The sequence below is a fragment of the Microbacterium jejuense genome (assembly GCF_039544225.1).
Classification (GTDB): Bacteria; Actinomycetota; Actinomycetes; order Actinomycetales; family Microbacteriaceae; genus Microbacterium; species Microbacterium jejuense.
In genome coordinates this window covers 1-57,671 of sequence record NZ_BAABLG010000001.1, presented here as the reverse complement: position 1 = coordinate 57,671, position 57,671 = coordinate 1, and the positions used below count along the sequence as shown (strand labels likewise).

Sequence of the window (57,671 nt, the reverse complement as noted above, 5' to 3'; positions counted from 1 at the left end):
AGCCCGAACCGGGGTCGGTGCCGCAGCACGACGACACGCTCGGGCTCTACTTCCTGTGCACGCATCCGGTGCTGACGCCGACGTCGGCGACCGCGCTCACGCTGCGCGCGGTCGCCGGCCTCACGACCCGGCAGATCGCGGACGCCTTCCTCGTGCCCGAGGCCACGATGGCGCAGCGCATCAGTCGCGCGAAGCAGCGGCTCGCCGGCATCCCGCTCGATCAGCCGGGCGATCTGTCGCGCGTGATGCGCGTGATGTACCTGGTCTTCAACGAGGGCTACTCGGGCGAGATCGACATCGCCGCCGAGGCGATCCGGGTGACGCGGCAGCTCGCCGCCCTCACCGACGAGCCCGAGGTCGCAGGGCTCCTCGCGCTCATGCTGCTGCACCACGCGCGGCAGCCGGCACGGGTCGTGGACGGCCGGCTCGTCCCGCTCGCCGCGCAGGATCGTACGCGGTGGGACGTGGATGCGATCACCGAGGGGGTCGACGTGCTGCAGGCCGCGCTCGCGCGCGACCGGCTGGGGCAGTACCAGGCGCAGGCCGCGATCGCCGCACTGCACGCGGATGCGCCGACCACCGCCGAGACCGACTGGGTGCAGATCGTGGAGTGGTACGACGAGCTGCTCGCGTTCGGCGACTCGCCCGTCATCCGGCTGGGCCGGGCGGTCGCGGTCGGGGAGGCGGACGGCCCGCGCGCGGGGCTCGCGGCCCTCGAGAGCGTGGGCGAGGACGTGCCCCGGTACCACGCCGCGCTCGCGTACCTGCATGAACGGGCGGGCGAGCCGGATGCCGCCATGGCCGAGTACACCGAGGCCGCGCGCCGCGCCACCAGCGCATTGGAGCAGCAGCATCTGCTGCGCGAGGCGGAGCGTCTGCGCCACGCGCGCTGAGCTCGCGTCCACGCGCGTCACCTTCAGTTCTCCTGCCGTTCCCCCAGGTTCACTAGCGTCGGCGGGTGCTCCCCGCTGTTCCCCGTCTCCTGCGCCCTCTTCTCCTCGCCATCGCGGCGGTCTTCGCCGCGCTGCTCGTGCTGCTGCCCGCGACCGGCGCGTCCGCGCACCCGGTCGGCAGCACCGGGGTGTTCGTCACTGTGCAGTCCGACGCCGTCGACGTGAAGATGCAGATCCAGAAGGCCGGGTTCGTCGCGGCCACCGGCTACGACCTCGCCACCGATCAGGCAGAGCTCGACGCCGTCGCCGACAACCTCATGACGTTCATCCTCAACCGCGTGACGATGCGCGACGAGGTGGCGAAGCTCACACCGGAGGTCACCGAGGACCCCGAGTTCGTCACGGTCAACGACGAGGACTCGATCGAGACCACGATCCGCTTCACCGACGGCCACCGGCCGATCGAGGGCGCCATCACCCTCGACTACGGGTTCATCCTCGACGTCGTCCCCTCGCACCAGGTGTACGTGGCGCTCGTGAGCGACTGGAACAACGGCCAGGTCGCCGAGGGCGACCCCGAGGTCGTCGGCGTGCTCGGGGGAGGTGTCACCGAGATCACCCTCGACCGCGCTCAGCAGACGCCCCTCCACGGCTTCTTCTCCGTCGTGTGGCTCGGGATGCTGCACATCGCCGAGGGCACCGACCATCTGCTGTTCCTCACGACGCTGCTGATCGTCGCGCCGTCGCTGGCCGTGCGCTCGCGCCGCGGGTTCCGCTGGACGCAGCCCATCCCGACCAGCCGTGCGGTGCTGCGGGCGACGCTCATCATCACGTCCTTCACGGCCGGCCACCTCATCACGCTGGCGCTGGTGTCGCTGGGCGTCATCTCGTTCCCGACCAAGCCTGTCGAGATCCTCGTGGCCGTCTCGATCGTCGTGGCCGCGATCCACGCCATCAAGCCGCTCATGCCCCGCGGCGAGCTGATCATCGCCGGCGTCTTCGGGCTCGTGCACGGCACCGCGTTCGCGACGACGATCCTCGACCTCAACCTGGGCTTCGGCGAGAAGCTCGTCGCGATCCTGGGGTTCAACATCGGCGTGGAACTCGCGCAGCTCTGCGCGGCCGTGCTCGTGCTGCCGCTGCTGATCTGGCTGTCGCACGCGCGCGCGTACACACCGTTCCGCAACGTGATCGCGGCGCTCGCGATCGTCGCCGCCTCGGCCTGGATCATCGCCATCAGCGTGGACGGCACCACGGTGCTGCAGCCCGTCTTCGACGGCATCGCCCGCTTCCCGGTGGTCTGCTACCTCGTCTTGGTGGCGGTGGTGGCGGTGCTCTGGTACTTCACGCGCAACGGCTCCGGTCAGGGCGAAGCGGATGCCGCCCCCCTCGCCCCCGCAGAACCCACGGCTGCTGACGTCGACGTCCTCGAGCACGAGGCGTCGTCGGAGCGCACGCCCGCGTAGGGTCAGCTTCGACCCGCCCGGCTGCCGGAATCCTCGGTCTCGGCGCGGATATCCCCGGTTCGGCGAAACAAGGGACTCGACCCGAGACCGAGGGCGACGCCCCCTGAGTCGCGCGGACTCCCTCGTCTCGCCGGTGCAAGGTCGCCTGGCGCTGTGGAGCGACACGAAAGAGCCCCGACCGGTCAGCCGGTCGGGGCGCTCGCGTGCGGTGAAGGTCAGTCGTTCGCGCCGACCGGGGCCTTCGCCCGCTCCTCTTCGAGGGCCTTCTCGACGGCCTCGGTGACGCGTGCGTCCTCGCGCTGCTGCGCCTCGGCCTTGCTCCGTCCGCGTCGGCGGAGCACCAGCACGATCGCCGCAGCGATGAGGGCGAGGATGATCAGCAACATCCACGGCACGGCGACGCCGACGCCCGTCGCCGACACCTCGGTGATCGGTGAGCGGGAGCCGGCGGCATCCATCACCACAGGCGTCACCGTGGTCGACGCGAGCAGCGCGAACAGCGGCGGGACGTTCGGGACCACGACCGTCTGGGTCAAGCTCTCGCCCGGCAGCAGCTCGGGGACCGCGGCGACCGCCGGGGCGTCGGTGACAAGCAGACCGAAGACACCGCCCACCGTCGAGGCGGGCTCGGCCGAGACCGCCGCGTTGCCGGTGTTGTGCAGTGTGTAGGTGACGGTGGCGTCGCCGCCCGCGAACGGGTTCAGGCCGCCGTTCCACGAGACGGACAGGCCTTCGACCGCGAGTGCCGGCGCCAGCTCGCCGCCGACGCGCAGGTTGACGCGGATGCCGAGCCGGCGGTCGACGTTCACGCCGGTCGCGGCGTCAGGCACAGTCAGCGAGGTGACGATGCCGCCGGCGTAGTCGCCGGGCGTCGCGTTGTCGGGGATGCTGACCGTGAACGGGATGCTGGCCGACGCGCCCGCGGCGAGCGTGACGGACTCCTGGTCCGGGGTGATCCAGGCGCCGACGGCCTTCGACTCCTCGCCGGCGACGACGAGCGAGAGGGCGCCGTCCTCGGATGTGAAGCCGTCCGCGGCGTAGACCTTGAGCTCGACGGGCTCCTGCCCGTGATTGGCGACGACGATGCCGTCCGCGACGGAGCCGCCCGGATCGATCGTGTAGCCGTAGTTCGTGCGGTCGGCGCCGAAGTTGTTGGACTCGGTGCGGACCGTCCAGTTGACCGCATCCGCATCGGTGTCGGAGTCGGCGGCCAGAGCCGGCGCAGCCGGAAGGGCGATGGCGAGAGCGACGGCGACGGCTGCGCACAGAGCGCGGACACGGTGACGCAGTCGGGGAGAGGAGGGGCGTGCGTTCACGGGGGACTTTCGAGGTGGAGCGGAAACGGGACGGTCCGTGGGAGAGAGCCGAAGCCCTCTCCCACGGACGCGGGTGCGATGACGCTGATCAGCCGGCGAGGGCCGTGATCGTCAGCGTCGCGCGGTAGCTGCCGGTCTGGGTCTCGGTCGGCAGCTTCAGGTCGAGGTCGGCGCCGAGCAGCGCTTCACCCTTGTCGTGGCCCTGGACGGCCGCACCGAGCACGCGGGTCACCGACAGACCGGCGCCCCCGTCGAAGCCCGAGGCGACAGCAGCGCCCGCGACCGCGCCGGCACCCGGCGTGACGACCTTCGGGGACCAGCCGAGGTAGCTGCCCGAGAACGTCTTCTTGCCGTCGGCGAAGTCGCCGAGCACCGAGGTGATCGACCAGGGCGCGAGCGACGAGCGGGTGTCCGACACCGAGATCGGGTTGATCTCGCCCGACGCCTCGAAGTAGCCGTCCTTCTCCTCGGCGGTGCCGAGGTCGACGAGGCCGTTCTCACCGTCGATGGTCCAGCCGAACTCGCCCGGAGCCGCGGTCGGGACGATGACCTGAAGGTCCTCGCCGCCGTCGGCGTGGTGCGGGTGGATGGTCACCGAGTCGATCTTGGACTCGACCCCGCCGTTCGCCGACGCCTGCGAGCGGATGCCCTCGACGACGAGCTCGTCAGCCTTGACCTGCACCTTGACGTAGCTGCGGGTCTTCTCCTGGCTCTGGACCGAGTTGTACCAGTAGCTGCCCGGGTTCAGCGGGTCGGCGCCGTTCCCCGCACCGCTCGTGCCGCTGTTGTCGGGCGCCGTGATGTCGTAGTACTTCGATCCCGACGCCGAGTTGGCCGTCATGTAGATGACGCCGCCCTCACCGACGAACACGTCGTTCGCGCCCGGCTGCTCGTCGGCATTGGCCTTCTGGCCGTCCTTGATCTCGTAGCTGCGGGTGTAGACGTGGTCGTGGCCCTGCAGCACGAGGTCGACGCCGAGCTGCGAGAACGTCGTCGGGAAGTCGACGCGACGCACCTTGTTGTCGGCGTCCTTCGCGTGCGAAGCGGCCGAGTAGATCGAGTGGTGGTAGACGAGGACGGTGTACTTCGCCTCGGCGCCGTGGGCGTTGACGACATCCGTCACGTACTGCACGTGCGCTTCGTCGCCGCCGCCGGTCGCGTCGTTGTAGCTGTTGCTGTTCAGGTCGATGAACAGCACGTCCTTGTAGATGTACCAGTAGTCGCCGCCGGACTCGGTGGCGGTGTTGCCCGAACGGTAGTAGTCCGCCGAGTAGTCGGTGTTGGGCGTGTAGAAGTGCTGCTCGTACGCCTTGCCGCCCACGTCGTGGTTGCCGATGGTCGCGGCCCACGGGTACGAGCGCAGCTGCTCGGGCGCGAGGAACGCGTCCCACTGCGTCTCGGTGTTGGCCGTCTCGACCTGGTCGCCGCCCGACACGAGCAGCTCGGCGTTCGGGTTGGCGTTCAGCGCGACGTTCATCGTGTCGACCCAGCCGGCCTGGTCGTTCGCCACGTTGCCCGAGGCGCCGATCTGCGGGTCGCCGAAGAACAGGAAGTCGAAGTCGCCCTCGAACGACTGCGTCTGGAACGAGTAGGTGGCGGACCAGTTGCCGTTCGAGCCGACGCGGTAGGAGTACTGCGTGTTCTCCTGCAGGCCCGAGATGGTCGCGTGACGGTTGAAGCCGCCGCTGGACGCGATGTTGGCGGTTCCGGTCGCCGAAAAGGTCGTCACCGAGGCGACGAACTCACCGCCGACGAGCGCCGACGTGGGGGCGACCTGCACGACCTGCGCGCTGTCTGCCGAGGTGTACCAGCTGACCGTGCGCTGAGCTTCGTCCGCGCCGACGCCGAGCACGATGCCGGTGTACGAAGCGGTGGTGGCCGCGTGGGCACCGGCGGGTGCGACGAGTGCGCCGCTGAACGCCAGTGCCGCACTGACCGCTGCGGCTGAGAGCCACAGGGCCGCGCGACCGCCGGGCCGGGGGGTTGCTACCGAGAGCATGTGTCTTCCGTTCCTTATTGAATTGCGTGGGGGAAGCGGCGCCGGGTCGCCCCGGCTCCGACAGACGAGCCTCGTGACCACACGTGACGGTCCACGTCCGCGTGTATGAACTCCCGACGCCCGGAAAGCGAACAATGTGCGAACGGGGGCGCCCGTGGGGGATCCCGGTCGGCGCCGTCGCGCATGCTGGAAGCATCCCTCCATCCATCCGCTAGGACGACTGTGCTTCTCCGCGCCCTTTCAGCGACCGCCGCTGCCGTGCTTCTGCTCTCGCTGACCGGCTGCGCCACCGACGACTGGAGCGCTCCTCGCGCCGCGCCGACGGTCGTCGGCACGCCCGCGGCGGGCTTCATGCCCGCGACGGCACCTTCGCCCGAGGCCACGGTGGTGCCCGCCGACGGCTCGTGGCAGGGCGTCTCGCCGTCGGCCGGCTATCGCGTCGTGCTGCTCACGAGCGGTTCGGATGCCACCACCGAGGTGCTCAACGCCGCCGTCGAGGACTGGGCGTCCGAGGAGCAGGTGTCGCTGCGGACGGTCGTCGCCGAGGACTCGGGCGCGATCCGGGCGATCGTCGATGCGATGGACATGAAGCCCGACCTCATCGTCAGTACCGGCGAGGCGCTCGTCGACGCTCTCGCGATGGTCACGCCGAACCACCTCGACGTGTCGTTCCTCGTCCTCGGCGCGGAACTGGCCGAACCCACCTACAACGTCACGGCGGTCGACTGGACCGGCGCCGGGTTCCGGGGCGAGGGCCTGGGTTCGGCCACCCACTTCGACGAGTCCTCGTTCACGCCGGAGCGCAGCGACGCGGCGATCCGTGCGGGTGCGGCGGCCGTGCTCACCGGCATGACCGGCGTGGTGCTCTGGATCGAGTGATCCGGGATGCCGGCGGCCCGGCGCCGCCCGTCCCGCATCACCGCTGCCATGGGCGCGGTGCCGGAGGCTCAAGCAGCGTGCGATCACGCGTATTTCCTCCCTCCGGACAAGCTGTACTTCGCCCATTGGGGCTCGGACGCCGACGCCCCGCTGGACGTCGTCGTCTGGGCCCGCGCCGATCGAACCCGACTGCGTGGGCCGCGTTCTGGCTTGCGCTGGCCGGCCTTGAGTCGGGGTGCCGGCGGCCACGGATTCGCGTGAGCGCCGCGGTCGTCGCTCACAGTGACCCCGGGCAGGCTCTGGTCCTGCGGTGGGCTGAGGGATATGGTCGCTGCATGGCGGAGAGACTGGTCGAGAAGCTCGCCGGGGCGGTCCCGTCGTGGGGCGCCCGCATCGCGTACGGAGAGAAGTCGACGGTCGGCGGGCAGGACATCGTGCCCGTCGCGATCGTCGCATTCGGGTTCGGCGCCGGGGAGGGGTCCGGCGAGACACCTCCCACTGAGAAGCTGCCCCAGGGCAAAGGGGAGGGAGCGGGCGGAGGCGGCGGGGGCATCGCGCTGCCTATCGGCGCCTACGTCCCGGGTCCGAGCGGGACTGTCTTCAAACCCAACTCGATCGCCTTGGTGATCGCCATCACCCCGATCGTCATGAGCGTGGCGGCTGCCATCGCCAGCGTGTCCGCGGTGCGGAGCGCCGTCAAGCTCCTCCGCTGACGCTCGGCGACGAGCCGACCGCGGGCTCTGGCGGGCGGCGCCGTATGGCGCCCACCGGGGGTCAGTCGAATTCGCGGATCACCCTCGCGGGATTGCCGACGGCCAGCACGTTGGCGGGAAGGTCCCGCGTCACGACGGCGCCGGCTCCCACGACGGTGTTGTCGCCGATCGTCACCCCGGGGCACACGATGACGCCGCCACCCAGCCACACGTTGTCGCCGATCGTGATCGGTTCCGCGGCTTCGAGCTTGTCGCGGCGACGCTGGGCATCGATGGGGTGGGTCGGCGTGAGCAGCTGCACGTTCGGGCCGATCTGGCAGTCCTCGCCGATCCTGATCGCCGCAACGTCGAGCGCCGTCAGGTTCGAGTTGATGAACGTGCGCGCACCGATGTGGATGTTCCGGCCGAGGTCGACGAACAGCGGCGGCTTGAGCCACACGCCTTCGCCGAGGGTTCCGACGAGGTCCGCAAGGATCTCCGGTGCCGTCCCGTCGTCGGCGACCACAGCCTGCTCGTACTCGCGCACGAGGCGCACCGCCCGAAGCACAGCGACCTCGATGTCGGGGTCGTCGGCGATGTAGAAGTCGCCTGCGAGCATCCGCTCGTAGTTGGTCCGGTCATCCCCGGCGAAGTAGTCGGTTTCGATGATGTCCTCCTGGATGCCGATGCCGAGCCACATCGTAACTCGACGCGCAACGCCCGGCCTCGCGACCGCTCAGGAGAACACCGGGGCGAGGAAGCGCCGCTCGTACCGGCGGATGCACCCCGTGCGCCGCGCGAGCTCGAACGCCTCCTGGCACTCCGGGTCGGTCTTCGACGCGTTTCGGTAGACCTCGTACTCGGCCAGCGACGGGAACGTGAACAGGGCGAACGCCTCGTCGCTGTCGCCCTCGCTGGGCATGAAGTAGCCGTGGTGCGTGCCCCCGAGCCTGTTGACGAGCCGGATCCAGGTGCGGCCGTACTCGGTGAACTCGTCGAGCTTGTCGGGGTCGATCTCGTAGCGAAGGTGGACGGTGATCATGGGGTTCCTTTGCGATCGGGGCCACAGACGAGTCTCGTCGACGACAGCTCGTGCGACCGCCGTGGTGCCATCAGGGCTCGAAGGTCAAGCGATCCCAGTAGCCGCGTTGCATGACGATCCGCCCGTCGACGACATGGAAGAACCCGCATCCTCGGCGCCCCTGCGGATCGCGCCACTCCAGGATCGCCCACTCGCCGTCCTCGAAGAGGTTCTCGACGATGCAGACCAGCGCGGTGCGCTTGAAGTCGGTGGCGAACATCCGCCGGATGCTGTCCCGCCCGGCCACGGGCTCCAGCGCCACCTGGTCATTCACGGCGTCCTCGGCGTAGAGGTCTGCAAGCGTGTCCACATCGGACTGGTTGAAGGCCTCGACCCAGGCCTGCACGAGCGCGCGCGGTTCCATGACCAGACCATATCCCTGCCCGACGGTGGGCATGATGGATGCATGTCGCGGGCGGCCTGGCTCCGCACCTGACCTGACGGCTAGAGCTGCGTCGTCCACCTGAGGAACGCACGAGCAGGAGGAAAGCCATGACAGCGGCGACGAGGCCGAGCGGAACCGCGATCAGTGATCGCTGTACCAGGGCCGCTTGATGGGCTGCTCGACGTGTGAGCCGGCGGCCGACGCAGTAACGGTGCCGGCTTGGGGCGACCGGCAGGGCACTGCCCCGCTGCCGGCGTCGCGGACCATGCCGGTCCACCGGACACCGTCCCAATAGCGCTCGCGACCGCCGCAGCCGCCGGGATACCAGCCGGCCGGTGCGCCCGCTGTGGTCGTTTCGGACATGTGATTCCTTCCGCGATGTGGGCTGAGCAGCCCGCCCCGCTCGCCACGGGCCTCCCCTCCCGTGGCGAGCCGTGCGGCTCCGACCTGAGCTGCCTCTTGTCTCTCCCCCAGCCCCCAGAGACAAGAGGCAGCCCGCACGGTCAGCGCCCGTTCCGCTGTGTCCGCACCCCGGTGTCGGCGGCGATCGGCGACCACGCGCCGAAGAGCACCGCGACAGCTCGATGTGCAGAGCGACAGCGGCCTGGCGACCGCTCGACGCCGGATCACGGATCCTGCTCGGGTTCGGGCCCGTCGATCTCGGCGCTTAATGCGACTCTATTAGCGCCCTATGACGTTCGAAAAGATGCTCTAAGTGGGCTCTCAGTCGTCTCACTGCGCGTGCTAAGGTTCGCCTATGGCTCGTCCGTACCAGGACCCGGTAGAGATCATCACGGCGCCGGTCCCCGCGCAGTCCCCGTTCATTCCGACCGACGCGAGGATCGTCGTCGGCGCGGTCGCCCCGGCCTCACCCGATCCGATCCCGATCGTGCTGCTGCCCGGCTTCGAGTACCGGATCCACGAGTGGCGGCATCCGACCACTCACGAGATCCACTGGCGCCTCGAGCGGCGCAGAGCGGGTCGCACGGGCGACGCCTGACGCGACGGCTCAGAGCAGCCCCGTCGCACCCGGCCCGGGCCTTCGCGGCCACGGGTCGAACGGTGATTCCGGCCGGAGTCAGAGGCCGTACGACCGTGCGAACACGGGCCCCCAGAACCCGTCAGGACGGCTGCCCCACGCACGCTCGACGCGATCGACAAGCTGCCGATAGGACGCGACCCGCGACGACATCGGCCAGTCGCTGCCGAACATCAGTCGTTCGGCGCCGAAGGCGTCGTACGCCGTCGTGGCGAGCGCTTCGAGACGGCCGGGATCGTCGGCACCGGTCATCAGGCCCGAGAACTTCGCGGCGGCGTTGGGGGCGGCGGCCACGCGCTGAAGCGCGTCCCGCCACCCGGGCGTGGGATCGGCAGCTCCGAGACCCAGATGACAGAGCACGAACGTGGTGTGCGGATGCCGCACCGCGACCTGTGCGACGGCGTCGAGCTGCTCCGGACGCACCAGCCACTCGATCACCCGGCCAGACGCGGCTGCCCCCTCGCACAGCGCGTCGAGCCCGGGCACGTCGGAAAGATCGCCGGCCCCTCCGGGCGTTGCCACACGGATGCCGCGCACCCGGTCGTTCAGCACCGGCGTCGCAAGACCGGCCCACCCCTCGGGACCAGGTGCGTACTGCAGCACGACCGAGCGCACGACGGGGTCGACCGCGGCGATCTGCCGCAGCCAGCGCATCTCGGCGAGAGTGTCGCCGGCCTGTACGGCGGTGGCGGACACGGGGCCGGGACCGAGGTCGGCCTGCGGCGTTTCGTCTCGCTCCGCTCGCTCAACGAGCGGGCCGGACGCAGCCGCCCGAAAGTCCGCGGGCGACGCGGCCCTCGGCAACCCCAGGTCGTGGCGGAACCACGACAGCGAGAAGTGCGACAGGTCCCACAGGTGGATGTGGGCGTCGACGACGGTCACAGATGCTCGATCTCGGTCCACAGCTCGTCGGGGATCTCGGCGTGCTCGGCCAGCGCGAAGTCCTGCACCTCGGCGGCGGTGCGCGCGCCCACCACGACCGCTTCGACCGCCGGCAGCCGCAGCGGGTACCGAGCTGCGACGTGCCGCAGCGGCAGCCGGTGCGACTCGGCGAGTGCGGCGAGTGCGAACGCCCGCGTGCGCTGCTCGGGGGAGGCCTCGCGGTAGTCGAAGTACGGGGTGTTCTCGGGGTCGGCGAGGATGCCCGAGTTGAACACCCCGGCCGCCACGACCCCCACCCCGCGCTCCCGGGCAGCGGGCAGCAGCTCGACCTCGCCGCGATGATCGAGCAGGGTCGTGCGGCCGGCGATCATCACCACGTCGATGTCGGCCTCGCGCACGAAGCGGGCCAGCGGGTCGGGCCACACCATGCCGACACCGATCGCCCGCACGACGCCTTCGTCTCGCAGCTGCGCGAGCGCAGGCATCGCCGAGCGCAGCGCCTCGTCCACGTCCATCGGATCGTGCAGGTAGAGCAGGTCGATCCGGTCCGTGCCCAGTCGCGCAAGGCTCCCCTCGAGACTGCGCAGCACGCCGTCGCGCGACAGGTCGGCGACGGTGTCGGTGCCGACAGCGCCCGACGGCACGCCGTCGCCGCCGGCATCCACGATCTTTCGACCGACCTTCGTCGCGATCGCGACCGAGTCCCGGGAGACGCCGGCCAGCGCACGCCCGAGCCGTGCCTCGCTGGCCCCCGCACCGTAGTGCGGCGCTGTGTCGAAGAACCGGATGCCGGCGTCCAGCGCCGCAGCGACTGTCGCGTCGGCGTCGGCATCGGCGACCGCGGTGAAGAGGTTGCCGATGGGCGCGCAGCCGAGACCGAACGTGTCGGAGGCGCCCGGCGTCGGGGTCAGCGGGCGAAGGCCTGCGCGGAACGCCACAGCTCGTACTCCTCACGCGAGTCGGGCGTCAGGGGGTAGTAGTCGCTCAGGCGCGCGCCCTCGTCGAGGCGGCGGCGGCTGAAGGCCTCCCAGTCCTCGTGGTCGGCGGCGGACTCGAGCACGGCGCCGGCCATGGCCTGCGGCACGATGACGGGGCCGTCGCCGTCGGCGATCACGACGTCGCCGGGCATGCACAGGGCGCCGCCGACGGCGACCGGCACGTCGTAGGCCCACGGGAACAGCTCGGTCTGCGAGGCGTAGTGCGGCGTCGTCCCGGTCGACCACACCGGCAGGCCGAGCTCCTTGATGCGGTCGGAGTCGCGGATGCGCCCGTCCACCACGATGCCCACGCCGCCCTTCTTCACGAAGTAGCGCGCCAGGATGTCGCCGATGCAGCCCGAGTACCTGCTGCCGAACGCCTGGATCACCAGCACGTCGCCGGGCTTCACCTCTTCGAGCACGTGCCACAGGGCGGTGTGCCGCTCGACATACTCCTGGCCGTGACCGGACGCGAGGTCTTCACGCTGCGGCATGAACTGCAGCGTGATCGCCGAGCCGACGACACGCTGCCCTTCGGCGAGGGGCCGCGGGCCCTCGACGAACGAACGGGTGATTCCCATGCCATGCAGTTTGGCGCATGCGGTGGCCGACGACACGCGCTCCAGCTCGCGCAGGGTCTGCGGATCGGCGCGGCGGTACGCGTCGCCACGCACCGGCAGCTCGAACTCGGGGCGCGGGAACGGGGCGGCGGTGTCAGACATGGGTCACTCCTTCGAGGGGGACAGACAGGGGAAGAGTGGATGCTGCACGCCGGTGCCGCGGCGTCACGCCCGAGGTCACCGTGTGCAGGGTCAGGTCGGCGCGGTGCGCGGGCGGCAGCACGATCTCGATCGCGTCATCGCCCGGCGAGACCTCGCGCGTCACCGCGACCGGGTGTCCGGGCGTCGAGGCGTACGCGGTGCTGCGGCCGGGATAGACGGCGTCAGCCTCGGTGTGCGTGGTGAACGACGCGATGCGCCGCTCGCCGAACCGCGAGGCCCGCACCGTCACGCGGCGAGCACGGGTGGTCGACGTGTTCACGAGTGAGAGGTCGATGTCGTCGCCGTCGAGGCGCGACACCAGCGCCGCCACGTCGCGCGGCAGGCCTGGACGACGGGCGTCCGCGTCGTCGTACACGACGGCCGCGAACGGCAGCCCGCCGTTGTAGAGCACCTGGGGCGTACCCGAGACCAGCTGGCTCAGCACCTCGGTGACGACCGGGTTCACGCGCTGCCAGAAGTGCAGGTGTGCGGCATCCGGATCCTTCGGGGCGCCCTGCATCAGCGCGACGCGACGCGCCACCTGTCCCAACGCCATCTCCAGCGCACGCTCGGGGTAGTCGGGAAGCTCGCCGTCGAGGTACGCGAGCCACGGCGCCTCGTGCCCCGCCTCGGCCTTGTCGCGGAACGGCTTGACCGGGTCGGCCATCGGCGGCAGTCCCAGGGTCGCGCGGCGCAGGCGGGCGAGGTCGTCGTCACGGCGCGACCACCACCACAGCCACAGCGGCAGCTCGAGCGGCATCGGGCCGTAGTCGAACCAGCCGTGGCGTCCGAACCGGTGGGGGACCAGCAGCGCGGGGGTGGCGGCATCCGCTCCCCACCGCGCGAGCCAGCCGCCCCGCAGACTGAACGGCGTCTCGGCGATCGGGGCGACGATCGCGTGGTCGAGCACCGTGTCGAGGACGGTGCGCGCCATGTCGAGCGCGGCGTCGTCTCCGGTGACGAAGGCCTCGTTGATGCCGGCGATGACCGTCGCCATGCCCACCGAGGGGAGCCCGTGCGGCCACGTCCAGCCGTAGTGGCCGCCGTGCCAGCGCCCGTCGTGCAGGCCGCCGACGACGCCGTCGGGCGACACGTTGTCGGGCACCAGCCCGCCGTTCGCGGCGGCACGCTCACGCCAGCCGTCCACGTAGGTGCGCAGCCATCGGGCCGACGGCTCGTCGCCGTCGTACAGCCAGCGGTTGGCGACGAGGCTCGTGGCGGCGAGGTTCACCGCGACATCGCCCGCGGCGGCGCGGTGCATCGCCTGGCCCATCGCGGTCGCGAGCGCCGGGTCGGCCAGGTCGTCCCACTCGTCGACGCCCGGCACGTACTCCAGCGGCAGTCCGTACGGGCGCATCTCGCGCCGGTCGGCCGAGTACGGCTCGGGCGCATCGCTCAAGCCCGGTCGCGGGCCGAGGGCGCCGTTGTGGGGCGCGGTGATGATGTTGTGGATGCCGTCGTAGTTGCCGTTCGCGGCATCCACATACAGCTGCGCGAACCGGCGGGCGCGCTCGGCGAACACGGGATCGGCCGGGTCGGCCGCGCACAGCGCATAGAAGAAGATGAGCGACTCGCCCTGGTGGAACCAGTCGTACCCGTTCTCGTATTCGCCGGTGACCATGCCGGCCGCGGCGAGCTGCGCGGTCACGCCCTCCCAGTGGCGCTTGGCCGCCGCGAGCACCTCGTCGCTGCCGCCGAGGAGGTAGAACGCCGGCCAGTTGAAGAACGGCTCGTACAGGTCGTCGACGCCGTCGCGGTCCTCGAAGACCGCGTCGAACCTCAGCGAGCCGTCGGGGCGTGTGAAGGTCTCGGAGAACAGACGCCACGCGTCTTCGATCTCGTCGAACAGGCGGCGCTGCAGCACGGCCCAGGCGGGGATCGCCGTGAGCGGACGAGTGGGAATGGGCTCCGGCATCCGTCAGCCCTTCGTCGCCCCGGCGGCAAGACCGCCGATGATGTGCCGCTGCATGACGATGAAGAAGATGACGGCCGGTGCGATCGCGAGCAGCAGCGTCGGGAAGAGCACGGTGTAGTCGGTGGAGTACTCGCCGACCGCCGCGTACACACCCGTGGTGACCGTGTAGACGCCCGAACCGGGTCCGAGGATGATCTGCGGGCTGACGAAGTCGTTCCACACGCCGATGGAGTTGAGCACGATGATCGTCGCGACCACGGGCCGCATGATCGGGAAGATGCAGGACCAGAACGCTCGCATGCGGCTGGCACCGTCGAGCGCAGCTGCCTCGTCGATGTCACGGGGCACGGTGCGCAGGTAGGCGGCGAACAGGAAGATCGTCACCGGCAGCGTCGCCGCGGTCTCGAACAGGATGAAGCCGGGGATCGTGTTGATGAGGCCCAGCACCCGCAGCACGAACACGACCGGGATCAGCGTCACCTGGCCGGGGATGAACAGGCCCGACACGAACACCACGAGCAGCGCCACGTGCCAGCGGGTGCGGCCGCGGGCGATGACGTAGGCGACCGGGGCCGACAGCACGATGCAGAAGAAGTTGACGAGCGCGACGAACAGCAGCGTGATGCCGTAGGCGCCGACGACGTTGAACTTCTCGCTCGTGATCGCGTTCCACAGGTAGTCGAACGTGAACATGTCGGGCGTGATCAGCAGCGGATGCAGCACGATGTCGGCCTGCGGCTTGAACGCGCTGATGAGCAGGATGTACATCGGCACGAGCATGACCAGGGCGAGCAGGCTCAGCAGCACCCATTTGACGATCGACACCGCGAGCGGGGTGCGCTCGGAGGCGGCGCCGGGGCCGCGGCGGCGGCGGACGCGCTGGGGCTTGCGCCGCACGTCGGCGAGGTAGACCTCGCCCGCGATGCTGGGGCCGGTGGTCTCTGTCGAGATGGTCATGATTCGCTCGCCTTCTGGTCGGCGCCGCGGCGGGCGAAGGTCACGGCGAGGCCGATGACCGCGGTCACGACGAGCAGCACGATCGACTGCGCCGCACCGAACCCGAGGTTCGCGTGCGCGAACGAGTCACGGAGGATCTGGTAGACGATGGTCTGCGTCGAGGCGGCGGGGCCGCCGTCGGTCAAGGCCAGGATGATGTCGTACGCCTTCAGCAGGCCGACGAGGGTGAGCACCAGGTTGACGGTCACCACAGGCGCGATGAGGGGCACCGTGATGCTCTTGAACTGCTGCCAGCGGGATGCCCCGTCCACCGTCGCCGCCTCGTAGTACTCGGCGGGCACCGACTTGATGCCGGCGAGGTACAGGATCATGTTGAACCCGAAGTGCGACCACACGATGGTGGCGATCACGCTCACCTTGGCGAAGGTCACGTCGGTGAGGAAGGGGAGGGGGCTCACGCCGAACTGCGTGAGGAGCGAGTTGACCGCGCCTTGCGGCGAGAGGATCGCCGACCAGAGGAACCCGATGATCAGCGCGCTGATGATGTACGGGTAGAAGAAGATCGTGCGCAGCACCGTGTTGGTGCGCGTGTTGCCGGCGATGAGGGCGGCGACGCCGAGCCCGATGCCGTTGCAGAGGATCGTGCCGGCCACCGCGATGACGGCGGTGAAGGCCGCGGCGTCGATCGTCCGGGGGTTCTTGAACGCCTTCGCGTAGTTGTCGAGCCCGATGAAGTCGAAGTGCAGGCTGTAGCCGTTCCAGTCCGTGAAGCTCAGCACCACGGCCAGCAGCATCGGGATCAGGAACATCGCGATGAACACGATGAGGGCCGGCCCCGCCATGATCACGCCGGCGAGGCGGTCCTGCCACGAGGTCAGCCCGCGACGCGTCGTGGCGGTCGCCCGCGGTCTCGTGGTGCCCGCCAGGCGGGCCACGGTGTCGGCCATGTCGTTCTGCTTTCGTGTCGTCATCGAAACGAGTGGATGCCGGAAGGTTGCCGCCGCGCCGGCTCGGCAGCGCTCATCGCGTCACCGGCGCGGCGGCAGGTCTCACTGGGCGTTGGCGAGGAACCAGGCGTCCATGGAGCTGTTGACGTCGGCAGCAGGCGTACCGCCCAGCAGCGCCTGCGTCTGCGTGTTGATCTCGCCCGAGTAGCCGTCGGGGAGCTTCTTCTCGCCGTAGCCGCCACCGGTCGGGGTGTACGACGACGCCGGGGTGTCCGACACGATCTGCAGCAGCTCGTTGCCGAGGTCGGTCATGTCGTACGAGTAGCCGTCGCGGTAGTTGCCGTCGACCTCGAGCTGGCTCTCGACAGCGTCCTGATCGGTCACGAGCCACTCGACCAGCTTGGCCGCGGCATCCTGGTGCTTCGACTCCTTCATGATCACGTACGGGCTCGCGATGTTTGCGCCCATCGCCGGGTCCTTCACACCGTCGACCGCGGGACCGCGGAAGACGCCGATCGAAGCCGGGTCGGTGGCCTTCGCTTCGCTGCCGACGAACCAGCTGCCCATCGGGTACAGCGCGGCGCCGCCGGTGAGGAACGTCTGCTCGGCGTCGACGTACTTCACGCCGAGCGCGTCGGCGTTCGTGTAGCCCTTCGCGATCCAGTCCGCGTAGAGGTCGGTGTAGTCGCCGTAGCTCTTGGTGAAGGTGGTCTTGCCGGAGTTCATGTCGGCGTACCAGTCGGGGTTGTCGCCCACGACCGACGGAAGCGCGAGCGTCTGCAGCGCGTAGCTCGACATCCAGTCGCCGCCGGTGAGGATCGGCGTCCAGCCCGCGTCCTTGAGCTTGCCGAGGTCGTCGGTCAGTTCGTCGACGGTGGTCGGGACCTCGTCGATGCCGGCCTCGGCGAACGCGTCCTTGTTGTAGAACCACAGGCTCTGCAGCTGCACGCCGACGCCTGCCATGTAGTACTTGCCGTCGATCGAGTACTGGTCGGCGAGCGGGCCGCCGGTGGCCCAGTCGTAGTCCGACAGGTCGACCAGCTCTTCGGCGAGGTCGGGCGACGGCGCGACCGACTCGACGATGTCGGGCGCCTGGCCGGCGGCGAGCAGGCGCGGCACCGCCGCGCTGACGCCCTCGGAACCGGGGTTGTCGATCACGACGTCGATGTTGGGGTTGGCCTCCTCGAACGGGGCCACCAGCTCGTTCCACCAGTCCTCGGTGAGGTTGGGCGTCACGTTCACGAGGACGCGCAGCTGGATCTTCTCGTCCTTGCTCTCACCTCCGCTCTCGGGAGTGGAGGAGCAGCCGGCAAGAAGCGTCACGGCGGCCGCTCCGGCGCCGATTGCGGTGAGGGTACGTCTGCTGATCATCGTCGATCCTCTCGTGGGCACATCATCGGGACGGGTCGAACATACACTAATCGATAATCGGTTATCAACAATGCGAACCTCAGAATGTGAGGAATCTCACGACGGCCGGCCCCGTCGCCTCGGCCGGCACGTCGATGATGAGCGCGTCGCCCCGACGTTCTGCCGCCACGGGCGTCCCGTCGACCGCCACGGCGGTGGCGGCATCCACTCCCGCGGGGCTCGCGATCTCGACCCGCCCGCTCGCGTCGATCACGGCGTTCACCCGATCGCCGGTGCGCGTCCAGCGCACCCACGGGCCGTCGGATGCCGGCGCCCCGGTCAGCGGGCGCGAGCCGAAGACCGCGTCGCCGTGACGGGCGTTCCACGCGCCGAGCGCGCGCAGCGTCGCCTGCTGCGGGGCGGGGAGGATCCCGGATGCCGTCGGCCCGACGTTCAGCAGCAGGTTACCGCCGCGCGACACGACGTCGACGAAGAGCCGGATCGCCGCGGGGCCGTCGAGGTTGTGCTCCTCGCCCTCGAGGCGGTTGTAGCCGAAGGAGTACCCGATGCCGCGGCAGTTCTCCCATGCGGCAGCGCCCTCGTTGGAGCGGCCGTGCTCGTACTCGCTGGTGAGGAAGTCCGCGTGCACCCCGCCCCACCGGTCGTTGACGACACCGTCGGGCGATGCCGCGTAGAAGCGGTCGAACACGTCGGCCAGGCTGAACGGCCCGGGCGCGTGACCCGCGGCCGGCCACCCGATGTCGCCCCACAGCAGGTCGGGACGGTACCGCTCGATCAGGTCGACGACGTGGTCGTGGGCGTAACGGGCGTAGTCGTCGCCCGCCGGCGGCACCAGCTGCGCGTCGGACTCGATGGGCGCAGCGGGCCCGGCGTGCCAGTCGAGGCCCCCGGAGTAGTACGTGCCGAAGCGCAGCCCGGCCTCACGGGTCGCCTCGGCGAACGCGCCGACGAGATCGCGCCGCGGACCGCGCGCGGCGGTGTTGCGGTCGCCGGTGTGCGGCGCATCCCACAGGGCGATGCCGTCGTGGTGCTTCGTGGTCGGCACCACGTAGCGAGCGCCGGCCTGCGCGAACAGCGCCACGAGGGCGCGGGCGTCGAACCGGTCGGCCGTCCAGTCGTCGAGGAAGTCGTCGTACGGCCGCCCGCCGTAGCTCACCCGATGATGCTCCGCGGCGGGGCTGCCCGCGATGCGGATGGTGTTGGCGTACCACTCCGCATAGGGGTTGTGGCGATACCACCGGGTGTCGTCGATGGTTCCGAGCGCACCGATCGGCTCTGCCCATGCGGGCACCGAGTAGGCACCCCAGTGCACGAAGATGCCCAGCTTCGCGTCGCGGAACCAGTCGGGCACCGGCCTCTCGAAACGCTCGTACTCTCGGGGTCGGGTCTCGACGTCCTGGTCCATTCCGGGTCCTCCTCGCCAGGTCCCGCATCGGCGCGGGCCGGTCATCGATGCTATCGATAACCGATGAGAGTGAGGATGCCAGGCGCCCGGGTAGCGTGGCCGCATGACCAGCCTCCCCCCGGCCCCGCCCGCGTTCGACGCGCGGCCGCTCGTCGAGCCGGTGCCGCGCGGCGCGGCGCGCGCCTTCGTGAAGGAGCTCACGCGAACCGGCCGGCTCCCCGGCACACCGGTGGCCACTGTCGTGATCTTCGTGGTCATCGGCTTCGTGCTGCTGCTGATGTTCGGCACGGTGGGGATCGCGATCCTGGGCGCCGTCTTCGCGGCGATCGGCGCCTTGTTCCAGGGCGACTTCGCGGCTCTCGCGGGGGCGGCGGCCGTGCTGGTCGTGCCGGTGCTGCTGTTCGGGGGCGTCGCCGCCCTCGTGATCGTGCTGGGAGTCCGCGGCAACCGCGCACGCGACGAACGCCGCTACCGGCTCGACCGCTTCGCCCGGGCGAACGGCATGTCGTACGTGCCGCGGATCGACGCCCCGGGGCTTCCGGGCATGATCTTCTCCCTCGGCAGCTCGCGCAACGCCACCGACCTGGTGCGCGGCGATCGGCCGCGCTTCGTCGAGTTCGGCAACTACGAGTACACGACCGGCTCGGGCAAGGAGCAGCAGACTCACCACTGGGGCTACGTCGCCGTCAAGCTCGACGTGCCTCTGCCCAACATCGTGCTGGACGCGACGAGCAACAACTCGCTGTTCGGCTCGAACCTGCCGGCCGCATTCGACAAGCGGCAGCGGCTGAGCCTCGAGGGCGACTTCGACCGGTATTTCGACCTGTACTGCCCGGCCGGCTACGAGACCGACGCGCTGTACCTGTTCACGCCCGACATCATGGCGCGCTTCATCGACCACGCCGCCGCCCTGGACGTCGAGATCGTCGACGACTGGCTGTTCCTCTACGGCCGGCGCGAGTTCTCCACCACTGACCCCGCGACGTGGGCCTGGCTGTTCTCGGTCGTCGGCGCGCTGCTCGACAAGTTCGCGCAGTGGGCGCGCTGGCGCGACGATCGGCTCGCCGCGATCTCGTCGTCGATTCCGGATGGCGTCGGCGCAGGCAGCGCGACGGCGTCGGCCGCGGGCGTGGCGGCGGCCGCGGCATCCTCCGTCCCCTTCGTCGCGCCGTTGGACGCCCTGCGCCCGCCGCCGGGCGTGGCCCCGCAAGGACGCCGGCTGCGCCAGCGCGTGCCGTGGCCGGCGATCATCGTCATCGGCGTCTTCGCGCTGTTCTGGATCCTGTCGCAGTTCGGCCTGCTCGGCGCCTTCGTGAGCACGCTGTTCGGCCGGTGATGTCTCCTGTTCGTTCTTGTCCGTTGCGTGTCTGAAGCCCCGCAGCGGCGCTTACTCTCGGGCACCGCGGCACTCCCCACCGCGGTCACAGAGAGGTGAATCATGCGGTTTCCTGATCGTTCCCCCAGGCCGGACGCTGTGAGAAGAGCGGCCATCACACTCGCCGTCGTCCCCGCGCTCGCGCTCGCCCCGTTCGTCGCGACGGCCCCGGCTCACGCCCTGCCGGCGGCTGCTCAGCATGGCGCGGCCGCGTACTACGTCGCTCCCGACGGGGACGACGCGGCGTCGGGCGACATGCGTCACCCGTTCGCGACCATCGCACATGCGCAGGAGCTCGTCGCTCCCGGCGACACCGTGTATCTGCGCGGCGGCAGGTACGCGTTCACCGACGCCGTGGCCGACTGCGTCAGCCAGACCGACCGGGTGCAGGTGGTGTCGCTCACCGCGAGCGGTACGGCCGACCGGCCCATCACGTACCAGGCCTACCACGACGAGACGCCGGTGCTCGACTTCTCGGGCGTGCTGGATGACTGCCGCATCATCGGCGTCGGTGTGCTCGCCGACAACGTCGTTCTGCGAGGCCTGGAGATCACCGGCGCCCGCCAGAACAACAACCTCAACAACGAGTCGTGGGGGGTGTGGGTGACCGGCTCCGACAACCTCTTCGACCAGCTCGACATCCACCACAACATGGGGGCAGGTCTGTTCATCCAGGACGGCGGCGGCAACGTCGTCCGCAACAGCGACTCGCACGACAACTACGATCCGTATTCGAAGACGGGCGCGGGGCAGAACGCCGACGGATTCGGCTCGCACACCGATACGCCGACCGACGAAGAGAACCTGTTCGAAGGCGACCGTGCGTGGAACAACGCCGACGACGGATTCGACTTCATCAGCTCGGCGACGCCGGTCACCGTCACCCGCTCGTGGTCCTGGCACAACGGCTACGTCTACGGCACCGACCAGCACGCGGCATCCGGGAACGGAACCGGGTTCAAGCTCGGCGGCTACGGCGGCAAGTACGACCCGAACCCGGTGCGGGTGACCCTCACGTACTCGGTCGCGTTCGACAACACGCTGCGCGGCATCTACGCCAACCACCACCCGTTGGCTGACGAGGTGTACAACAACACCTCGTTCGACAACGGCGCGAACTACAACATGCTCGGAGTCGCACCGGACGGCTCCGAGCTGGATCTCGGCATCCTGCGCAACAACGTGTCGTTCGGCACCGGCGGCCTTCAGCACCTGGACGGCATCGACTCGTCCGACAACTCGTGGGATCTCGGGCTCCAGCTCAGCGCTGACGACTTCCTGAGCGTGTCGCACGATGGCTGGGACGCGCCGCGTCAGCGCGACGGCAGCCTGCCCGACATCCCCAACATGCGTCCCGCACCCGGCAGCGCCCTGATCGATCGCGGGGTCGACCTGGGCTTCGGATACTCGGGGGCCGCTCCGGATCTCGGCGCGTTCGAGTTCGACCGTCTGCCTCACGGCGCCCCCGGCGCCGGTCACGGCCGGCACTGACCCCATGCATGGCGCCGATGCCCCTCCGAGTGTTCACGGAGGGGCATCGGCGTATGCTGTCGGGCGTGCATACGACGATCACGACGCCCAGCGGGCGTAAGGGGGTCCTCGGCGCCAGGCGCGCCGAGGGGATGTAGCTGCGCGCGTCGCCCGGTCCTGAACCACGGGTGACGCGCCCGCATCAACCGCAGGCCGTCGGCTTGCGGCATCCCATCGTTCGCCGAAACCGGCGATCCCTCGTGAATCAAGGAATCATGCACGCATTCACCGAGAAGGACATCCGCACGTCCTTCATCAACGCCTCTCTGCGCGAACGCAATTCGCTCATCGTCCCCGACCTGCGCGACATCGAGTGGGACAAGCTCGACTACTTCGGCTGGCGCGACCCCAAGCAGCCCCTCGCGGGCTTCATGGTGGTGCCGATCGACGACGGACCCGTCGGCATCCTGCTGCGCCAGACCGAGCAGCGCACCCGCACCCGCGCGCAGTGCTCGTGGTGCGAGGACGTCACGCTGCCCAACGAGGTCGTGATGTTCAGCGCCAAGCGCGCCGGCAAGGCCGGTCGCAACGGCGACACCGTCGGCACACTGCTGTGCGAGAACTTCGAGTGCTCGGTCAACGTGCGCCGTCCGGTGCCGCCCGCATATCTCGGGTTCGACGTCGCGGCCGCACGCGACCGGCGCATCGCCGCCCTGCGCGAGCACGCGGCCGGCTTCGCGCGCGACATCCGCGACAGCGCCTGATCCTGGCGGTGGATGCCGCCACCCCGCGCCGCGCGTCGGCCGGCTGACGGCATCCACTCGCCGGGCATCCACTGGACACTGTGCGGTCGACCGCCGTTCACCCCGGTGTCGCCTGGAGGGAGTCGTCTGGGCCCGCTGATCCGTCAGCGCTTCCCACATCCCCAGAGGAGACCTCCCCATGAAACTCCCTCTTTCGCGCGCCCGGCGCCGTGCGGTCATGACGGCCGCGGCCGTCGTCACGGCGGGCACGCTGTTCGCGTCCGGCGCCGCTGTCGCCGCTGTCACCGCCGACCCCCACCGCGCCACCGGCGACCGCACCCAGGAAGTCAAGAACGCCATCGTCGGCGGCAAGGCCAAGAACGTCATCCTGCTCATCGGCGACGGCATGGGCGATTCCGAGATCACCATCGCCCGCAACTACCAGTACGGCGCCGGCGGCGAGCTGCCCGGCATCGACGCACTGCCCCTCACCGGCCAGTACACGACGTACTCGGTCGAGAAGAGCGGCCCGCGCAAGGGCCTGCCCGACTACGTCCCCGACTCCGCCGCCACCGGAACCGCATGGGCCACCGGCAGCAAGACCTACGACAACGCGATCTCGGTCGACGTCGACGGCAACCCGCTCGCATCGATCCTCGAGATCGCCAAGGCCAACGGCTATCGCACCGGTGACGTGTCGACCGCCGAGATCCAGGACGCCACCCCCGCCGTCCAGGTCGCGCACGTCGACGCGCGCTCGTGCTACGGCCCCGACAGCACCACGTGCGGCGACGATGCCCTCGTCGCCGGCGGCCTCGGCTCGATCTCGGAGCAGCTGCTGAACACGCGCGCCGACGTCGTGCTCGGCGGCGGCCTCGCGTCGTTCCGCCAGACCGCGAAGGCCGGTCCGTGGGAAGGTCAGACGCTCCTCGACCAGGCTGCCGACCGCGGCTACCAGGTCGTGACCGACGCTGCCGGCCTCGGCACCGTGTCGGCCGCGAACCAGTCGCAGCCGCTGCTCGGCCTGTTCACCGACGGCAACTTCCCGACCCGCTTCGCGTCGACCACGGCCACGGTCGGCGGAGCGAACACCCCCGTGTCGTGCACCGAGAACCCCGACCGCCTCGACGGCGCGCTCTCGCTGGCCTCGCTGACCACGAAGGCGATCGACCTGCTGTCGGCCGGCTCGAACCAGGCCAAGGGCGGCAAGGGCTTCTTCCTGCAGGTCGAGGGCGCGTCGATCGACAAGCGCGACCACGCCGCGGACGCCTGCGGCCAGATCGGCGAGACTCTCGACCTCGACGAGGCCGTGCAGGTCGCGCTGGAGTACGCCAAGAAGGACGAGAACACGCTGGTCATCGTCACCGCCGACCACGCGCACTCCAGCCAGATCGTCGACTCGACGCCGCCCACCTCGCTGTCGACGGCCGTCACCACCCTCGAAGGCGGCGTCATGAAGATCTCGTACGGCACGGCCGGAGCGGGCGGCTCGCAGCAGCACACCGGCTCGCAGCTGCGCATCGCCGGCTACGGTCCGGGCGCCGCGAACGTGGTGGGCCTCACCGACCAGACCGACACGTTCGGCACCATCACCGGCACCCTCGGCCTCACCCTCGACACCGCGTCGCTCAGCAAGCGCGCGTCGGTCAAGACGCCGGCGAAGGCCTCGGGCGGCGAGAGCGTCACCGTCAGCGCCAAGGGCTTCGCGGGCGACCGCCAGGTCACCATCGCGTTCGGCGAACAGACCCAGACGCTCGACGTCGTCGACGGCGCCGCGACGGCATCGTTCACGGTGCCCGCCGGCGCCAAGAGCGTCGATGTCGCGGTCACCGGCATCCAGTCCGGTGTCGTGAAGACGACCGCAGTGTCCGTCCGCAAGTAGCGACGCGACCCGCCACGGGCGGCCGGCTCCTCACGAGGGGGCCGGCCGCTCGGCGTCCAGCCCGGTCCCCGCACCGGGTCCACCCATGACGGATGTCACGGGCACGTCGTGACGCACGTGTGAGGGCCGCAACACCCCGGGCCGGAACCATGAAGACATGGAGATCACACAGACCACGACGGCGACGCGGACCGCGCCGGCCGCCGCCCCGCGCTGGGCCGTCGACGCGACCGATCTGCGCAAGAGCTTCGGCGCCGTCACCGCCGTCGACGGCGTCACGCTGCAGGTGCGACCGGGCGAGATCGTCGCGTTCCTCGGCCCCAACGGCGCCGGCAAGACCACCACCATCGACATGATGCTCGGGCTCTCGCAGCCCGGCTCCGGCACGGTGAAGGTGTTCGACGAGTCGCCGCGCGCGGCCATCGCCCACGGCCTCGTGAGCGCGGTGCTGCAGACCGGCGGCCTGCTGAAGGACATCACGGTCCGCGAGTCGCTCGACCTCACCGCGAGCCTGTTCGCCGACACGCGCCCGGTCACGGAGGTCATGCAGCGCGCCGGCATCTCCGAGATCGGCGACCGGCTCGTCGGCCTGTGCTCGGGCGGCCAGCAGCAGCGGCTGCGGTTCGCGATGGCGCTGCTGTCGGACCCGGGTCTGCTGATCCTCGACGAGCCGACCACCGGCATGGACGTCGAGGGCCGCCGGTCGTTCTGGAACGCCATCCGCGCCGACGCCGCCCGCGGCCGCACGGTGCTGTTCGCGACCCACTACCTCGACGAGGCCGACGAGTACGCCGACCGCATCGTGCTCATGAGCCGCGGCCGCATCGTCGCGGACGGCACGACCGCCGAGATCAAGAACCTCGTGTCGGGCCGCATCATCCACGCCACCCTCCCCGGCGCCGACCCGGTGGCGATCGCGGCACTCCCCGGCGTCGAGGACGTCGAGACCAAGGGCGACCGCATCGCCGTCCACACCAAGGACTCCGACGCGGTGGCCCGGCACCTGCTCACCCAGACCGCGGCGCGCGACCTAGAGATCACCGCCCAGAACCTCGAGAGCGTGTTCCTCGCCCTCACCTCGGAAGGGGACAAGTCATGACCACCGCCACCGCCATCACCACCACCGACCGCGTGCAGCTGGACCGCCGCGTCCCGCCCTTCGGCGGCTTCAACCTCACGTACCTCGGCATCGAGCTCAAGCGCAAGCTGCGCAACAAGCGCACGATGATCTTCACGATCGCCTTCCCGGTCGTGATGTTCATCATCATCGGCCTGCCGATGCGCGACACGCAGCTCACCGCCACCCCGATCGCGCAGGGCGGGCCCTCGGTCGCCGCGTACATCATGGTGTCGATGGCGATGTACGGCGCCATGATGTCGGCCACCCAGACCGGCGCGGCCGTGGCCGTCGAGCGGGCACAGGGCTGGAGCCGCCAGCTGCGCCTCACTCCCCTCAACCCGTTCGTCAACGTGATCGTCAAGATGATCGCGGGCATGCTGTTCGGCGTGGTGGCGATCGTCGCGACCTACGCGGCGGCCGCGATCGCCGGCATCCAGCTCTCGCCGATCCAGTGGATCGCCACCGGCCTCGCCGCCTGGCTCCTCGCCGGCGCCGTCTTCACGACGCTCGGACTCATGGTCGGCTACATGGTGCGCAGCGAGAACGTGGCCCAGATCACGAGCCTCGCGATCGTGGTGCTCGCCTTCCTCGGCGGGCTCTTCTACCCGATCAGCACGATGCCCGACTTCATGCAGGTGATCGCCAAGTTCACCCCGGTCTACGGCATCAGCGAGATCGCCCGCGAGCCGCTCACGGGCGCCCCGTTCGACGCCCTGGCGCTCATCAACGCCATCGTGTGGCTCGGCATCTTCATCGCCGGCACGGTGTTCTTCTTCCGTCGCGACACCAAGCGCGTGTGATGTCGAGAAGTGGATGCCGGCGGCCCGGGCCGCCGGCATCCACTTCTCTCTCACTCGGCAGGCCACGCCGAGTACGCGGCTTCTCGCCGAGGACGCATGTCATCGACGTCGAGGACGTGGTCGTTCGGCGAGAAACCGCGATGTCGACAAGAGGTGGAGCCGCCCTAGGGTGAAAGGCGAGGTGAGGCTGTGAGCGACCGTTCGGAGAAGCAGTCCTGGGGGCCGCTGTGGATCATGCGGCCCGGTGGGACCCGGCCGATCGACGGCTACACGGTGCCGTCGGTGCTCTGGTCGATGCCGGCACTGCGCTGGTATGTCGGCGGCGGCGTGTCGCTGCTGTGGGTCTTCAGCGCCGGCACCGAGATCGTGCGGGCCGCCCCGACGACGGCGTCGACCGTCGCCGGGATCACGCTGCTGTGCGTGTATGCGCTGGCGTTCCTCGTCGCGACGCCGATCAACTGGACGCTGCGGCCGATGCGGCGTGCGCTGCCCATCCTCGCGGTCTTCGCGCTGTCGTTCCTGCTCTGGCCGTGGCTCGGCTGGGGTGTCGGGGCCCTGTGGACGTACGTCGGCGTCGTCATCGCGACCGCGCTGCTGCCGTGGCGGGTGACCTGGATGTCGGTGTTCGGGCTCGCCGGCCTCGCACTGCTGTTCGACGTCATCGACGCCGGCTGGAACCCCGACGTGCTGTGGGTCCCCGCCATCATCGCCTCGATCTCGCTGATGATGGCCGCGTTCATGCGGTCGATCGACTCGCTGGCGCGCATGCGCGCGGCCCAGCGCGAGGTCGAGCGCCTCGCCGCAGAGCGCGAGCGGGGACGGGTGGCCCGCGACATCCACGACATCCTGGGGCACTCGCTCACCGTGATCACGGTCAAGACCGAGCTCGCCCGTCGGCTCGTCGACGCCGACCCCGAACGCGCCAAGGCCGAGCTCGCCGAGGTCGAGGCGCTCTCGCGCGGCGCCCTTGCCGATGTGCGGGCGACCGTGGCGGGCTTCCGCGGTGTCAGCGTCAGCGGCGAGCTCGCGGCGGCGCGGGTGGCCCTCGCCGCCGTCGACATCGTCCTCGACGCCCCGGCGACGACCGACGCGGTCGCGCCCGAGCACCGGGAGCTCGCCGGGTGGGTCGTGCGCGAGGGCGTGACGAACGTCGTGCGCCACGCCCGCGCGACGCGGTGCCGCATCCGCCTCGACCCGGGTCGCATCGCCGTCGAGGACGACGGCATCGGGCCGGTGGAGGGCGAGGCCGGCACCGGACTCGCCGGCCTCCGCGAGCGAGTGGACGCCGCCGGCGGACGCCTGGCGGTCGGCCGCAGCGACCTCGGCGGCTTCCGGCTGGAGGTGACGCTGTGATCCGGCTGCTCATCGCCGATGACCAGGCGCTCGTGCGCGGTGCGCTCTCTGCCCTGCTCGGGCTGGAGGGCGACATCGAGGTCGTGGCCGAGGTCGGCCGTGGCGACGAGGTCGTGGCCGCTGCCGTCGATGCGCAGGCGGATGTCGCCCTGCTCGACATCGAGATGCCCGGCATGGACGGGATCGCCGCGGCCGCAGCGCTGCGCAGCGCGATGCCGTCGTGCCGGGTGCTGATCGTCACGACCTTCGGCCGCCCCGGCTACCTCGCGCGCGCCATGCGCTCGGGCGCATCGGGGTTCGTCGTCAAAGACACGCCGGCCGCGCAGCTGGCCGACGCGGTGCGCCGCGTCGCCCAGGGCATGCGGGTCGTCGACCCCGCCCTGGCGGCCGATTCGCTCGCGCAGGGCGTCTCGCCGCTCACCGAGCGCGAGACCGATGTGCTCGCGACCGCACGCACCGGAGGGTCGATCGCCGACATCGCCCGCATCCTGCATCTGTCGGAGGGCACGGTGCGCAACCACCTGTCGAGCGCGATCGGCAAGACAGAGGGGCGCAACCGCGCCGATGCCGCCCGCATCGCGGAGGAGAACGGCTGGCTCTGAGCCGTCCGAGCGGGCTCGTGTCGAAGCGCGGGCCCGATCGCGTCGTCGGGTGCCGTGATGCCCCACTGACGGCGATCCAGCCCGGCGCTTCGACGCGCTCGACGAGTGGGCCGCGCTATCCGCGGAGGCCGAAGTGGTCGAGCTCGGCATCGTCGAGCATGCGGCTGCGGATGATGAACCGGTTGCCGGTCGGCCCCTCGACGCTGAACCCGGCGCCCCGACCGGGCACCACATCGATCGTGAGGTGCGTGTACTTCCAGTACTCGAACTGCGCCGCCGAGATGAAGACCTCGACGGAGTCGTCCAGGCCCACGTCGAGGTCGCCCAGCCGGACGTCCGACGGTCCGATCATGAACATGCCGACGGGGAAGCACATCGGCGCGCTGCCGTCGCAGCAGCCGCCGGACTGGTGGAACATCAGCTGTCCGTGCTGAACCGTGAGCTGACGAAGAAGGGATGCCGCGGCATCCGTCACCGCCACACGCGAGTAGGTGCGGGTCTCGGCCATCGGGACTCCTTGTCGTTCTCCGGTCGCTGAGCGAGCGAAGCGAGACGAGACGCCTCGGACTCTGCGCAAGGCTCCGGCGTTTCGTCTGCGCTCGTCCTCGCTCCGCTCGACGAGCGGCGGAGAGGGGTCCGGGCGGAGCGTCTGGGGCGCGCTCCGCCCGGGCCGGGGATGCCGGTCCAGCCCCCCGGTGGGACCGGCGGTGGGGGCTCAGAAGAAGCCCATGCTGCCTTCGGCATACGACACCAGCAGGTTCTTCGTCTGCTGGTAGTGGTCGAGCATCTTCAGGTGGTTCTCGCGTCCGATGCCCGACTGCTTGTATCCGCCGAACGCGGCGTGCGCGGGGTACTGGTGGTACGTGTTGGTCCAGACGCGGCCCGCCTCGATCGAGCGTCCGGCGCGGTACGCCGTGTCGCCCGACCGGCTCCAGACACCGGCGCCGAGGCCGTACAGGGTGTCGTTCGCGATGCTGACGGCGTCGTCGAAGTCGTCGAAGCTCGTGACCGACACCACAGGCCCGAAGATCTCCTCCTGGAAGATGCGCATGTCGTTCGTGCCCTCGAACACCGTCGGCGCCACGTAGTAGCCGCCCGACAGGTCGCCGCCGAGGTCGACGCGCTCACCGCCCGCAAGCAGCTTCGCGCCGCCCGCCTTGCCGATCTCGATGTACGACAGGATCTTCTCGAGCTGGTCGTTCGAGGCCTGCGCGCCGATCATCGTCGCCGGGTCGAGCGGGTTGCCCTGCACGATCTTCGAGACGCGCTCGAGCCCGTCGCCGAGGAACCGGTCGTAGATCGAGCGCTGGATGAGCGCGCGCGACGGGCACGTGCACACCTCGCCCTGATTGAGCGCGAAGAACGTGAAGCCCTCCAGCGCCTTGTCGTAGTAGGCGTCGTCGGTGGAGCGCGCGACGTCCTCGAAGAACACGTTCGCGCTCTTGCCGCCGAGCTCGAGCGTCACCGGGATGAGGTTCTGCGACGCGTACTGCATGATGAGGCGGCCGGTGGTGGTCTCGCCCGTGAACGCGACCTTGCGGATGCGCTTGTGCTGCGCGAGCGGCGCGCCCGCCTCGATGCCGAAGCCGTTGACGATGTTCACGACGCCTGCCGGCAGCAGGTCGCCGATGATGTCGAACAGGAAGAGGATCGACGCCGGCGTCTGCTCGGCGGGCTTGAGCACGACGCAGTTGCCGGCCGCGAGCGCGGGGGCGAGCTTCCACGTGGCCATGAGGATCGGGAAGTTCCACGGGATGATCTGGCCGACCACGCCGAGCGGCTCGTGGAAGTGGTACGCGACGGTGTCTTCGTCGATCTGGCTGAGCGAGCCCTCCTGGGCGCGCAGGACGCCGGCGAAGTAGCGGAAGTGGTCGACGGCCAGCGGGATGTCGGCGGCCAGGGTCTCGCGGACGGGCTTGCCGTTCTCCCACGTCTCGGCGACGGCGATGCGCTCGAGGTTCGCCTCGATGCGGTCGGCGATCTTGTTGAGGATGTTCGCGCGCTCGGAGGGCGTCGTGCGCTTCCACGACTCGAACGCCTTCCAGGCGACGTCCACCGCGCGGTCGACGTCTTCGACGGTGCCACGGCCGACCTCGGTGAACGGCTTGCCGGTCACCGGACTGATGTTCTCGAAGTACTGGCCCTTGATCGGCTCGACGAACCCGCCGCCGATGTAGTGGCCGTAGCGGGGGCGGTAGTCGGCGATCGAGCCGCGCTGCCCGGGGGCGGCGTAGACGCTCGAGACGCCCTCTTCGACGATGGTCATGCTGGTCTCCTTCGACGCTTCGGCGACGGTCGTCGTCACCTGCGAAGAAGGTAGGCCGCGCAACGTTGCATCACGTTGCGCGGCCTCGCGACGCGCGCGGGGGCGGGATGCCGCGGCTCAGTGCTGCACGGCGACGGCGAGGTTCTCGCGCGCCCACAGGCCCAGCTGCTGCAGGACCGGCACGAGCTTCTCACCCTGCGGCGTCAAGGAGTACGTCACGGCGACGGGCGGACCGGGGTCCACATCGCGCCTGACGAGCGAGGCCTCGGCGAGCTCGGAGAGCCGATCCGACAGAACGGCGTCGCTGATCCCGGCGACGGCGCGGCGCAGGGCGACGAACGAGAGCGGGCCGCGGCTCAGTCCGTCCAGGATCATGCCGTTCCACCGCTTGCCGAGGATCGAGAACGCGAGCGTGATCGCCGCGTCGCACGCGTGCACCTCGGGTTCCGGTTCGGACATGGCTCCATCCTAGGCGTGCTACGCTCACGCTAGTCGCTCTGTTTTTCATAGCGACTATGAGAATCGAGAACAGGACCGCACGTCATGACCCTTTTCCGCCTGGATGCCAGCATCCTTCCTGCGACCTCGGCCAGCCGCGAGCTCGGCGACCTCGTCGAGGCCGAGTGGACCGCCGCACATCCCGCCTCGACCGTGGTCCGTCGCGACCTGGCCGCCGATCCGGTGCCGGCCACCGCGTGGCGCGACGCCGTGCAGGGCGGCTTCACCCCTGAGGCCGAGCGCACCGACGAGCAGCGCGCGGCGACCGCCCTCGCCCACGCGCTGGCGGACGAGCTGCGCGGCGCCGAGGCGCTGCTGTTCACCGTGCCTCTCTACAACTACGGCGTCTCGCAGCACTTCAAGACGTGGTTCGATCTCGCGTACACCGTGCCGGGCATCGACCCGCAGGGGACCGACCTGCGCGGGAAGCCGGCCACCCTCGTGACCGTGCTCGGCGGCAACTATGCAGAGGGGACGCCCAAGGAGGGCTGGGACCACTCCACCGCGTGGCTGCGCCGCGCGCTCGAGGATGTCTGGGGGCTCGACCTGCGCGTCGTGCAGCGGCCGTTCACCCTCGTCGGCGTGAACCCGGCGCTCGACGCCTTCGCCGCGCCGGCGGCCGAGCTGAAGCGATCCGCCGAGACGGACGCCGTACGTTCCGGTCGCGAGCTCGCCGAGCTGCGCGGAGCGAAGGTCGCCTGACCGCAGAGGTGGGTCGCCCGTCGCGCGGGCGGCCCACCGTTTCGCAGTCTTCAGGCCCCGAGGCGCTCGCGGACGCCCGCGAAGTGCATGTTCTCCATCACGCCGAGCAGGTTGCCGAAAGGGTCGACGACGGATGCCGTCACGAACCCCTCGCCGCGCACCGTGACCGGCTGGAACTCGGTCGCGCCTCGTTCGAGGAGCGCCGCGTTGACCGCCGCGACGTTGTCGACCTGCCAGTACAGGATCGGTCCGCCGGGCGCCGTGGGCGCGGCGTCGGGCCGCCACGAGGCGTCGATGATGCCGAACTCGTGCTCGTACGGGCCGACGCGGAACTCCACGTACCCCGGACGACGGAAGTAGGGCTCGATACCCAGCACCTCGGCGTACCAGGCGGCCGCGGCATCGAGGTCGGCGGAGTAGACGTTCTGGGTCGCGAATCCGTTGAGCATGAGGGTTCCTCTCCTTGAGTGAACCCATCATGGCGAGTATTGCGGACAGATCAGGTCCGCAATCAGGCGTCGTTCTCGAGCTTCTCGATCCGCATCACCAGCCCCGCCCGTCGCGGAGAGCGGGCGGGGAGCATCGACAGGCACAGTCTCAGCAACTCGACATCGCCGGCGCCGGCATCGGTCTCGGCGAACGCCAGCAGGACCTCGATGGATGCCTCAGCCATGAGCGCCTCGCGCAACGCCGTCCGCACGGTGTCGCGGAGCTCCTCGACGCCAGGTGCGACGGAGTCGGGCAGAACGTCGCCGCGATAGGCCGCGAGGGCCACGCGGTGCGCACCACGGTCGAGGAGCGAGAGCACCTGATGCGCGTCGGTCTCGAGCTCCACGCTCAGCCGGTACGGCCGCGACTCCGGCACGAGCGCGGGCGCCGCCGCCGTGAGCGCCCGCCGCAGGCGCACCATCTCGGCGCGCAGCGTGACTGCAGACGACTCTCGCCCCGTCTCGCCATAGACCAGGTCGCCGAGCCGCTCTGCCGACAGGCCCTGTCGGTGCACGGCGAGCATGAGCAGCAGCTCGGCGTGGCGCGCACCCAGCTCCGACACGGTCTCGACGCCGTCGCCGGCGACCTCCAGCAGCGCGCGATCGCGCCCCAGCACTCGCAGCGTCGCGCGCGTCGGCTCCACCCGGCGTGCCGCGGCGCGGCGGGGCCCGCTTCCTGGTCCCCGAGCCTGCCGAGGGGCGGCACGGGCCCGGAGCCGCGCCACCAGGAGTTCACCCTCGATGGCACGGGCCGTGGCATCCACCAGCAGCTGAGCCTGCGGCGTGACGGCCTCGACGCCGCCGGTGACATCGATCACGCCCAGCAGGCGCCGCGTCTCAGGATCGTGCACAGGCGCCGCCGTGCACGACCACGGCTGCACGAGCCGGTTGTAGTGCTCCGCCCCGCGGATCTGCACCGAGCGGTCGAGCGCGAGCGCGGTCCCGGGTGCGGCGGTGCCCACCGCGTCCTCCGACCAGTTGGCGCCCTCGACGAAGCCCATGTCACCGGTGAGACGCCGCACGTGCCGGTCGCCCTCGACCCACAGCAGGCGTCCGGCGGCGTCGCCGACCGCCACCGCGACGCCCGACTCCGAGGCATCGCCGGGCAGCAGCAGCCCGCGGACCATGTCGATCACCGCGGCGAGCGGGTGCGTTCGCCGGTACTCCTCGAGCTCCTCGGCGGTGAGGTCCAGCGGCGGCAGCGCCTCGGCCGCGACGAGGCTGTCGAGCGAGCGCCGCCACGAGTCGCGCACCAGCATGCGCACGTCGCCGAGCCGCTGATCGCCGGTGTTGCCGGCCACGAGCTCTTCATGGGCGCGCTCGATCAGCAGACGGGACGTCTCGGGCGACACCTCGCGTCGTTCTGACCAGGGTGATGACACGGCGGCTCCGATCGGCATCGGTGGAGCGTGCGTCCAGTGTAGGCGCGGGCGCCGGGCCCGGCATCCGTCGATCCGTCAGCTCGCGCGCCAGGCCTCCCGGCGCGCGGCCTGTTCGGTGGGGTCCGGCACGGGCAGCGACGCGAGCAGGCGCTTGGTGTAGTCCTGCTGCGGGTCGCCCAGCACGCGCGCGGTCGGGCCCTCTTCGGCGATCACGCCCTTGTGCAGCACCACCACGCGATGCGCGAGCATGTCCACGACGGCGAGGTCGTGCGTGATGAACAGCGTCGCGAACCCGAACTGCTGCTGCAGCTCGCGGAACAGCTCGAGCACCCGTGCCTGCACCGACACGTCCAGCGCGCTGGTCGGCTCGTCGGCGATCAGCAGCTTGGGGTCGAGCGCCAGGGCACGGGCGAGCGAGGCGCGCTGACGCTGCCCGCCCGACAGCTCGTGCGGGAACCGGTCGCCGTAGTCGCGCGGCAGCTGCACCGCCTCGAGCAGCTCGTCCACGCGACCGCGGGCGTCGGCGGGGCTCTGCGCGCGCCCGTGCACCACGAGCGGCTCGGCGACGCAGTCGGCGATCGTGAGCAGCGGGTTGAAGCTCGTCGCGGGGTCCTGGAAGACGAACCCCATCTCGCTCCGGCGCCCCCGGAACTCCCTCTCCCGCACGCCCTTCATCTCGGTGCCGAGCACCCGCAGCGATCCCTCCGCGACGGGGGTGAGCCCCGCGATGGCGCGGCCGATGGTGGTCTTGCCCGACCCGCTCTCGCCGACGAGGCCGACCACCTCTCCCGGCGCGATCGAGAAGCTCACGCGGTCGACCGCGCGGAAGGTGGGACGCCCGAGGCGTCCCGGGTATTCGATGACGAGATCGGATGCCGCCACCGTCGGTTCGCCCGCACCCACGGCCGGCAGGCCCCGGTCGACGACCTCGACCCGAGGCACGGCGGCCAGCAGCCGCTTGGTGTAGTCGTGCTGCGGCGTCGCGAACAGCTCGCGCACCGGCGCGGTCTCGACGATCTCGCCGTCGTACATGACGGCGACGCGGTCGGCGAGGTCGGCGACGACGCCCATGTTGTGGGTGATGAGCACGATCGCGGTGCCGGTCTCGTCGCGCAGCGTCCGCAGCAGGTCGAGGATCTCGGCCTGCACCGTGACGTCCAGCGCCGTGGTCGGCTCGTCGGCGAGGATCACCGCGGGCTCCAGCGCGAGGGCCATCGCGATGACGACCCGCTGCTTCTGCCCGCCCGAGAACTGGTGCGGATAGTCGTTGACGCGCCGTTCGGGATCCGGGATGCCGACACGTCGGAGCATCTCGACGGCCCGGATCTTCGCCTGCTTCTTGTCGATGCGACCATGGGCCTGCATGCCCTCGATGAGCTGCCAGCCGACGGTGAAGACGGGGTTGAGGGCGGTCGAGGGCTCCTGGAAGATCATCGCCGCCTTGGCGCCGCGCAGCTCCCGCAGCTCGTCGTGCGGGATCCCGACGACGTTCTCGCCCTCCAGCAGCACCGTTCCCTGCATCGTCGCCGTCTCAGGCAGCAGCCCGAGGATCGAGCGGGCGGTGACGGTCTTGCCGCTGCCGGACTCGCCGACGATCGCGAGCACCTCGCCGCGGCGCACGTCGAGGGACACACCGCGGACGGCCGTGACCTCTCCGGCGTCGGTCGAGAAGGTGATGCCCAGGTTGCGGATCTCGACCGGCACCGCGGTCGTGTCGTGGGCGCTCATTCGACCTCTCCCATGAACTCGCGGCTCGCCGGCTGCTGTGCGGCCACCGCGTCGGCGGGTGTGAGCGTCTTGGACGCCCGTCGGCGCGCACGCAGTCGCGGATCGGCCAGGTCGTTGAGGCTCTCGCCGATGAGGGTGACGCCGAGCACGACGAGCACGATCGCGACGCCCGGCGGGATCGCCGTCCACCAGATGCCGCTCGTGACGTCGCTGATCGACTTGTTGAGGTCGTAGCCCCACTCGGCGGCGGCGGTCGGCTCGATGCCGAAGCCGAGGAAGCCGAGCGCCGCGAGCGTCAGGATCGCCTCGGACGCGTTGAGCGTGAAGATGAGCGGCAGGGTGCGCGTCGAATTGCGGAACACGTGGCGGAACATGATGCGCCACGTCGAGGCGCCGGTCACCTTCGCCGACTCGACGAACGCCTCGGACTTCACGCGCACCGTCTCGGCGCGCACGACGCGGAAGTACTGGGGGATGAACACGACGGTGATCGAGATGGCCGCCGACAGGATGCCGGCCCATAGCCCCGACTGGCCGCCGCTGATGGCGATCGAGGCGACGATCGCGAGCAGCAGGGTCGGGAAGGCGTAGATCGCGTCGGCGATCACGACGAGGGTGCGATCGGCCCAGCCGCCGAAGTACCCCGACACGAGTCCCAGCAGGATGCCGGCGAAGATCGACAGCACGACGGCGACGATGATCACCAGCAGCGCGGTCTGCGCTCCCCAGATCGTTCGCGACAGCACGTCGTACCCGCCGACGGTGGTGCCGAGCCAGTGCTCGGCGCTCGGCGGCTGCTGCGAGCCGAAGTTCTCTCCGTCCGCCGCCAGCTGGTTGTAGCTGTACGGCGCGATCCAGGGCGCGAAGATCGCCATGACGATGAAGACACCGGTGAGCACGAGACCCGCGACGAGCATGCCGCGCTGCAGTCCGACGCTCTGACGGAACTGGTGGATGACCGGCAGACGGTCCACGAGGCGAAGGCGGGCCATGTTCAGTACCTCACCCTCGGGTCGACGAAGGCCGCGATGACGTCGACGATGAAGTTCGTGAACGCCACGATGATCGCCAGCAGCACGACGATGCCCTGCACCGCGACGAAGTCGCGCGCCAGCAGGTACTGCGTCAGCTGGAATCCGAGGCCCTTCCACTCGAACGTCGTCTCGGTGAGCACCGCACCACCCAGCAGCACCGCGATCTGCAGGCCGATGACCGTGATGATGGGGATCAGCGCGGGTCGGTAGGCGTGCGTGCGCACAAGACGTCCTTCGCGGATGCCGCGAGATCGGGCCGCGTCGATGTAGGGCATGTTGAACGTGCCGATCACGTTGGTGCGCACGAGCCGCAGGAAGATGCCGGCGGTGAGAAGACCCAGGCAGGCCGCGGGCAGGATGGCGTGGATCAGCACATCCTGCACATACGCCGGATTTCCTGACGCGAGTGCGTCGATGAGGTAGATCCCGGTGCCGCCCTCCCTGGTCAGGGCGATCTCGGTGCGCACGTCGGCCCGGCCGCTGGCGGGAAGCCAGTCCAGCCACACCGAGAAGACCAGCTTGGCGACGAGGCCCGAGAAGAACACCGGCGTCGCGTAGAACAGGATCGCCGAGACGCGGAGCACCGCGTCGGTGGGGCGGTCGCGGCGCGCAGCCGCCAGCATCCCGAACGGAATGCCGACCGCGAACGCGATGATGAGCGCGTAGATCGCGAGTTCGAGGGTCGCCGCACCGTACGTGAGCAGAACCTCGGACACCGGCTGGTTGTCCGACAGCGTGGTGCCGAAGTCGCCGGTGAAGATGTGGCCGAGGTACTCCAGGTACTGGACGATGAGCGGCCGATTGTACCCTGCGGCCTCGATGCGCTCCTGCAGTTGATCGGGAGGCAGCCGTCCGCCGAGCGCGGCGGTGATCGGGTCGCCGGTCAGCCGCATGAGGAAGAACACGAGTGTGACGAGGATGAGGATCGTGGGGAAGATCAGGACGAACCTGACCAGCAGATAGCGCCACAGCGTGGTTCCGCCCCGCCCCTTCGAACGGTGGAGCATGGGCGGCGGCTCATCGATGGGGACGAGCTCGACGTCTGTTGTCGTCATTGACTCAGGTCCTGCTTTCGTGCTCGGTCCCAGACGGGACGCGGGCGGACGCGGACGTGGGGCGGCCCGGGAAGGGCCGCCCCACGCTCACGGATTACTTCTTCTCGAGCGGTGCGAAGCGGAACTTGAACGACGCGTCGAGGGTGACGCCGCTCATGTCCTTCGTCGCGTACGCCGTCTCGTTGCCCTGCAGCAGCGGGAGGGTCGAGAGGAGCTCGCCGACGCGGGCCTGGATGTCCTCGATCTCCTGCGTGCGCGCGGCCGGGTCGGTCTCGGACGCCTGCTTCAGGATGAGCTCCTCGGTCTGGGCGTCGCTGAAGTGGTTGCCCAGGAAGTTCTTCGTCAGGAAGAACGGGGTGAGGTAGCTGTCGGGGTCGCTGTAGTCCGGGTACCAGCCGAGCTGGTACGACGGGTACACGTCGGCCGTGCGGTCCTTCGAGTACTGCACCCACTCGGTGGACTGCAGGTCGACCTCGAACAGGCCGTCCTTCTCGAGCTGCTGCTTGACCATCGCGTACTCGTCACCCGACGACGGCCCGTAGTGGTCGTCCGAGTTGTACTGCAGGCTGAGCTTGACGGGGACCGTGACGCCGGCGGCCTCGAGCGTCGCCTTGGCCTTGTCGGCGTCGGGTCCGCCACTGCCGTCGCCGTAGAGGTCCTTCAGCACCTCGGTGGCGCCGTTGAAGCCCTCGGGCACGAAGGAGTAGAGCGGCTTGTACGTGCCCTTGTACACCTGGTCGGCGATCGCCTGGCGGTCGACGAGGTCAGCGGCGGCCTGACGGACGGCGAGCGCCTTGGCCGGGTCAGCCTCGGGCGTGGTCGCGCCGTACGGCATCGTGTTGAAGTTGAACACGATGTAGCGGATCGACCCGCCGGGACCCTCGGTGACCGCGACGTCCTCGTTCTTCTTGAGATCCGCGGTGTCGGTGGCCGACAGCGTCCGGTACGCGACGTCGATGTCGCCCTTCTGGATGGCGAGCTTGAGGTTCGACGAGTCGGCGAAGTACTGCAGGACCACAGCCGAGTTGACCGGCTTGTCGAGCAGGCCCTTGTAGTTCTCGTTCGGCTCGAATTCGGCGGTCTTGTTGAAGTCGTACGACGTGATCTTGTAGGGGCCGCCGAACGCGTTCGCCTTGACGATGTCGTTGTCGGGTGTGACGGCGTCCGCCGAGAACACCTCGTCGTCGACGATCGCACCGGGGAAGCTCGTGAGGATGTACGGGAAGATCTGGTCGTTCTCGCTCTTGAGGTGGAACACGACAGTGGTGTCGTCAGGCGTCTCGACGCTGTCGAGGTTGTAGAGCAGGCTCGACGCGCCGTTCGGGTCGTTGATCTTGATGTTGCGGTCGAACGAGAACTTGACGTCGGCCGACGTCAGATCGTTGCCGTTGGCCCACTTGAGTCCCGCCGGCAGCTTGACCGTGTACTCGGTCGGCGAGGTGAACTCGGCCGACTCGGCGAGGTCGGGAACGACCTCGGTGCTGTTGTAGTCGGTGTTGACGAGATACGGGAAGACCTGCGTCTGGACGGTCAGCGAGCCGTTGTCGTACGAGCCCGCCGGGTCGAGCGTGGTGACCTTGTCGGTGGTGCCCACGATGATCGAGGCGTCCCCGGAATCGCCGGAGTCGCCCGAATCACCGCCGTTGCCGCCGCCGGCGCAGCCGGCGAGGAGCAGGGCGGAGGCCCCGAAGGCTCCGATGGCGAGACCGATCCGGCCCCGCGCGCTGTGGTGCAGTGACATTGTGTGCAACCTCTGCTGGTCGGGTAGCCGCGTCTCCGATGACACGACTCGTGGCGCTATCTTCACCCGCACGCGGCGGCAAGGCAATCGAGTGAACGATTCGTAACCGAACTGAAACCCGCCCGACGTGAGACCGGGTGTCAGCCCTCGTGGCCGCCGCGCCGCGCCTCGCGGCGGTCGATCCCGTTCGTGGCCAGGCGGTGCAGCGGCCAGGTCAGCAGCAGCAGGAACATGACCCAGTAGCCGAGCGCGGGGATCAGCAGCGACGCCGCGAGCGCCAGCGCGAACAGCGCGGCGGTGATGATGTCGGCCGCGAGCCCGTGACGCAGCCGGATCGGCTCGATCCGGTGGAGTTCGGGATGGCGCATGACGTACAGCCGCGTGAGCATGAGCATGAGGCTCGTGGCCAGCAGCGACCCGATGTAGAGCAGCTTCTGCGTGGCGTCCGTGTCCATCTGCCCGACGATCGCGGTCGCGACCGGCAGCCACACGATCGTGAACATCCACGCGACGGTGAGCCAGATGAGCGCGTTGGTCACGCGCTCGACGCGGTCGAACAGCCGGTGGTGGCTCATCCAGAAGTTGGCGATCAGCACGAAGCTCAGCGCGAACGTCAGCAGCTGGCCGGACTCCTGGTCGAGCCATTGCGCGGCGTTCGCGCCCTCGCGACCGAGCTCGGTCACGCTCTCCATGAGGGGGAGGATCAGCAGCGTCATCGCGATCGCGACGACGGCGTCGGTGAAGGCCTTCAGCCGTTCGGCCGACAGCAGCGGCGACGCCGCCGCGTTGCCGAGCTCGCTCACGCGCGGGCCTCCCACCAGGCCCGCAGTCGCCGCTCCGCCTCTTCTTCGCCGAGCACGCCCTCGTCCAGGCGCAGATCGAGCAGGAAGCGGTAGGCCTCGCCGACCTCGCGACCGGGCGCGATGCCGAGGATCTGCTGGATCTGGTTGCCGTCGAGGTCAGGCCGGATGGCATCCAGCTGCTCCTGCGCGGCGAGCTCCGTGATCCGGCGCTCGATGTCGTCGTACGCCGAGGCCAGGCCCCGCGCCTTGCGGACGTTGCGGGTCGTGACGTCGGCCCGCGTGAGGATGTGCAGGCGTTCGAGCTCGGGCCCGGCATCCCGGACGTACCGACGCACCGCCGAGTCCGTCCACGCGCCCTCGGAGTACCCGAAGAACCGCAGATGCAGCTCGATGAGCCGCGTCACCGTCGCGATCGTGTCGGAGTCGAACCGCAGCTCCTGCAGGCGCTTGCGCGCGAGCCGGGCGCCCTTGAGGTCGTGGTGGTAGAAGGTCACGCCGCCGCCGGGCTCCAGGCGCCGCGTGGCCGGCTTGCCGATGTCGTGCAGCAGCGACGCCAGGCGCAGCGGCACGTCGGGCGCGGCATCCGGATTCCGCTTCTTCTCGAGCTCGATCGCCTGCCGCAGCACGGTGAGCGAGTGCTCGTACACGTCCTTGTGGTGGTGGTGCTCGTCGACCTCGAGCTGCAGCGCCGGGATCTCGGGCAGGAACTGGGCGATGAGTCCGGTCTCGACGAGCAGGCGGATGCCGCGCACCGGGTCGTCGGTCGCCAGCAGCTTCACGAGCTCGCCCTGGATGCGCTCGGGGCTGACGATGTCGAGCGTCTGGCGCAGCTCGGCCATCGCCGCCTCGGTGTCGGGGTCGACGGCGAACCCGAGCTGCGAGGCGAACCGCGCGGCGCGCAGCATGCGCAGCGGATCGTCGCCGAAGCTCACCTGCGGGTCGGCGGGGGTGCGCAGCACGCCGTGCAGCAGATCCTCGACGCCACCGGTCGGATCGACGAGCGTGCGGCCGGGAACCCGCAGGGCCATCGCGTTGACGGTGAAGTCGCGGCGCACGAGATCGCTCTCGAGGGTGTCGCCGAACTCGACGGTGGGCTTGCGGGTGACGCCGTCATAACTGTCGGCGCGGTAGGTCGTGATCTCGACCTGCTCGCCGCGCACGCGCGCGCCGATGGTGCCGAAAGCGCGGCCGATGTCCCACTGCGTCGAGCTCACCGGCTTGACGACGCGCAGGATGTCGTCGGGGCGCGCGTCGGTCGTGAAGTCGAGGTCGTTGGTGCGCCGGTCCAGCAGCGCATCGCGCACCGGGCCCCCGACGATCGCGAGGTCGAAGCCCGCGTCCGCGAAGGCTCGAGCGAGGGTGTCGACGACGGGGGACTCGGCAAGCGCGCCGAGGCGCGCGATGCCCTCGGCCATGTTGAGCATTGCTTCAGCCTACCGAGCGTCAGTCGGCGAACCGCAGGAATCCGGTGAACGTCAGCTCGCGCACACGAGGGAGCAGATCGGCCCGCAGTGCGCCGGCGTCGACCCCCAGGAGCTGCGCGATGGCGTCGATCAGCACGCCGACCGGCAGGTCGCCGTCGCAGGCGCCCACGAGGGCGGCCAGTCCCGGATCCACCCCCAGCGCCCGGCCGAACCCGCCGCCCTGGCGCAGCTCGATGACGGTGGGGTCCTCGGCGCCGGGCAGGTGGTGGCGCGCCTCGGTGACATCCCCTGCGACGACGAGCACCGAGGCCGCGAGCGCCGTATCGTCGAGCGCCGCGAGGCGATCATGTGCATCGAGCGCATCGGCCAGGTGCGCGCCGAGGCTGTCGCCCGGCCGCGCGGTGTGAAGGCTCTCGTACCGGGCGAGGCTCGCAGCGCCCTCGGCCGGACGCCGCAGCAGGATGTACCCGAAGCCGACCTCGGTCACCCCGCGCGCCGCGAAGTCGTCCAGCCACGCGTCGACGAGCCGCGCGAAGCCGGGCGTCCCGGGAAGCGTGCCGCCGTCGCGGACCCACAGCTCGGCGTACGACAACGGGTCGAGACTCTCGCGCTCGACCACCCAGGCGTCCAGCGCGACCGGGGACGACGCCACCCAGGAACGCACGCGGTCGAGCCCGCTCTGCATCCCACCTTCCGGCGTTTCGCGGGTCTCCCAGTTGCCGAGCAGCTGCGCGACGCCGCCGGGGGTCAGGTGCTCGCCGACGCCGGTGACGAACGCGGCCACGACATCGTCGCCGGCCATGCCGCCGTCGCGGTACTCGTACGCCGGGATGTCGGCGACGCGCGGCGTGATGACGAACGGCGGGTTGGACACCACGCGGTCGAACTGCTCGCCCGCGACCGGGTCGAACAGGCTGCCGAACCGGGTCTCGATCGCGTCGACGCCGTTCAGCAGCGCGTTCAGGCGCGTGAAGGCGAGTGCCCGCTCCGAGATGTCGGTCGCGACGATGTGGTCGACGTGCGCGCGGGCGCGCAGCGCCTGGATGCCGCATCCCGCGCCGACATCGAGGCCGCGCGCCGCGGGCGTCGGCAGCTGCAGGCCGGCGAGCGTCAGCGATGCGCCGCCCACGCCGAGCACGTGGTCCTCGGGCAGCGGACCGCCCAGCGCGGCCTCGTCGAGATCGCTCGCGATCCACCACTGGCCGGATCCCGTCGCGTCCGCGTACGACTGCGGGCGCACCACCGCCAGCGGCCGCACCTCGCCCGCCTCGACCCTCGCCAGTCCCAGCCGCGCGAGCCCGTCGGCGCCGGTGCGCGGCAGAGCGAGATCAGTGGATGCCGCGGCCGCCGGCATCCCGAGCACGAGAAGCCGCGCGAGCACGGCCAGGGCGTCGTCGCGGTCGCCGAGCGCGCGCAGCGCCGGTGAACGCAGGCCGCGTGCGATGGCGTCGTCGGCCGCCTCACCCCACGCGGTGCGCACGCCCTCGGCGGTGAATCCGGCGCCGTCGAGATCGGCGGCGAGCGAACGGCAGAGGGCGGGGTCCGGTTCGGGAAGCACGCCTTCACGTTATCCGCCCGGCGTCCGGCGGGCTCGGAGCCGTGGACCGTAGAATCACAGACGATCGTGCGGTCAGGACATCGCACAGGAGCGAAACCCCCGACAGGATGATCGTGACCAGACCGCGGGCTCTGCGGCGCCCCCCACGCCGCGCCCCTCGCCTTGCGACCGCTGTGCTCGCCGCAGCAGCGGCGCTGGCCGTCGCGCTGCCCGTCCCGGCGTCGGCCGCCACCGAGCCCTCGCCCACACCGACCCCGACGTCGTCGATCGCTCCGGGCACCACCGTCTTCACGCTGTCGCCCGTGTCGAACGGCATCGTCCGGCCCGGCGACGCCCTGACGGTGTGGGTCTCGCTGCAGAACGGCACCGACGCCGAGATCCCCGCGACGGATGTGACCCTCTCGCTCGGGCGGACGCCGCTCGCCACGCGCACCGACCTGCGCGACTGGCTGGGCGGCGACGTCGAAGAGGCCGCGGTCTCGCCGATCGCCGTCGAGCCCCTCCCTGCCGTGCAGCCCGGCGGCAGCGAAGAGGGCGCGGTCACCATCGCGGCCGACGACCCGGCCCTCGCCGGCCTGACGCCCGGCGTCTACCCCCTGTCCGCGTCGTACGCGGCCGACACGGGGCTGGTCACCTCGACCAGCGCCCTCGTGGTCCCCGATGACGCCCGCGAACCCGTCGCCGTCGGTGTCGTGGTGCCGATCACGGCGGGTCCTCGCGTCGAGGGTCTGCTCACCTCCGACGAACTCGCCGAGCTCACCGCCCCCGACGGCACGCTCACCAGCCAACTCGGCGCCGTCACCGGCACGAACGCGATCCTCGCCGTCGACCCGGCGATCCCGGCCTCGATCCGCGTGCTGGGCACGTCGGCGCCGCAGCCCGCTTTGGAGTGGCTGGCGCAGCTCGAGGCGCTCCCCAACTCACGGTTCGCGCTGCAGTTCGGCGACGCCGACGTGACGGCACAGCTGCAGTCGGGCCTGCGTCGTCCGCTCACCCCGACGTCGTTCACGTACGCGATGTCGGCCGGCGACTTCACGGCGACCACCCCGTCGCCCACTCCCACACCGGCGCCCACCCCGTCCGCGACCACGGTTCCCGGCGACACGCTGCCGTCGACCGAAGAGCTGCTCGACATCGGCGCGGTCGGCGGCGCCCCGGTGTACTGGCCGGCCGACGGCACGGCCGATGCCGAGGTGGTCGACGCGCTCGGCGGTCTCGGCACCGACGAGAACCCGTCGCTGACGGTCATCTCCTCGGCGACGACGCGGACCGGATCCGCCGGCGGCACCGTCGCAGCCCACGCGAGGCTCGGCGACGCCGAGGTCCTCGTCTACGACAGCGACGTGTCCACTGCCCTGCAGGAGGGGTCGTCCATCGATCAGACGTGGCTCCGCGGCGCACCGCTCACCGCCGCGACCGCGTACCTCTCGTTCGCGACGGCCGAGTCCTCGGGCCCCCTTCTCGTGACGGTGGGGCGCGGCGAGGACCGCTCACGCCTCGGCCTCGGCACCGCCATCTCGGCCGCGTCGGCGGCACCGTCGGTCGAGCCGCGCACACTGGCGACGCTCACCTCGAGCGATGCCGGGACGACGGAGCTCGTCGACATCGACGCGTCCCCGGAGCGTGCGGCCGCGGCATCCGGTCTGGTCGCCGACGAGGACGAGCTCGGACGCTTCGCCACGATCCTCGACGACCCGACTCTGCTCACCGGGCGCGAGCGCGCCGAGATGCTGCAGGTGCTCGGCGTCGGCTGGGTCGGCGACCCGGAGTGGCCGACAGTGCTCGCCGAACACCGCGCCGCCACGCGCACCACGCTGGACTCGGTGAGCCTGCTGCCCACGACGCCCACCAATCTCTTCGGTTCGCGGGCGCCCCTGCAGTTCTGGGTGCGCAACGACCTGCCCTATCCCGTCAACCTCGTGCTCTACACGACGCCCGACAACCTGCGCCTGGACGTGCAGGGCGAGACGCCCGTCATCGCCACGCCGCAGAGCAACACCCGCGTCGACGTGCCGGTGCAGGCCCGGGTCGGTCGCGGCGAGGTCACGCTGACCCTGCAGCTGCGCAGCCCCGCGTTCGTCGCCATCGGCGAGCCCGAGACCGTCGACATCAACGTGTGGGCCGATTGGGAGGGCGTCGGCATCACGGCCCTCGCCGTGGTGATCGGCAGCCTCGTCGTGGTCGGGGTGGTGCGGACGGTCCTGCGCATGCGTCGCCGAGGTCGCCCCGTGGATGCCGCCTCCCCGGGTGACGGCGAGGCCGAGGCGTCGTCGGCCGACGATGACGGAGCCGAGAAGTGAGCGGCATCGGGCGCGCGAGCGTCATGATCGGCGCCGGCACGATCGTGTCGCGGCTGACCGGTTTCCTGCGATCGGTCGTCCTCGTCGCGGCGGTCGGCGCGGTGAGCGCGGGCGGCAACGCCTTCGCCGTCGCGAACCAGCTGCCCAACAACATCTACGCGATCATCTCGACGGGCCTGCTGAGCGCCGTCGTGGTGCCGCAGATCGTCAAGGCGGCCGCGCACGACGACGGCGGCCGGGCCTTCGTCTCGAAGCTGTTCACCCTGGGCACGGTCGTGCTGCTGGGCGCCACGCTGCTCGCGACGATCGCGGCTCCTTGGCTCGTCGCTCTGTATGCCCCGAAGTACGGACCCGAGCAGCAGGCCCTCGCGACGGCGTTCGCGTATTGGTGCCTGCCGCAGATCCTGTTCTACGGCTTGTTCGCCCTCGTCGGCGAGTCGCTCAATGCCCGGCGAGTGTATGGACCGTACACGTGGGCGCCGATCGTGAACAACGTCGTGTCGATCGCCGGCTTCCTCATCTTCATCTGGCTGTTCGGGCCGGCCGGCGCCACGACGGTGTGGACGCCCGGGATGATCGCCGTGCTCGCCGGAACCGCGACGCTGGGCATCGTCGTGCAGACCGGCATCCTCTTCGTCTTCTGGCGGCGCACCGGACTCCGCGTCCGCCCGGATTTCCGGTGGCGCGGCGTCGGTCTCGGGCAGATCGGCAGGCTCGCGGGCTGGACGTTCCTGATGGTGGTCGCCGGGCAGCTGGCGGGACTTGTCCAGTCGCAGGTGATGTCGAACGTCCCCAAGGGCGACCCGGGCATCTTCGTCGCGCAGAACGCCTGGCTGCTGTTCATGCTGCCGTACTCGATCATCGTCCTGTCGATCGGCACCCCCTACTTCACGCAGCTCAGCGAGCACGCGCGGGCAGGTCGCGACGAAGAGGTCCGCGCCGACATCGGTCGCAGCATCCGCACGCTCGGCTTCTTCGTGGTGGCGGCGACGGCCGCCCTGGCCGTTGCCGCCATCCCGGCCTCTCGGATCTTCACCGGCGATCCCGCCGAGGCCGTCGGTGCAGCCCAGGTGCTCCTCTGCTATCTCGTCAGCCTGATACCGCTCGCCGTCCTGTTCGTCGTGCAGCGCACTTTCTACGCCTACGACGACACGCGCACCCCGTTCCTCTTCACTGTCCTGCAGTGCGCACTCGTGGTCGGCTCGGCCTGGGGGGCCTTGTGGGCCTTCACCGCCGGCGTCCTTCCCTCCGCGCAGCTCGTCGCGGCGGTCGCCCTCGGCCAGTCGGTAGCGAGCGTCGTACAGGTGATCGTCGCGACGTGGCTCCTGCATCGTCGGCTGGGCGGCATCCAGATCGCCTCGTGGCTCTCCGCCCTCGCCCGGTTCGCCCTGGCGGCGATCCCCGCAGGGATCGTCGGCTGGTTGGTCTTCCAACTCATGGGCGGCGTCGACGGCTGGACCGTGTCGGGTCAGATCCTGGGGGCGGTGGGTGCGGCCATCATCGGCATCGTCGTGATCGCCGTGTACGTCGGCATCCTCGCGATCTTCCGCGCACCCGAGCTGACCGTCGCAACCGGGCTCGTACGCCGCTTCCTGCCGCGCGGACGCTGAGCGCGCCGACGCCGAACCGGACGGCGGAATGCCACGCGGTTACCATGTGTTGAGGCATCCGGAGCCTTGTTCGTCCGATTCGGACGACATCGGGCTTCACGACGGAAAGGTGCGCACGTGCGTCAGGTCATCATCATCGGGTCGGGTCCTGCGGGGTACACCGCCGCCATCTACGCGGCCCGCGCGAACCTGAGCCCGCTCGTCGTGGCGAGCTCGGTCGAGGCCGGCGGCGAGCTGATGAACACCACCGAGGTCGAGAACTTCCCGGGCTTCCCCGAGGCGATCATGGGGCCCGACCTCATGGCCAAGATGCAGGAGCAGGCCGAGCGCTTCGGCGCCGAGGTGCTCTACGACGACGTCGTGTCGCTCGACATCGACGGCCCCGTCAAGAAGATCACCCTCGGCAGCGGCGCCACTCACGAAGCGGACTCGCTCGTTTTCGCGACCGGCTCCGCCCCTCGCAAGATCGGCATCGAGGGCGAGGCCCGTCTGTCGGGCCGCGGTGTCTCGTACTGCGCGACGTGCGACGGGTTCTTCTTCCGCGAGCGTGTGATCGCGGTCGTCGGCGGCGGTGACTCGGCCATGGAAGAGGCGACGTTCCTCACCAAGTTCGCGTCGAAGGTGTACATCATCCACCGCCGTGACGAGCTGCGCGCCTCGAAGATCATGCAGGAGCGCGCGTTCAAGAACGAGAAGATCGAGTTCGTCTGGAACAGCGAGGTCGTCGACATCCTCGGCGACGAGGCCGTCACCGGCGTCGTGCTCGAAGACACCGTCGACGGCACCCGCCGCGACTTGGCCCTGGACGGCGTGTTCGTCGCGATCGGCAACGACCCGCGCACGCACCTCGTGCACGACAAGCTGCAGCTCACCCCCGAGGGCACCGTGTGGGTCGACGGCCGTTCGTCGCGCACGTCGCTGCCCGGCGTGTTCGCCGCCGGCGACGTGATCGACCCGACCTACCGCCAGGCCGTCACCGCTGCGGGCAGCGGCACTGTCGCAGCCCTCGACGTCGAGCACTACCTCGCCGCGCTCGGCGAGGCCGGTGCGCCCGACCCCGCAGGGGCTGAGATCGACGGACTGGCGGATGCCGCGACCCTGGGTCGCTGAGCGACGCACACCCTACGCCCAGCAACGGACCGGAATGATTCCCTGACCGGCGTTGTTGACGCCGATGACAGACTTCCCACCGAAGGAGACAGAAAGATGACCGCCAAGGCGACGACCTCCGCCACGTTCGAGCAGGACGTGCTCCAGGCCGACGGCCCAGTGCTCGTCGACTTCTGGGCCGAGTGGTGCGGGCCGTGCCGTATGGTCTCGCCCGTCCTCGACCAGATCCAGTCCGAGCACCCCGACAAGATCACGATCCTGAAGCTCAACGTCGACGAGAACCCCGATCTCGCGATGAAGTACCAGATCACCTCGATCCCCGCGATGAAGGTGTTCCACGGCGGTGAGGTGAAGACGACGATCATCGGCGCCAAGCCGAAGTTCGCCCTCGAGCAGGATCTCGCCGCGTACATCGGCTGATCCCGAACGCTGCAGAAGGCCCCGTCAGGCCGCCGCCTGACGGGGCTTTCTGCTGTCTCCCACCACATGCCGCACCAGGAATGTGAGGATTCCTGAACTTTTCTGCGCCGCGGTGTCGATCTGGGCGAGGCTGGTTCGACGCACAAGGTGACGGGCCAGAACGGACCCGCCGGGCCGGGATGGCCCCGACGAGAGGGAAGAATCATGCGTTACATGCTCATCATGCAGGTCGATGCCGAAGCCGCCGCCGCGTTCGACCCGACCACGACGGACATGTCCGAGGCATACGCCGCCATGGGCCGCTACAACGAAGAGCTGCAGAAGGCCGGGGTCTTCCTCAGCGCGGAGGGCCTTTCGGATGCCGCCGAGGGCTTCCGGGTCGACTTCACGTCGGCGCCGCCGGTCGTGACCGACGGCCCGTACGCCGAAGCCAAGGAGGTCTTCACCGGCTTCTGGATCATCGAGGTCGCCACCCGCGAAGAGGCTGAGCACTGGGCGCGCAAGTGCCCGCTCGGTCCCGGCACGGCGCTCGAGGTCCGCCGGGTCAACGAGCTCAGCGACTTCGATCAGAACGACGAGTGGGTCACCAAGGAGCAGGAGTGGCGTGCCGCCAACGCCTGACTCCGGGTCAGTTCGCGTCGACGCGCACCGTCGCATCCCAGCGGCGGTGCGTGTTCGCGTCGCCGAGCAGCCGCCACACCGCGGCGGTCAGGGGAGGGTAGTCGAGGGCGATCTGCCGCAGGACGCGGTAGTGCCGGCTCGCATTGGGCCGTGCGCCACCGTTCTCTGCGATGTTCTCGGCGCGCAGCATGAAGACGACCAGCTCGTCGACCGACGGCAGGTCCTCCATGAAGTCCCACGGATCTTCGCCGCTGCGCAGTCTCTCGGCGATCAGCACCGACAATTCATCGGCGGCTTCGGCACGGAGCAGCTCGAGGCTGGCTCTTCTCCTCGGAGTCTGCTCGTCGTTCGCCACCACTCCAGGGTACGTCCCCACACCGACACCCGGGTCGTGCGGGGGACCGGTCGCTCTACGCTGAGAGCATGACGCCGGTGCCCGAGCAGGATCCCCGCACCTCGGGCATTCGTGCCGTCGAGGCGGTGTGGCGCGACCAGTCCGCACGCATCGTCGCCGCCCTCACCCGCCACACCGGCGACTTCGCGTGGGCGGAGGATCTGGCGCAAGAGGCGCTCGTCGAGGCGCTCGACGCGTGGCCGAAGTCCGGCATCCCCGATAGTCCCGGGGCCTGGCTGATGTCGGTGGCCAAGCGACGCGCGATCGACGGCTGGCGCCGGCGCGAACGCATGGCCCAGCGCGAACCGCTGTTCGTGACGGAGGCACTCCAGGCCGAGGCATCCGATCCCGTCCCCGGCGACGCCGATCCCGACCGCATCGACGACGACGTCCTGCGTCTGGTGTTCGTCGCCTGTCACCCGGTGCTGCCGGCCCAGGCCCGGCTCGCGCTGACGCTCCGCACCGTCGCCGGCCTCACGTCCGAGCAGATCGCCCGCGTGCTGCTCATGACCGTGCCCACGGTGCAGCAGCGGATCGTGCGCGCCAAGAAGTCCCTCGCCGCGGCAGGCGTGCCCTTCGAAGTGCCCGACCGCACCGAACGACCCATGCGCCTCGCGAGCGTGCTGCAGGTCATCTACCTGCTCTTCACCGAGGGGTACTCGGCCGCGGAAGGGGAACGGCCTCTCCGGCCTGATGTCGCGCGTGAAGCCGTGCGTCTGGGCCGGCAGCTCGAGACGCTCATGCCGGGCGAGCCCGAGATCTCATCGCTCATCGCGCTCATGGAGTTCCAGTCCTCGCGTTTCGCCGCCCGCATCGATGCCGAGGGCCTCCCGCTCACTCTCGAGCAGCAGGACCGACGCCGCTGGGACCGTTCCGCGATCTCGCGCGGCTCGCACGCACTTCGTCGAGCGGATGCCGCAGGCCGCGGCCTCGGGTACTACGGACTGCAGGCGGCCATCGCGCAGTGCCACGCCGTTGCACCCACGTTCGCCGACACGGACTGGGACAGGATCCTCCGCCTCTACGACGCTCTCGATACGCTCGCGCCTTCGCCCGTCGTGCGCCTCAATCGGGCGGTCGCGCTGTCGATGGTCGACGGCCCCGAGGCCGCCCTCGAGGTCGTGGCCGATCTCGAGCCGGAGCTCACCGGCTTCCGCCCCCTGGTCGCGGTGCGCGCCGAGCTGCTCGAACGGCTCGGAAGAATGGATGCCGCCACCTCGGAGTTCCTCGCCGCCGCCGAGCTTCCCGGCAATGCCGCCGAGACCGAGGTGCTGCGACGCCGGGCCGCCGTGCTGGCCGGCGGCCACTGAGCGAGCGGGATCCCCGGTCGTTGTGCGGGCGACGAAAGAGCGAGGCGTAGCGCCCGTGGCCGCCGCACACCTGCGGGTGGACCCGCTTACGACGCCTCGGCCGCGCCGTACTCCGTCTCGCCGAGCTCCTCGAGGATCCGGTTGAGGTCCTGGATCGTCGCGAAATCAATGCTGATCTGGCCTTTACGCGCCGTCAGCGAGATCTTCACGCGTGTGTTGAGTCGGTCACCGAGTCGCTCGGCGACCTCGTCGAGGTGTGCACGGCGTGATCCGGCCTGCGGCTTGGCCGCACGCACGGGTGCGGCATCCGGAAGCTTCGCCGCGGCCTCCGCGGCACGCACCGAGAGGTCCTCGTTCACGATCTTGTCGGCCAGGCGCTGCATCGCCGTCGCGTCCTCGAGTGAGAGGATCGCACGCGCGTGGCCCGCTGTGAGCACGCCGGCCGCGACGCGCTGCTGCACGGGGACCGGCAGCTTCAGCAGGCGGATCGTGTTGCTGATCTGGGGGCGTGAGCGGCCGATGCGGGTGGCGAGCTCCTCCTGCGTGATGCCGAAGTCCTCGAGCAGCTGCTGGTACGCCGACGCCTCTTCGAGCGGGTTGAGCTCGGACCGGTGCAGGTTCTCGAGCAGCGCATCGCGGAGGAGGTGCTCGTCGGCGGTGTCGCGCACGATCGCGGGGATCGAGTCGAGGCCGGCCTCTCGAGCGGCGCGCGTGCGGCGCTCACCCATGATGAGCTCGTACTCGCCCTTCTCGTTGAGGCGCACGACGACCGGCTGCAGCACGCCGAACTCGCGGACGCTGTGGACCAGCTCGCCGAAATGCTCGGGGTCGAAGTTCGTGCGCGGCTGGCGGGGATTGGGAACGATGTCGTTCGGATTGATGTGCGCGAGACGGGCGCCGGGCACCTCGACGAGGTCTTCTTGCGGCTCAGGCTCGGGCTGCGCGTCGGCCTTCGACTTCACTGCCGAAGCTGCCGCGCCGGGCTCGGCTTCGTCCACCGCGACCGCGCGAGGGAAGAACACATCTGCGGGACGCTCGTCGGCCTGCTCGTTGGTCGGGATGAGTGCGCCGATTCCACGGCCGAGTCCTGTGCGCTTCGCTGCCATCAGGCGCCCCTTTCATTCGAGGCGCTGTCGCGCCGGATCATCTCGACGGCCGCTTCACGGTACGCGATGGCGCCGGCCGACTGTCCATCGTAGGCGAGAACCGACTGCCCGAAACTCGGCGCCTCTGAGACGCGCACCGAGCGGGGGATGATCGTGTCGAGCACCTGGCTGGGGAAGTGGGCACGGACTTCATCGGCGACCTGCTGCGCAAGGCGCGTGCGACCGTCGTACATCGTCAGAAGGATGGTCGACAGCTGCAACCGCGGGTTGAGGTGCTTCTGGATCATCTGGACCGTGCCGAGCAGCTGGCTCAGACCCTCGAGCGCGTAGTACTCGCACTGGATGGGGATGAGCAGCTCGCCGGCGGCGGTGAAGGCGTTGATCGTCAGGAGGCCCAGCGACGGCGGGCAGTCGATCAGAATGAAGTCGAGCAGATCCGGGTTGTTCGCCAGGTAGTCGTCGACCGCGACGCGCAGTCGGTGCTCGCGCGCCACCTGGGACACCAGCTCGATCTCGGCGCCGGCGAGGTGGATCGTGCTCGGCGCGCACAGCAGATTGGGCGACTCCGGGCTCACCTGGATGATGTCGGCCAGCGGGAACTCGTCGATGAGCACGTCATAGACGCTCGGAATGTCCGACGTGTGCGGAACTCCCAGAGCCGTGGATGCGTTGCCCTGCGGGTCGAGGTCGATCACGAGCACCCGAGCACCGCGCTCGGCCAAGGCCGCCGCGAGGTTGACGGTGGTCGTGGTCTTGCCGACACCGCCCTTCTGGTTCGACACGGTGAGGACGCGAGTACGCCCGGTGAGGTGCACCTCGGCCTCTTCGAGTGCCTTGCGGCGTGCCGTCAGATCCGCGAGCTCCCGCGCGATCGGGGAGTCCTCGTCTTCCTGCTCGACGTCTGCGGCGTCTTCCTGCGCGATGGGTGGTTCCTCTTCTTGCGTGCTCGTGGGGGCTTCGTCGATGGCGGCCGGTTCGGCGCCTGCCGATTCACTGCTGGCCTCGGGGTCGGCGGGCTGTTCGTCAGCGGAATCCTCAGCCTGCTCCGCGGGGGCGACCTCGGTGCGCTCGACAGGAGCCGGCTGGGTGTGATCTGCGGGCGTGCCGTCAGCGTACTCGCCGGATGCGACATCGGCGTCGACGGCCGGTCCGCTCACGGCATCGGGGATCTCTGCTTCGTCTGCCGCCGGTGTCGGGTGTTCGTCGACCGTGACGTCCGCTACGGCGGGCTCAGGCTCGGGGGAGGACTCGGCGTCGGCAGCGGTGTCGGCAGCGGCTGCAGCCACCTGAGAAGACTCCCGGTCGGGCGTCCAGACAGCTTCGGGCGCCGCCGATGAGTCGCGGTCCGGGGTCCAGACCTCGTCTTTCGTCGCGGTCTCGGAAGGGGCCAGCGTTGTGACGATCGGCGGACCGTCGGATGAGACGGATGCCTGAGCCTCGGTCTCGTGGGGTTGTTTCACGTGAAACTCTCCCCCTTGCGCGAGCCGCTCAACATCGCTCTCCACCTTATCCCGCCTTCCCCCCATCCCCAGCCGCCGAAGCCACTTGTTCATTCGTTCCTTACCATTCCGCGCGGAGCATCTATGTCCCTAGTCAACCTCGCACATGCCGTTCCGCCCCGCCAACCCGCCGCTCACGTGCGAAGCGATCGACCGCCGGATCACGCATGTCACCCTGCTCAGGACTGAACGCCACGGATGCAAGTTCTCCCGCGTGTTTCCGGGCAAGGAAGACTCGTGGCGGCCTCGCAATCGACCATCTTGAAGAGCGCTTCGTCTACGCGCCGCGGCGCCCTCTGACGCCGTTTCGAAGCGAGTGGTTCCGACCGATGCGCGCTTCGACGTTGACGCCTGACCCGCTCTGAGCTCGAGGCGCCGGTGTCCAGAAGGCTCTCTTTCATGCGACACAGTGCCGCCTCGCACAGACGCGCCACCACACGGGGAACAGAGTGAGAGTGGATGCCGGCGGTCGTCCGTTCGGTTGCACGTCGGGTCCACGCGCCCGCACTCGGCGCAGGCCGGCCGTCGACTACCGCTGCAACGCATTGCGCATGCGATCGCTGAGGCGTGCGCATCTGTGGCGCTCGAGATGTACCGCCGACGCGCGACGCGCGTCCAGCCCGCTCACCATCGGGAGGCGCACCCATGCCCAACTGGCGGCAGGCACAGCACTGTCGGACCAGCGACCGAACGCGGTCTCGACATCCGCATCATCCGCATGATCCCGACAGGGCGTCACTCGCGGTGTTCTGGAACGAACTGATGCAGGCGCAACGCGGCAGAGATCCTCCGACTCTGCATGCACACCCACCCTCCGCCTGTCCCGTGCGCCTCAGGGGAGCAGACCGGCGCTCTGTTGCCGCGCTGTCACGACATCACGTGACTCCAGTCCGCGGGTCGCGGTCGTTCGCGTCCCGTGGCGTTCCGTCGTCGCTCCGATGACTGCGCGTCTGTGCCGCTTCGACGGCGTTTCACGTGAAACGCCGTCGATTCCTCCCTGCTGGCTGCGGTTGTCGCGTGAGATGTTTGCTGGCGAGCCCGCCGTGGCAGAGAGATCCTGCTTCTCCAGCGCAGGCCCAACGTTCTCCGCCATCGTCACCGGAGCGACATTGCTTCCGCGCGGGCGCGAGCCGCCGGCTCACAAACGGTGGACCACGGATCAGGGCGAACCCCGACCGTCGCAGCGCTAGGGCGGGACTGTGGCGCCTTGACACCGAGCACCACGTTTCGGCACCACAGCACGACTCGCCATGTGGGGGACAAACCTTCCCCTCAGACAGTGCTTCTCGTGCACGGCGCGTGTTCCCAGCAGAACCTGATCAGGAGCGGCTGGCGCCCCTGGCCGCGAAGCCAGCCCGGTCGGCGTGTGAGTTCAGTTGGCCGGCGTGCCGGTGATCAACAAGGATCTGCGCAGAATCCTGACAAGACGCTCTTTCGCACGTTGTTTCACGTGAAACGCAACGTGCAACGGCCCAATCCAGTGGGAGCGTGAACTTGACGCGGCAGATTCCTGCTCGCCCTGGCTGCTGCCCCAGCCCCGTAGGGTTCCTTGCGCGCGAGCGTGCGCTGGCTCTGAGCTCCGCCGGCCCAAGGGGCAGGTTGGGAGTCTCGCGCCCTCTCGCTGCTCTATCCAAGGCCGGACCATCGGGCACCAGAGCTCGGGAGCACGAAGGCTCCAGAACCCCGGGGGGCACGAGGGCTCCAGAGCTCGGGGGATACGAGGGCGATGAGCTGCGCGTGTTCGCTGCGCAGCCTGGTCGGCCGCTCCTGCCCGTGCAGTCGCCGGCGAGCACACCTTGAGTGTTGCGGGGGTTGCCATTGGCGCTGATGATCTGGGCGTGATGGTCTCCCGTGATTTCCGCCACCTTGACGGCCAAGCACGTCCGTCCGTCCTGACGCGGCGCCCGCACGTCGGCAAAGCGACGCAAACATGAAGGCGTTGGCCTCGTGTTTCACGTGAAACACGAGGCCGACGCTCCTTCGGCAGGCATCCAGGGGTTCGCGCGATAGTTTGGCCGGCCGACATCAACCAGCGCGTGGGCACCGTACGTTCCGTGGTCCCGGCAGGGCGGTCTGTCGAGATGGCGCAATGGCTGTGCGGGCGCCCACCGCTCACACCCGCCTATTTCACGGCGCGGACTCGCCCGAGTACGTCGGCCAAGGACGTCGCATCAGTCCAGTCGCGCGGTGTTTCACGTGAAACATGGCTCGCTGCGAGACGAAACGGTCTACTGACGTGCCGAACCGTTCGCCTCGCTGGCAGTGCCCGCCCGAAGCGCACGGCGGTGTGGGACTCAGAGTCCGGGCCGGCCTCGTCTAAACGCTGGGATCTCAAACAGCCCCGTGTCGCGGCTACCTCACGCGAACGCGGTCCACCCCACTGCAGACGCGATTGTGCACGGGAGATCGTGTCCGATCCGATCGACGCCGACACACATCCCGGCAGCACAGGCGTCCACTGAGATCCGCGCCCTATGCCCAGGGCCAGGGCGGTCTCGATCCATTCCCATGCGTGGCGGATCCCACGTGACCGCGGTTGACTGCCCGAATGCTCGTTCGACCAGATCGTGCTTTCCGTTCACATCCGCATCCGCATGAGCAGACCACGTCCCATCCTGGTGCTCTGCTCAATGACCGAACCCTCACACGTTGGGCAACCGGGCTGACTCTGCGCCGTTGAGACGACTACCCGCCCCAACTTCGAGGACGCAGGCGCCGCAAGCGCGCGCAACGGGCCCGTCACCGCCCGCGCCCATCTGGGCCACTCGCCCCCTTGCGTGGCGGGCTTCTCAGGCAAGCGCGCGGAACGGGAATCCTGTGCGGCTGAGGCCCCGCCCCACCAAAAGAGCGCCTCGATCTGGTCGCCACGCGTCAGGTAGACGTCCGCGCGGCTCGCCTCAACGCAGCAACGTATGGCGTTGAGCCTGCGGGAGGCGGACCGCTCGGGCGGCACCTTCCTCCACCCGTCAGCGCACAGTCTTCAGTCGCTACCGCCCGCCAGGCCACATCGCGCCTCCCTCGCAGTACTCGCAGCGCAGACATCCACGCCGCCGACGACACCCATCTGCTCGCGCGTGCGAGAAGCCCGTGAAGCCACGATGTTTCACGTGAAACACCAATCTCCAGAGGGTCTGTGACCACACGCCGCCACCCAACCAGCCCCGCGGGCACGATCGCACCGACGCAGCGGCACCGGCCCCGAGTTCCCGAACCAGCCCGAGCGCCAGTGAAGACCCCGCACCCGCGAGCCGCGGTGGTCGAGCGCTGGTCTCCTTCAGTCGATGACGAGGGACTGACGGTGCGCGCGACTTTGCGGCGCGACTGTGACGCAGTGTCGACCTCACAGCGCCGCGCAGCCAAGAGATCCATGGGTTGACACGGCACCTTGCTGTGCGACGCGGTGGATCTGTTTGCTCCACATCTCCCGCAAACACGCGCTAGGAGGCGACAACAGCAGCGAATCGCGCATGTTTCACGTGAAACGGCGATCGTGTCTCGCCCACACTCGCGGCCAGTACTGGATGCCGTGGAGTCCAATCGACAACACGTACACACAGCTCCCTCCGCCAACCACAGCCATTGCCCTGAGCCCACCGATCCTCGGCATGCGGCACACGACCCGCGACCGGCACCTGCAGCCGACGAGGCGGTCCCCGCCTCACTCGCCTGCGCCGCACTCGTTCTCTCAGGCGAATCTTCTCATCGACAGCCCCGACGCTGAGCAATACGAGTCAGCACAAGGCAGGCCCTTGGACACCCACCCACCCGACCAACGCTGGACAGTGCCTCAGCCCGGAGGATAGATCGCAGGAGCTCCATCGAGGCGCGCACGCTCACCGACTGCACGCTAAGAGGTCCGCTTCGGTCGGGGAGACGTTGTACGGGTGCCGTTTCACGTGAAACGGGCTTGCGCGTGGGAGCCCGTCACCTGCAGGGAGCACAACCCTCGCCCCCTGCCGATCAACCGCAGGCGCCCAGGGTGGCTCGGTTGACCGCGGATGGACGCTGAAGACACAGGTGTCGCACCCACGATCGTGACCCCGACCCACGAATCGCACACAGAGCGTGGGCCCTTGCCGCAATGACGGCGCGGACAGCCAGCCTGCCGCGACGTTGGTAGCAGTGCCCGCAGGGTGACAGTTCCGGGCCGTGCGGCGTGGGAGTTCGGCAGCACGGCAGCGGGGGGCAGCACAACAGCGAAGGGCAGCACAACAGCGGACGGGCAGCGCAACAGCGCAGCAGCGGGACAGCGCAGCAGCGGGACAGCGCAGCAGCGGGACAGCGCAGCAGCGGGACAGCGCAGCAGCGGGAC

Annotated in this window: 49 protein-coding genes (1 of these 49 running past the window's edge); 20 read left to right on the top strand and 29 right to left on the bottom strand. The window is 69.9% G+C overall.

Features of this window, described 5'->3' with window-relative positions:
- Both ABEA46_RS00240 and ABEA46_RS00235 read left to right on the top strand, forming a co-directional pair.
- Nucleotides 1-893: the 3' portion of an RNA polymerase sigma factor gene (locus tag ABEA46_RS00240; RefSeq protein ID WP_345542307.1), read on the top strand. The gene continues 244 nt to the left of window position 1, outside the view; 893 of the gene's 1,137 nt are visible here — the last part of the coding sequence; its start codon lies beyond the left edge, outside the window; its stop codon occupies nucleotides 891-893.
- Nucleotides 894-958: 65 nt separating this feature from the next.
- Nucleotides 959-2,359 carry a HupE/UreJ family protein gene (locus ABEA46_RS00235; RefSeq protein WP_345542306.1) on the top strand — a complete coding sequence of 467 codons (1,401 nt, stop codon included), beginning with the start codon at nucleotides 959-961 and terminating at the stop codon, nucleotides 2,357-2,359.
- Nucleotides 2,360-2,574: 215 nt separating this feature from the next.
- Here ABEA46_RS00235 and ABEA46_RS00230 read toward each other — a convergent pair whose 3' ends face one another.
- Together ABEA46_RS00230 and ABEA46_RS00225 are read right to left on the bottom strand one after the other, a co-directional pair.
- Entirely contained in the window at nucleotides 2,575-3,675 is a 1,101-nt protein-coding gene (locus ABEA46_RS00230; protein WP_345542305.1) for a WxL protein peptidoglycan domain-containing protein, read from the bottom strand.
- Nucleotides 3,676-3,763: 88 nt separating this feature from the next.
- Complete coding sequence (locus ABEA46_RS00225; protein WP_345542304.1) at nucleotides 3,764-5,674, bottom strand: purple acid phosphatase family protein; 1,911 nt, start codon at nucleotides 5,672-5,674, stop codon at nucleotides 3,764-3,766.
- Nucleotides 5,675-5,932: 258 nt separating this feature from the next.
- On the opposite strand from ABEA46_RS00225, the gene ABEA46_RS00220 reads away from it, so the two are divergent.
- Both ABEA46_RS00220 and ABEA46_RS00215 read left to right on the top strand, forming a co-directional pair.
- Complete coding sequence (locus ABEA46_RS00220) at nucleotides 5,933-6,553, top strand: type 1 periplasmic-binding domain-containing protein (RefSeq protein WP_345542303.1); 621 nt, start codon at nucleotides 5,933-5,935, stop codon at nucleotides 6,551-6,553.
- Between the two features lie 335 nt (nucleotides 6,554-6,888).
- Nucleotides 6,889-7,266 (top strand): hypothetical protein, encoded by a 378-nt coding sequence (locus ABEA46_RS00215; protein WP_345542302.1) that lies wholly within the window; start codon nucleotides 6,889-6,891, stop codon nucleotides 7,264-7,266.
- 61 nt (nucleotides 7,267-7,327) lie between these two features.
- Here the strand turns inward: ABEA46_RS00215 and ABEA46_RS00210 are convergent, their stop codons facing one another.
- The 4 genes from ABEA46_RS00210 to ABEA46_RS20360 form a co-directional block, all read right to left on the bottom strand.
- Entirely contained in the window at nucleotides 7,328-7,912 is a 585-nt protein-coding gene (locus ABEA46_RS00210) for a sugar O-acetyltransferase (RefSeq protein ID WP_345542734.1), read from the bottom strand.
- A gap of 69 nt (nucleotides 7,913-7,981) precedes the next feature.
- Nucleotides 7,982-8,287, bottom strand: a complete 306-nt coding sequence (locus ABEA46_RS00205) for an NIPSNAP family protein (RefSeq protein WP_345542300.1) — start codon at nucleotides 8,285-8,287, stop codon at nucleotides 7,982-7,984.
- 70 nt (nucleotides 8,288-8,357) lie between these two features.
- Nucleotides 8,358-8,690: a nuclear transport factor 2 family protein gene (locus ABEA46_RS00200; protein ID WP_345542299.1), complete on the bottom strand. Its 333-nt coding sequence runs from the start codon at nucleotides 8,688-8,690 to the stop codon at nucleotides 8,358-8,360.
- 162 nt (nucleotides 8,691-8,852) lie between these two features.
- Nucleotides 8,853-9,074, bottom strand: coding sequence for a DUF2510 domain-containing protein (locus ABEA46_RS20360; RefSeq protein WP_425563143.1), 222 nt, complete (start codon nucleotides 9,072-9,074; stop codon nucleotides 8,853-8,855).
- Between the two features lie 394 nt (nucleotides 9,075-9,468).
- On the opposite strand from ABEA46_RS20360, the gene ABEA46_RS00195 reads away from it, so the two are divergent.
- On the top strand, nucleotides 9,469-9,711 hold the full coding sequence (locus tag ABEA46_RS00195) for a hypothetical protein (protein WP_345542298.1): 243 nt from the start codon (nucleotides 9,469-9,471) through the stop codon (nucleotides 9,709-9,711).
- Between the two features lie 78 nt (nucleotides 9,712-9,789).
- Here ABEA46_RS00195 and ABEA46_RS00190 read toward each other — a convergent pair whose 3' ends face one another.
- The 8 genes from ABEA46_RS00190 to ABEA46_RS00155 all read right to left on the bottom strand — a co-directional run bounded on the left by ABEA46_RS00190 (nucleotide 9,790) and on the right by ABEA46_RS00155 (nucleotide 18,965).
- Nucleotides 9,790-10,632: an amidohydrolase family protein gene (locus ABEA46_RS00190; protein ID WP_345542297.1), complete on the bottom strand. Its 843-nt coding sequence runs from the start codon at nucleotides 10,630-10,632 to the stop codon at nucleotides 9,790-9,792.
- On the bottom strand, nucleotides 10,629-11,570 hold the full coding sequence (locus ABEA46_RS00185) for an aldo/keto reductase (protein WP_345542296.1): 942 nt from the start codon (nucleotides 11,568-11,570) through the stop codon (nucleotides 10,629-10,631). The genes ABEA46_RS00190 and ABEA46_RS00185 overlap by 4 nt, the downstream gene beginning before the upstream one ends.
- On the bottom strand, nucleotides 11,540-12,331 hold the full coding sequence (locus ABEA46_RS00180) for an RraA family protein (protein ID WP_345542295.1): 792 nt from the start codon (nucleotides 12,329-12,331) through the stop codon (nucleotides 11,540-11,542). Before ABEA46_RS00180 ends, ABEA46_RS00185 begins: the two co-directional genes overlap by 31 nt.
- Nucleotides 12,324-14,285, bottom strand: a complete 1,962-nt coding sequence (locus ABEA46_RS00175; protein ID WP_345542294.1) for a DUF8034 domain-containing protein — start codon at nucleotides 14,283-14,285, stop codon at nucleotides 12,324-12,326. The genes ABEA46_RS00180 and ABEA46_RS00175 overlap by 8 nt, the downstream gene beginning before the upstream one ends.
- 3 nt (nucleotides 14,286-14,288) lie before the next feature.
- Nucleotides 14,289-15,242: a carbohydrate ABC transporter permease gene (locus ABEA46_RS00170; protein WP_345542293.1), complete on the bottom strand. Its 954-nt coding sequence runs from the start codon at nucleotides 15,240-15,242 to the stop codon at nucleotides 14,289-14,291.
- The gene (locus tag ABEA46_RS00165; protein ID WP_345542292.1) at nucleotides 15,239-16,213 is read right to left on the bottom strand and encodes a carbohydrate ABC transporter permease; all 975 of its coding nucleotides are present in this window, start codon (nucleotides 16,211-16,213) and stop codon (nucleotides 15,239-15,241) included. Before ABEA46_RS00165 ends, ABEA46_RS00170 begins: the two co-directional genes overlap by 4 nt.
- A 78-nt stretch (nucleotides 16,214-16,291) precedes the next feature.
- Nucleotides 16,292-17,560, bottom strand: a complete 1,269-nt coding sequence (locus tag ABEA46_RS00160) for an ABC transporter substrate-binding protein (protein ID WP_345542291.1) — start codon at nucleotides 17,558-17,560, stop codon at nucleotides 16,292-16,294.
- Nucleotides 17,561-17,639: 79 nt separating this feature from the next.
- Entirely contained in the window at nucleotides 17,640-18,965 is a 1,326-nt protein-coding gene (locus ABEA46_RS00155) for an alpha-L-fucosidase (protein ID WP_345542290.1), read from the bottom strand.
- Between the two features lie 103 nt (nucleotides 18,966-19,068).
- Here ABEA46_RS00155 and ABEA46_RS00150 point away from each other — a divergent pair, with 103 nt between their 5' ends.
- The 8 genes from ABEA46_RS00150 (at nucleotide 19,069) to ABEA46_RS00115 (ending at nucleotide 28,310) form a co-directional block, all read left to right on the top strand.
- A complete protein-coding gene (locus ABEA46_RS00150; RefSeq protein WP_345542289.1) occupies nucleotides 19,069-20,301 on the top strand; it encodes a hypothetical protein in 1,233 nt (410 codons plus the stop codon).
- 138 nt (nucleotides 20,302-20,439) lie between these two features.
- Nucleotides 20,440-21,831, top strand: coding sequence for a right-handed parallel beta-helix repeat-containing protein (locus ABEA46_RS00145; protein WP_345542288.1), 1,392 nt, complete (start codon nucleotides 20,440-20,442; stop codon nucleotides 21,829-21,831).
- Nucleotides 21,832-22,085: 254 nt separating this feature from the next.
- Nucleotides 22,086-22,574 (top strand): FBP domain-containing protein, encoded by a 489-nt coding sequence (locus ABEA46_RS00140; protein ID WP_345542287.1) that lies wholly within the window; start codon nucleotides 22,086-22,088, stop codon nucleotides 22,572-22,574.
- A 178-nt stretch (nucleotides 22,575-22,752) separates the two neighbouring features.
- Nucleotides 22,753-24,435 (top strand): alkaline phosphatase, encoded by a 1,683-nt coding sequence (gene phoA / locus ABEA46_RS00135; RefSeq protein WP_345542286.1) that lies wholly within the window; start codon nucleotides 22,753-22,755, stop codon nucleotides 24,433-24,435.
- 157 nt (nucleotides 24,436-24,592) lie between these two features.
- A complete protein-coding gene (locus ABEA46_RS00130; protein ID WP_345542285.1) occupies nucleotides 24,593-25,534 on the top strand; it encodes an ABC transporter ATP-binding protein in 942 nt (313 codons plus the stop codon).
- Nucleotides 25,531-26,355 (top strand): ABC transporter permease, encoded by an 825-nt coding sequence (locus ABEA46_RS00125; protein WP_345542284.1) that lies wholly within the window; start codon nucleotides 25,531-25,533, stop codon nucleotides 26,353-26,355. The genes ABEA46_RS00130 and ABEA46_RS00125 overlap by 4 nt, the downstream gene beginning before the upstream one ends.
- 189 nt (nucleotides 26,356-26,544) lie before the next feature.
- On the top strand, nucleotides 26,545-27,708 hold the full coding sequence (locus tag ABEA46_RS00120; protein WP_345542283.1) for a sensor histidine kinase: 1,164 nt from the start codon (nucleotides 26,545-26,547) through the stop codon (nucleotides 27,706-27,708).
- Nucleotides 27,705-28,310: a response regulator transcription factor gene (locus ABEA46_RS00115; RefSeq protein WP_345542282.1), complete on the top strand. Its 606-nt coding sequence runs from the start codon at nucleotides 27,705-27,707 to the stop codon at nucleotides 28,308-28,310. Before ABEA46_RS00120 ends, ABEA46_RS00115 begins: the two co-directional genes overlap by 4 nt.
- Nucleotides 28,311-28,425: 115 nt before the next feature.
- Here the strand turns inward: ABEA46_RS00115 and ABEA46_RS00110 are convergent, their stop codons facing one another.
- From ABEA46_RS00110 to ABEA46_RS00100, 3 genes are all read right to left on the bottom strand, one after another.
- The gene (locus tag ABEA46_RS00110) at nucleotides 28,426-28,818 is read right to left on the bottom strand and encodes a DUF779 domain-containing protein (protein ID WP_345542281.1); all 393 of its coding nucleotides are present in this window, start codon (nucleotides 28,816-28,818) and stop codon (nucleotides 28,426-28,428) included.
- A gap of 207 nt (nucleotides 28,819-29,025) precedes the next feature.
- On the bottom strand, nucleotides 29,026-30,576 hold the full coding sequence (gene exaC / locus ABEA46_RS00105) for an acetaldehyde dehydrogenase ExaC (protein ID WP_345542280.1): 1,551 nt from the start codon (nucleotides 30,574-30,576) through the stop codon (nucleotides 29,026-29,028).
- Between the two features lie 117 nt (nucleotides 30,577-30,693).
- Nucleotides 30,694-31,035 carry a winged helix-turn-helix transcriptional regulator gene (locus tag ABEA46_RS00100; RefSeq protein WP_345542279.1) on the bottom strand — a complete coding sequence of 114 codons (342 nt, stop codon included), beginning with the start codon at nucleotides 31,033-31,035 and terminating at the stop codon, nucleotides 30,694-30,696.
- 84 nt (nucleotides 31,036-31,119) lie between these two features.
- Here ABEA46_RS00100 and ABEA46_RS00095 point away from each other — a divergent pair, with 84 nt between their 5' ends.
- Entirely contained in the window at nucleotides 31,120-31,776 is a 657-nt protein-coding gene (locus ABEA46_RS00095; RefSeq protein ID WP_345542278.1) for an FMN-dependent NADH-azoreductase, read from the top strand.
- A 50-nt stretch (nucleotides 31,777-31,826) separates the two neighbouring features.
- Here ABEA46_RS00095 and ABEA46_RS00090 read toward each other — a convergent pair whose 3' ends face one another.
- From ABEA46_RS00090 to ABEA46_RS00050, 9 genes are all read right to left on the bottom strand, one after another.
- Nucleotides 31,827-32,225, bottom strand: a complete 399-nt coding sequence (locus ABEA46_RS00090) for a VOC family protein (protein ID WP_345542277.1) — start codon at nucleotides 32,223-32,225, stop codon at nucleotides 31,827-31,829.
- Nucleotides 32,226-32,287: 62 nt separating this feature from the next.
- Complete coding sequence (locus ABEA46_RS00085; RefSeq protein WP_345542276.1) at nucleotides 32,288-33,646, bottom strand: GAF domain-containing protein; 1,359 nt, start codon at nucleotides 33,644-33,646, stop codon at nucleotides 32,288-32,290.
- A gap of 75 nt (nucleotides 33,647-33,721) precedes the next feature.
- Nucleotides 33,722-35,374: an ABC transporter ATP-binding protein gene (locus ABEA46_RS00080; RefSeq protein ID WP_345542275.1), complete on the bottom strand. Its 1,653-nt coding sequence runs from the start codon at nucleotides 35,372-35,374 to the stop codon at nucleotides 33,722-33,724.
- Entirely contained in the window at nucleotides 35,371-36,366 is a 996-nt protein-coding gene (locus ABEA46_RS00075; protein WP_345542274.1) for an ABC transporter permease, read from the bottom strand. Before ABEA46_RS00075 ends, ABEA46_RS00080 begins: the two co-directional genes overlap by 4 nt.
- A 2-nt stretch (nucleotides 36,367-36,368) precedes the next feature.
- Nucleotides 36,369-37,463: an ABC transporter permease gene (locus ABEA46_RS00070; protein WP_425563142.1), complete on the bottom strand. Its 1,095-nt coding sequence runs from the start codon at nucleotides 37,461-37,463 to the stop codon at nucleotides 36,369-36,371.
- Nucleotides 37,464-37,557: 94 nt separating this feature from the next.
- Entirely contained in the window at nucleotides 37,558-39,204 is a 1,647-nt protein-coding gene (locus ABEA46_RS00065) for an ABC transporter substrate-binding protein (protein WP_345542273.1), read from the bottom strand.
- 140 nt (nucleotides 39,205-39,344) lie between these two features.
- Nucleotides 39,345-40,007 carry a TMEM175 family protein gene (locus ABEA46_RS00060; protein WP_345542272.1) on the bottom strand — a complete coding sequence of 221 codons (663 nt, stop codon included), beginning with the start codon at nucleotides 40,005-40,007 and terminating at the stop codon, nucleotides 39,345-39,347.
- A complete protein-coding gene (locus tag ABEA46_RS00055) occupies nucleotides 40,004-41,431 on the bottom strand; it encodes a CCA tRNA nucleotidyltransferase (protein ID WP_345542271.1) in 1,428 nt (475 codons plus the stop codon). Before ABEA46_RS00055 ends, ABEA46_RS00060 begins: the two co-directional genes overlap by 4 nt.
- A 19-nt stretch (nucleotides 41,432-41,450) precedes the next feature.
- Nucleotides 41,451-42,989, bottom strand: coding sequence for a DUF7059 domain-containing protein (locus tag ABEA46_RS00050; protein WP_345542270.1), 1,539 nt, complete (start codon nucleotides 42,987-42,989; stop codon nucleotides 41,451-41,453).
- A gap of 113 nt (nucleotides 42,990-43,102) precedes the next feature.
- Here ABEA46_RS00050 and ABEA46_RS00045 point away from each other — a divergent pair, with 113 nt between their 5' ends.
- The 5 genes from ABEA46_RS00045 (at nucleotide 43,103) to ABEA46_RS00025 (ending at nucleotide 49,050) form a co-directional block, all read left to right on the top strand.
- Complete coding sequence (locus ABEA46_RS00045) at nucleotides 43,103-45,289, top strand: DUF6049 family protein (RefSeq protein ID WP_345542269.1); 2,187 nt, start codon at nucleotides 43,103-43,105, stop codon at nucleotides 45,287-45,289.
- A complete protein-coding gene (gene murJ / locus ABEA46_RS00040) occupies nucleotides 45,286-46,899 on the top strand; it encodes a murein biosynthesis integral membrane protein MurJ (protein WP_345542268.1) in 1,614 nt (537 codons plus the stop codon). Before ABEA46_RS00045 ends, murJ begins: the two co-directional genes overlap by 4 nt.
- 117 nt (nucleotides 46,900-47,016) lie before the next feature.
- Nucleotides 47,017-48,009 carry a thioredoxin-disulfide reductase gene (gene trxB / locus ABEA46_RS00035; protein WP_345542267.1) on the top strand — a complete coding sequence of 331 codons (993 nt, stop codon included), beginning with the start codon at nucleotides 47,017-47,019 and terminating at the stop codon, nucleotides 48,007-48,009.
- A 96-nt stretch (nucleotides 48,010-48,105) separates the two neighbouring features.
- Nucleotides 48,106-48,429 (top strand): thioredoxin, encoded by a 324-nt coding sequence (trxA, locus tag ABEA46_RS00030; RefSeq protein WP_345542266.1) that lies wholly within the window; start codon nucleotides 48,106-48,108, stop codon nucleotides 48,427-48,429.
- 204 nt (nucleotides 48,430-48,633) lie between these two features.
- Nucleotides 48,634-49,050, top strand: coding sequence for a YciI family protein (locus ABEA46_RS00025; RefSeq protein WP_345542265.1), 417 nt, complete (start codon nucleotides 48,634-48,636; stop codon nucleotides 49,048-49,050).
- A gap of 7 nt (nucleotides 49,051-49,057) precedes the next feature.
- Here ABEA46_RS00025 and ABEA46_RS00020 read toward each other — a convergent pair whose 3' ends face one another.
- On the bottom strand, nucleotides 49,058-49,405 hold the full coding sequence (locus ABEA46_RS00020) for a tryptophan synthase subunit alpha (protein WP_345542264.1): 348 nt from the start codon (nucleotides 49,403-49,405) through the stop codon (nucleotides 49,058-49,060).
- 68 nt (nucleotides 49,406-49,473) lie between these two features.
- Here ABEA46_RS00020 and ABEA46_RS00015 point away from each other — a divergent pair, with 68 nt between their 5' ends.
- Entirely contained in the window at nucleotides 49,474-50,754 is a 1,281-nt protein-coding gene (locus ABEA46_RS00015) for an RNA polymerase sigma factor (RefSeq protein ID WP_345542263.1), read from the top strand.
- Nucleotides 50,755-50,840: 86 nt separating this feature from the next.
- Here ABEA46_RS00015 and ABEA46_RS00010 read toward each other — a convergent pair whose 3' ends face one another.
- Entirely contained in the window at nucleotides 50,841-51,860 is a 1,020-nt protein-coding gene (locus ABEA46_RS00010; protein ID WP_345542261.1) for a ParB/RepB/Spo0J family partition protein, read from the bottom strand.
- Entirely contained in the window at nucleotides 51,860-52,783 is a 924-nt protein-coding gene (locus tag ABEA46_RS00005; RefSeq protein ID WP_345542732.1) for a ParA family protein, read from the bottom strand. Before ABEA46_RS00005 ends, ABEA46_RS00010 begins: the two co-directional genes overlap by 1 nt.
- Nucleotides 52,784-57,671 lie beyond the last annotated feature (4,888 nt).

Bases quoted from the DNA above. Each gene is read 5' to 3' on its own strand.
- ABEA46_RS00225 (WP_345542304.1), bottom strand. From the start codon at position 5,674: ATGCTCTCGGTAGCAACCCCCCGGCCCGGCGGTCGCGCGGCCCTGTGG.
- ABEA46_RS00215 (WP_345542302.1), top strand. From the start codon at position 6,889: ATGGCGGAGAGACTGGTCGAGAAGCTCGCCGGGGCGGTCCCGTCGTGG.
- ABEA46_RS00205 (WP_345542300.1), bottom strand. From the start codon at position 8,287: ATGATCACCGTCCACCTTCGCTACGAGATCGACCCCGACAAGCTCGAC.
- ABEA46_RS00200 (WP_345542299.1), bottom strand. From the start codon at position 8,690: ATGGAACCGCGCGCGCTCGTGCAGGCCTGGGTCGAGGCCTTCAACCAG.
- ABEA46_RS20360 (WP_425563143.1), bottom strand. From the start codon at position 9,074: ATGTCCGAAACGACCACAGCGGGCGCACCGGCCGGCTGGTATCCCGGC.
- ABEA46_RS00195 (WP_345542298.1), top strand. From the start codon at position 9,469: ATGGCTCGTCCGTACCAGGACCCGGTAGAGATCATCACGGCGCCGGTC.
- ABEA46_RS00180 (WP_345542295.1), bottom strand. From the start codon at position 12,331: ATGTCTGACACCGCCGCCCCGTTCCCGCGCCCCGAGTTCGAGCTGCCG.
- ABEA46_RS00175 (WP_345542294.1), bottom strand. From the start codon at position 14,285: ATGCCGGAGCCCATTCCCACTCGTCCGCTCACGGCGATCCCCGCCTGG.
- ABEA46_RS00170 (WP_345542293.1), bottom strand. From the start codon at position 15,242: ATGACCATCTCGACAGAGACCACCGGCCCCAGCATCGCGGGCGAGGTC.
- ABEA46_RS00165 (WP_345542292.1), bottom strand. From the start codon at position 16,213: ATGACGACACGAAAGCAGAACGACATGGCCGACACCGTGGCCCGCCTG.
- ABEA46_RS00160 (WP_345542291.1), bottom strand. From the start codon at position 17,560: ATGATCAGCAGACGTACCCTCACCGCAATCGGCGCCGGAGCGGCCGCC.
- ABEA46_RS00155 (WP_345542290.1), bottom strand. From the start codon at position 18,965: ATGGACCAGGACGTCGAGACCCGACCCCGAGAGTACGAGCGTTTCGAG.
- ABEA46_RS00150 (WP_345542289.1), top strand. From the start codon at position 19,069: ATGACCAGCCTCCCCCCGGCCCCGCCCGCGTTCGACGCGCGGCCGCTC.
- ABEA46_RS00140 (WP_345542287.1), top strand. From the start codon at position 22,086: ATGCACGCATTCACCGAGAAGGACATCCGCACGTCCTTCATCAACGCC.
- phoA (WP_345542286.1), top strand. From the start codon at position 22,753: ATGAAACTCCCTCTTTCGCGCGCCCGGCGCCGTGCGGTCATGACGGCC.
- ABEA46_RS00130 (WP_345542285.1), top strand. From the start codon at position 24,593: ATGGAGATCACACAGACCACGACGGCGACGCGGACCGCGCCGGCCGCC.
- ABEA46_RS00125 (WP_345542284.1), top strand. From the start codon at position 25,531: ATGACCACCGCCACCGCCATCACCACCACCGACCGCGTGCAGCTGGAC.
- ABEA46_RS00110 (WP_345542281.1), bottom strand. From the start codon at position 28,818: ATGGCCGAGACCCGCACCTACTCGCGTGTGGCGGTGACGGATGCCGCG.
- exaC (WP_345542280.1), bottom strand. From the start codon at position 30,576: ATGACCATCGTCGAAGAGGGCGTCTCGAGCGTCTACGCCGCCCCCGGG.
- ABEA46_RS00100 (WP_345542279.1), bottom strand. From the start codon at position 31,035: ATGTCCGAACCGGAACCCGAGGTGCACGCGTGCGACGCGGCGATCACG.
- ABEA46_RS00095 (WP_345542278.1), top strand. From the start codon at position 31,120: ATGACCCTTTTCCGCCTGGATGCCAGCATCCTTCCTGCGACCTCGGCC.
- ABEA46_RS00090 (WP_345542277.1), bottom strand. From the start codon at position 32,225: ATGCTCAACGGATTCGCGACCCAGAACGTCTACTCCGCCGACCTCGAT.
- ABEA46_RS00080 (WP_345542275.1), bottom strand. From the start codon at position 35,374: ATGAGCGCCCACGACACGACCGCGGTGCCGGTCGAGATCCGCAACCTG.
- ABEA46_RS00075 (WP_345542274.1), bottom strand. From the start codon at position 36,366: ATGGCCCGCCTTCGCCTCGTGGACCGTCTGCCGGTCATCCACCAGTTC.
- ABEA46_RS00070 (WP_425563142.1), bottom strand. From the start codon at position 37,463: ATGACGACAACAGACGTCGAGCTCGTCCCCATCGATGAGCCGCCGCCC.
- ABEA46_RS00065 (WP_345542273.1), bottom strand. From the start codon at position 39,204: ATGTCACTGCACCACAGCGCGCGGGGCCGGATCGGTCTCGCCATCGGA.
- ABEA46_RS00055 (WP_345542271.1), bottom strand. From the start codon at position 41,431: ATGCTCAACATGGCCGAGGGCATCGCGCGCCTCGGCGCGCTTGCCGAG.
- trxA (WP_345542266.1), top strand. From the start codon at position 48,106: ATGACCGCCAAGGCGACGACCTCCGCCACGTTCGAGCAGGACGTGCTC.
- ABEA46_RS00025 (WP_345542265.1), top strand. From the start codon at position 48,634: ATGCGTTACATGCTCATCATGCAGGTCGATGCCGAAGCCGCCGCCGCG.
- ABEA46_RS00015 (WP_345542263.1), top strand. From the start codon at position 49,474: ATGACGCCGGTGCCCGAGCAGGATCCCCGCACCTCGGGCATTCGTGCC.
- ABEA46_RS00010 (WP_345542261.1), bottom strand. From the start codon at position 51,860: ATGGCAGCGAAGCGCACAGGACTCGGCCGTGGAATCGGCGCACTCATC.